Source organism: Paenibacillus rigui (assembly GCF_002234615.1).
GTDB lineage: Bacteria > Bacillota > Bacilli > Paenibacillales > NBRC-103111 > Paenibacillus_S > Paenibacillus_S rigui.
Genome location: NZ_NMQW01000052.1, coordinates 57,672 through 115,342 on the forward strand (window position 1 = coordinate 57,672; position 57,671 = coordinate 115,342).

Sequence of the window (57,671 nt, forward strand, 5' to 3'; positions counted from 1 at the left end):
GAATTTTGGTATTGAGTTTTTTACTAATTTTTGCTCCGATCGGTGAAGCAATTGTACTGGCCACAACCATCACGATGGACGGGATTAAGAGCATATGGCCACCCATAAATTTCCCCGCCGTGGAACCGATAGAAGAAATAAAGGTTATAGCAAGCGAAGAGGCAATGGCCACCCGTGTCGGTATTTTCAAAATGACTAACATAACCGGAACCGTAATAAACGCTCCCGCCGCTCCGACGATTCCTGAAAGAATCCCGATAACGGCGGCCAATATGGCTGCAAGCGGCTTATTGAACTGCAGCTTTTTGTAATCAGCATCCTCATTGGCTTTCTTGGGCAGAAACATCATAATACCCGCAACAAGCGCAAGGATAGCATAAACAAGATTGATTACATGGTCAGGCAGAAATTTAGAACCGTACCCACCGACGAAACTTCCGACAACAATCGAAATGCCCATGGATAAAACTAACGATTTATTAATGTAACCGTCTTTGCGGTAAGCGAACATACCTGCTAATGTTGCGAAAAATACTTGAACTGCGCTGATTGCAGAAACCTCTTGAGCTGTGAAGGCTAGAAAGCCTATGGCCGGTGGGATATAGAGCAGCATCGGATACTTGATAATCGACCCGCCGATACCGACCATGCCTGAAATTAAAGAACCGACAAAACCAATGACGAACAGCGTGATAATCCAACCGATATCCATAACGACTCCTTTCTTGGTTCCACATATATTTTGTTCATTTTCCGGAACTCCAATATACCCTATGGGGTATAATTATGATTAAAAAAATTTTGGCTATCTTTTAAGGATAGTTTTTACCAAATTGTGAAGCTGGTCCTTCGATTTAAATCCTGTAAATGTACCCACCTCTTTTCCATGCTTAAAAAACTTAAGAGTTGGAATACTCATAACCTGATAGCTTCTGGCTGTCTTCGTATTTAAGTCAACGTTTACCTTCGCTATCGTGATCTCATCACCAAATTCTTCATCAAGTTCGTTTAATACAGGAGATAGCATTCGGCAAGGTCCACACCAGTCAGCATAAAAATCAACAATTACCAGCTTGTTGGGATCGAGAACAACTTGGTTGAAGTCTTGATCACGAACATTCAATATAGCCATAAATAACAGCATTCCTTTCAAATTTATCTTTTAAATACATATACCCGTAGTGGTATATTGATACTATAACTTATTTCGATTTCTGCGTCAACACTAACCGTCGGAGGCTTTCGGTTCTTCTAATCGAGAACGGCATTCATAAAAATAAGCAAGGGTACGCCTCTGTCCAGCTAAAACCGGAGGGTACCCTCATCATTTAAAATTTATATTCAGCTTTCCTTGGCGTCTTCTGATCCCAACTGCGATTCCAAATCGAAGGTTCTTTTACGGATATTTACGATGCGTTTGCGGTCAAAATAAGGTTGTCTTTAAAATGGCTTAACCACCATAAGCACCAATATGGCAATCATGAGCAGTTGTGCTATCGTCTCGATGGGTACGATTTTTTTGATCAGCTGTCCGAACTCGGCGGGTATTTCATTACCCTGGTTTTGACTTTCAGATATGATCTTTATGATCCTTTTCATACGCGGCTCGATCCATCCGTCAATCATGACGACCATGAGCAGGGATAAAAGGATGGATACATTGAGCCACATTTGGGATAACCCCATCTTGGTTAGGATCATAAGCCAAACTCCGGTTAAAATAAGTACGACTCCGCCAATTTTAGGCACTATGGCAAACCTGGTCGTTATATCAAAAGCAAAATGCAGCTGACCGGCGGTTCTAGCGAATCTTCGAATGATGGGCATCACGAAAGCGGGACCAATTATGGCGATCGAAGCCAATATATGCAAAACGAGCAGGAATCCAAACAAACCCATTTTCCCCCTTCTCCCTAGCGTTCCGTAATATGGCTTTGATAGGCTAGACCGACCCTTTTTCTTTTCAACGCTCCTCCGAGCTCAATATGGTCCAACATACATCTTGCGACATCGTCATAAGCAACATTCAGCTCTTGAAATCGGCTGAACAAGTGACCGGCTATATCTGCCTCGGAATATTCCTTGATTGTCTCTGGAATCGGAACGGGCAGGGTTTCCGTTGTTACATGTAGATGGACCGGATCTGGATGCTCTCTCGAATCAATCATAGTTCCCGGACACATAATGGACCAATCGAGCTGAGTCTGCTGCAGCCTTTCAAAATTCCGGTTGTGATTTCTATACTCAGGTGGGAAGCCAGGTAAATTGTTGCCGATAAGATCAGTATGTGGAATATCCAGCAGGCCGGCTCCTCCCATTATCCATACCCGCCCAGAGAAACTAGGCTGGACTTCACATTGGCTTATGATGTTATCAACGATCCGAACAAACTCTTCTCCCTGGCCCGCATGGCCAGCTGCAATAATAGCGGCGTCTTGATGCGCGAGCGCCTTACCGACGCTCACCGGGTCCATAATATTGTCTACGATCATCTTCACATGCCTTGCGGAATGCTCACCTAGTTGATCAAAAAGCTTCTCGGAATTTCGCACAAATGCGGTCATTTCATGCCCCATTTTTATCCCTTGTAGCAACACTCTTTTGCCTGTATTCCCTGTCGCTCCAAAAACAATAATTTTCATTGTTCTTTCCTCCTTTTTATGGACCCCTAATTTGGTTGACTCAAGCTTACCATCGCTTCAAAATTATGTTAAGAACCCACTTTAAAGTAGGGTACTTACTTAAAAGTAAGCATGGCAGAAAAGGCTCCATCGTTATAGGCGGAGGTCGGGAGGACAGGAATCATAGCAGGAGTGTGACATTAAGCTAAACAAAAGCTGCCCGGAATCCCGAGGCAGCTTTTGTTTGGAGTTGATTGAATTACAAGATTATTGAATCTGCTTTATGACGCTGGCTCTTCATATTTCCGCTTATTATGATTTTCTCCCCATACACACATGACTTCTGCTACAGGAATCAATGTTCTGCCGTATTCACTAAGGGAATATTCTACTTTTGGAGGGATAGCAGGGTAAACCGTTCTATCAACGATGCCTTCTCGTTCCAAATCTCGGAGATGTTGTGAAAGCATTTTTTGTGAAACATCAGGTATAAGCTTTTCCAGATCGTTGAATCTTTTTTTGGATTCAATCAAATGCCATAAAATCATCGGCTTCCATTTGCCGCCTAAAACATGAATGAGTGTCTCAACTGGACACTCACGCTGATGAATCATTGAAAAATCATCCCCTTACTTTTTAGTAAGTGCATTACCTGAATTTAACATAACAAAATTTTACAATAGCTCTACAATCAAGTCAATCATTGAAACCATCAGCTTCGAAATAAGCGTTCGCTGTCATTATAGGGAAACAATGCCGGTCAGCCGGCGCGGCGGGAGCGGGAGCGGGCCAGAGTTAACCCAGCGAGGACCATGCCTGTCAGCCCCATCACAATAGCAATGATAGCCCCAGCTCGCCCGGCGCCGGTACCGAAATCCCCAGTGAATATGGTCAGATGCACCCCAGCATAGGCTAAGACGATCAGCCCCAACCCCATGGATACGATGGCCCCGTTTCGCCCACCATTGCCGATCCGACGGACGGAGCGGCCCAGAGACAGCCCGCCGATGACCGTGCTGATCAGCCCCGCAACCGCGTCCATCGTAGCCCAGAGTCGTCCGGGGGTTAATCCGTATCCGACATTACCGCTGGTCACTTCAGCCGAAGCTACAGTTGGAACAAGTAGCAAAGCACAAAGTATTACGAATGAAACTAGCTTCATTTTCATTTGATTACTCCTCTTTGTTGTTTTTTTCCTCCGGCTCGGCTTGAGAGCCCCGCCTTGACCATTTTTGCATTCACGCATTGCTGGATAAATCCCCCACCATTAGCTCCGAGTTTCAACAGCTCTTTCTCAATCGATATCGCATACAATCTGCAGTTTATTCCTTTGTTTTCAAAAATACGGTTCCCCGAACCCGATCCTCCGGATTAATTGTTCTTCTTATTCATCACGGCTACCTCTCTCCTTTCACATCCACTTTACACAACAAATGTCAAGAACTTATGCAGATCTTCCGCTCTTTGTGTGAATTTATTTAAGAACCTACCTGATCACGGTATAATTTTCGGTAGGTGGTATGTACTCGCTTTGGAGGCAAACTAAAAAAAACCGCACTATTTATGCGGCTTTTAATGGGATAATGTAGGGTCATTGTGCGGTCAATATAATCGGGCCATCCGCAGTAATGGCGATCGTATGCTCGTACTGTGCGGAAAGCGAGCCGTCAGCAGTTCTGGCGGTCCATCCGTCGGCATCAATCGTCATTAACGCTTTTCCGGCATTTAGCATCGGCTCGATCGTAAAAACCATTCCTTCATTCAAGCGGAACCCCTTGCCCGGCTTCCCGACGTGAGGATAATTAGGTTCCTCGTGCATCTCCCTTCCTACGCCATGACCGAGCAGATCGAGCACCACCGAGAATCCGTTTCGCTCGGCATGGGTTTGAACCGCATGCATGACATCGCCGATCCGGTTTCCGACGACAGCTTTTTCGATTCCAAGATATAAGCATTCCTTCGTTACCCGCATCAGATTACGGGCTTCTTCCGACACCTCGCCGACCGCATAACACCAAGCTGAATCGCCGATCCAGCCATCGGCCTCCGCAACGATGTCGATTGTGACGATGTCGCCTTCCTTGAGCGGCTTCCGATTCGGAAACCCATGAGCAATGACGTCGTTGACAGACGCACATGTCGCAAACGGATAACCGTTGTAGCCGATCGTATAAGCCTTAGCGCCATTCTCCTTCAGGTACTTCACCGCGAACAACTCGATATCGAGCGTCGTGATACCCGGCCGGATCATCCCTGCAATTGCTTGATGAAAAGCAGCGACAATTCGGCCGGCTTTTCTCATTTCTTCTATTTCTGCTCTCGATTTCAGAATGACCATTCCATTCATCTCCCCTTTGACTGTATGCCTGAAAAAATCATTTCGACGATCCCTTCCACATCCATCTCGTTTTGCATATTGTGGTGGATGTTCAATGCGGTGCAGCCAACAAGCGAGCCAAATATCAGATTAGCTGTTTTCTCCGGTGATTTGGAATCGATTCCTTCACGAATCATTTCCACAAACGGCAAATAGATCCGTTCCTGAAAATCAGCAAACAGCTTGATGAACCGGTTTCCCGGGAATTGATGAAAATTATCCGCTACTGTTTTAAGCAAAATAAATACGGAAGGATCCTGGATGCACTTCTGCAGAAGCAGTCTGGAGAACGATTCAGCTTTAAGCGAACTGCCGCCGTCTCCCGTCATAGCGGGCAGTACTGCCGACTCCGTTCGATTCAGGGCGTCCCACAATAAATCTTCCAAAAGCATGTGCTTATTTTTATAGTAATGATACACGGTTCCATAGCCGAGCTCTGCCTTGACCGCAACATCACGAATTTCCAATTGAATACCCTTCTCCAAATATACTTCCGCAGCCGCTTGCATAATTTGGTTCATGCGCATCTCCCGGATCGCGTCATTCTGTTCTTTGGTACGTGGTGACATGGCTCCTCCTTTTTTAGACCTGCGGTAATGTCAATGTAAATTAATATACACCAATTGGAAGTAAGGATCAAGTACTACGATTCACCCTTTTTTTCGGGTAAAGCTTTATCCGGAAAAGGAAAAGAGTCACAAAAAAACGCGAGACAATTTATGTCTCACGTTTCCCTTTTTCTTCTTTTAAAAAAAGCAACTTTATTTATTGGAAAGCTCGCTTTCAGTAACCCATTTATGGTTTTTAACTGGCGGATTTTTTCATAAAAACCCCCGGTTAATCTTGACTGGCAATTGCTTCACGTAATTCCGTAATTGAAATCCGCTTGACAAATTTGGAGAACTTCTCTTTATTTTTCCCATTTATTTGAAAATACGTGATGACCCTCTGAACAATATTCATCATTTGTTCCGTATTTACCCCAGTTACGAACAATTCTGCAAAGATAGGCTTTAATGATTTAGGTTCTCCGCCGATGTAAATATCGAATTCATCTCGCATTTTCACAACTCCGATATCTTTCAACAAGGGTTCGCTCGTACCGAGTGCACAACCAGCATAACCGACTTTCAGTGGCGACGGTGTTGTTATCCCCGCGATGGCTTGGTTTAACTTTTGAGCAATATCAAGTCCGGCATCTTCAGCGCCGCGGCAAAAATTACAGGTGATAAGGCTTTTCGTTACATATCCTACTGGATAGATTTCTAACCCTGTTTTCGTGAGCTCCCCCTTTACTTCCTCCAAGCGCTCCTCTTCGATTTCCACATATAATTGCTTGAAATTTGTAAGTTCAATTTTAGCATTGTCCCCAATAATCGACCCGAGTAACGCCAGTTGCTCAGGTTTAAAGAGGGTCCCTCCAACTTCAAAACCTGGTGTAACCGCAAACTTCATCATCCCCATACGATCCTCTCCCAATAAAAAATTTCAGTTTGACTCTCTGCAAACGAAGAGCCAAGGTAACATCCGCAGCCTCCGTAGCATTGTTCACAAACAATTTACCCCACGGGGGTATATTTTAATCGAAAAAAATATGTGTTTGCACCCATGGAATTATCCTCTTGAAAACATAATACTATACCCCCCTTGGATATTCAAGTGATAAATGACCTCAATTAAAAAAGAGGCCCATAGCGGCCCCATTTTTATATTGGATATAAGCTGAGAATCAGCTTCGTATTGTTTCATAATTCGAACTTTATTGGACAATATTGGGTAGTCAAAGCTAACTTTCCGCCCTGTAGTACTCGTACGTTTTCCAACGCGAATGAGAAGATACCGGCTTTTGATCCGGCCACGGCAGAGCCGTTACCCAGGTATCGGAGCCGGATAATACTCGGCGCCATATTTCTTCGATGGTTCCGTACGTTAGCGGAGGAATGGGCTCGGGGTCTCCGGCCTTGTTTAATGAACAAACCGCGGCACAAAGACGGTCTAAACAAGCATTCATAATGCTTTCTCCCAGCTTAGGCGTTGCTTCATCCGCATCGTCACCTAGTGCCATCTTCCCTCCGCACCCCGGTACATTCTCCCATACCCTGGCCTCCATATCCACGAGATCTGGACGAAGGTACATTTGCTGAGATAGCTCGTATTTTCCCGCATGATCTCCTGTATACAATCCGTCCACGAGCTCTGGGTCGCTTCGGACCCATACGGTAACCGGAACGTACTCCATAAAGACAGCAGCCGCTTGGCGCAAATCCGCTTGATTGCCTCCGCTATGTCCTGAAACGACGACAATGGTCCGAAATCCCGCGTTAACGAAGGACCTAAGCTGGTACAGAAAAAAATGAATCATCACCCCTGGGGGGATGCCGGTTAGGAGAGGATCATTTTCCCCTACTTCCTCCTCCAGCCATCTGGCATGGTAACCTGTTTCATGAATGTGATAGCCCATGGAGGGAGCAACAATCCCTCCTGTACGACGAGCCGCTTCGATACACAGCCATTCCGCTTTAAACGTATCGAGTCCAAAGGCACTGACCTGCCCATGCGGCTCGCAAATCCCAAGCGGCAGATAAACCGTCGGGCACGCTGCCAGCCTAGCTCTGAATTCATGCGGCAGCAGCTCGGACCATAATATTTTAGGCCCAATATTTGGTTTCATAAAAGTTCCTCACCCATCGATAGTGACGGCGAATGTCTTCAAATACATCTTCCGGCAAAGGCGGTTTGCCGGCGGCTGCAATGTTCTCATCGGCATACTTCATCACATGCATCGAGCTGATTGCCGTCGTCACTCCCGGATGCTGGAGAACAAACCGGATAGCCAGCTCCGCTAAACTATCGGCATATCGGGGGATGAATGCCTCCTTCAAGCGGTTCACTCGCTCTATATAGATAGAACGGGGCAAATAATCAAAGTAGGATTTGCGGAAATCCCCTTCTTCAAATGGAGTGTCTTCTTGCAAAAAGCCCGTCAATCCCCCTTCGTCCAGAATACAGCGAGCGATGACGGCAACCTGGTTCTCCGCGCAAAATGGAACCAGGCAATCCAGAGGAAGAGGGTCGAATAGATGAAATACCGTCTGTACCGAATCAATCTTTCCGCTCTGTACGAGAGATAATCCAAGGTCATGACGCTGATCCGGAAGCGAAATCCCGATGCCTCGGATTTTCCCCTCCTGCTTTAGCTGGAGCAGCTCCTCCATCCAATAATCCACGCGATCCCATTGGGGCCAATATTGGTGAAGCTGCATTACATCTATCGTCTCCACACCGAGCAGCTTAAGCGAGATTTCCGTGCTTTCTCTAAGCCAGCCCTTGGGGTAGGCTGTCTCAATAGGAATCGGCTGACCCCATCCTAGATTGCCGGGACCTCGGGACTGGATTTTCGAAGCAATGAACGGCTTCTCACCTGTCCACTCTCTCAGAGCCAGCCCGAGAATTCTTTCCGATTCCCCGTAATTACGGGCCGTATCAATAAAGTTGACGCCTTGCTCCAGGCAGTTCAAGACAGACCGGATCAGCTCTTTTTCTCCATATTGCCCAAAAACGCCTCCCAGGCCCATCGCTCCAAAGCCTAAACGCGAAACGGGTGTTTCCAGCTTCCCGAAGGGATTCTTTTGTATCATATGGCTCCTCCTGACCATTAAATGGTTGGTGATTCTTGATAATTTAATCCCTAAAAGGGTTGAAATCCGGGGGACAAAGGCGAACGCTTCACCAGATTGCTCTCGCTTGCTCCATCTGCTTTTTCACAGAGCTTTTAAAGCTGAATGAATACTTTGTCATTCTCGATCTTGACCGGATACGTCTTAAGGTCAATACACACCGGCGCTCGTTTGGCTGCGCCGGTTATTATATCGAAACGACCGTTGTGCTTCGGGCATTCAATAATACTTCCCATAACGAGCCCGTTGGAAAGATGAATTTTCTCATGGGTGCAGTACCCGTCGGTTGCAAAATATTCGCCTTTGTCGGTCCGATATACGGCAAAAGTGCGGTCGTCATGGTCAAATCTCATGACATCTTCCATTTCAATATCCTCAACATGGCAGACTTCCAACCATTCAGTTACCGTCATGCTGGCTTCACTCCTTTGTTTATGATGCTCATTAACGTTAAAAATGTGGTGAAAAAGTCCGCTGCGGCGTCCATTTGATCCTCCAGTCGCTGTTGAAATCGGATTCTTTGGATTGTTTTCTCGTTTACTATGGAGAGAATCCGTTCTCAAAGGCGAACGCTTACACTTTTACAGATTCAAATGGCCCCTCCGCTCTTTATTCACCACGCTTTTAAGCTCTCGATAATTGCAATTCGAGATCCAATTCATTGGGAATCCCATACATGTAGGGTCTTGCAGTGCTTGGCAGCGGCTTGACAACCACATAGGCCGGATTCTGCTTTTGCTTGCGCAGCGCTGTTATGACCTCTACCAAAGCCGCCCAAAGACTGGTTCGCGCGGCAGGGCAGTCCGCCTTCATCTCCTCGTGCAGCTTCGGAAGCGCATGATAGGGAACCATCGGGAACATATGGTGTTCCGTATGGTAGTTCATGTTCCAGTACAAGAACCTAAATACCGGATTCATGTAAATCGTACGGGTATTCAGACGATGGTCCAGGACGTCTTCGTATAAGCCGAGATGCTGGGTAATGCCGAAGGTAATGACGATGACACCGCCGTAGAACGAGGGCAGGAATACAAACATGGCCGGTAGCAGGCTTCCCGTATTGAGACAAGCGCCCATAACCCCCAGAATGATCAACATGTATACACGAGCTTCCCAGAACGTCTTGTTATACTGGGATTCAGGAATATATTCCTTCTCTTGCGCCTCCAGTTTGCCGAGAGTATGCAGTAGAAACCGCTTGATTTCTATGGGACCGCCATATAAATGAAATACCTGCAGCAGCAGCTGCTTCCAAATCGGCGGTCTCTCTGTAATGATTTCCGGGTCGCGTCCTACGATAATGGTATCCGTATGATGCCGGGCATGGCTCCAGCGCCATGGAGTAGCCGAGCGAAGCACCATAAACGAAGCGATTTGATATAGCAACTCATTCATCCATGGCGTTTTGAATGCCGTGCCGTGCCCGCATTCATGCCATCTGGAATCGCCTGGTGTAGCATATAAAATTCCATACGCCAGAAAGGCAGGCACCGCCCACCAGGTCCCCCAGGAAAGAAAAGCCAGGTAGCCCAGTACTACAAGTCCGCCGAACCATATGATCGTATCCCGTATGGCAGGACCGTCCTTTCGCTTCATCAATTCCTTCATTTTTTGACGGGGAATCGGGCTGGTGTACCATTCGGCAGCAACCAGTCCCCGTTCCTGCGCACGTTTGCCCTCCGGTCCTATGATGCTGTAATCCCTTCTCTTGGTCTGTACTTCCATCTCAAATCTCCTTCCAATCGGTTAACTGGATAACGGATAAGCACGCTTCTCTGCACGCTTATCCACCAATCAAACGTTCAAGGGTTGGTTTAGACGCCCAGTCGCTTCAGCTTGCCGTCCAGAAACTGCTTAGCCCGGGGAATGTCGGACTCATCAAGATGCTCAATGATAATCGGAATATTCGGGTGCAGCTTCGCCAAGCGGGCTAAGTACAGATCGTAGTTCAGTATGCCCAGTCCTGGCGCTGGAAGCTCAACGGCTCCCGCTCCACGGAACGTATGGGATTCGGCCGCGTCGATATTGGCGTGCTTCTCACCTGTATCCTCTGCCGGCTTACAGTCCTTGGCGTGGGCAATCTTGATTCTGTCGCCCAATGCATTGAAGATACGGTGAATCTCATCGTCCACATGATGAATATTCGTGTCTGTAAAATAGTTGGTCGGGTCCATCAGCAAGCCGAGCCCCGGATGATTCACATCGGAGAACAGCCGGGTCAGCTGATCAACCGAACCAACGATATTATTGACATAGTTCTCAACCAGGAACACCGAACCATGCTCATATGCGAATTTTGCCAAATCTTCAATCTGCCTGCATATCTCTTCATAAGCTTCCTCTGTTCCGTTCTTCGGGTCCCAGACCCAGTCGCTCTCCTGGTTATATGTCCCGGTTTCGCTGATGACATACGGGGTACCCAGATCACGGGCATAGCGCAAAAGATTTTTTAACCCTGCAATGTTCTGTTCCCGAATATCCGGGTTAGGATGAACAATATTGGTGTATCCCGAGATAGCCACGATCGGCAGGTTAGCTTCGCGGAACGCATGCTGAATAAATTGGGCCTTGCTCTTATCCAAGGTATGAGCGGATACATCCAAATCTTTGAAGGAGAGATCCAGTTGAACACAGGAAAAGCCGTCCTTTTGAATGCGTGAAATCGTTTCCGCCAATGTATACGGATAGTATCCATTAAAAATACCTACTGAAATCATGAACCATCGCCTCCTAAAAAGTTAATTGAATCGACTTGCCACTTCCTCAAACAAAATGGTGCGCCCTTCGGCAATCGATTGGTAGCATGCATCCACGGCGGACATCGTCAGCAGGTTGTCCCTGCCGCTAATCTCGGGTTCGCTGTCCGTCTCAACCGCACGAAGCAGTTGAGCCATTGTTCCTTGAAATGCATCCGGGAACCATACCTCATCCCAGGTTGGACGTTGCCACCCAATCGGCGATTTTTTGGTCGTATATTCGATCGTACTGGGTGTCCGCTCCGGGTAGGAGGGCCATCCAATCGTCCCTTGTGCCAGACCCTCCAGTCCAACGACTCTCCATTTGATGTACATGTCTTTCTCGGTGCCTTCGCCAGGCCATGCCCAGACATCGTCAAGACTTGTCGCCAGCAGCTCGTTCGCGTACTGGAACGAATATTGGGAAATACCGTCAATATGCGGGAAGGCCGTTCGCGGGTCCCGCCTTGCGACAGCCGTGATTTTCAACGGGTTGCCGAACAAGTATCGGAATGTATCGATATGGTGGATGCCCATGTTCAAAATTTCGACGTTCTCGTATTGATGCAAAAAATCCTGCCAGTGGGGAATCGCACGCATTTCGATCGTGGCCAAGACGGGTAGTCCCAGGTCTCCCCGGTCCAGAAGCGCCTTGAGGGCACGGATCGATTGATCGTAACGCATATTCGAATTAACACCTAATTTGATGCCCGCCTCTTCACAAAGTTTGACGATTTCGAAGGCTTCGCTTGAATTCATGGCCAACGGCTTTTGACACAAAATACCTTTGATGTGCTTCTGCTTTACGGCTTTTTTTACCACCTCCAGCTGCTTATCCGGCGGAATGGCAATGTCCAAAATCTCGATCTCTGGATCACTTATGAGCTCTTCCCACGTTGCATACACCTTCCCGATTCCCCGCTGCTCCGCCACCGCTTTGGCATTTGCAAATGTCCTTGAGGCTATGGCTACTGGAGTAAATCCCGCATCCCGGTAGGCGACTAGGTGACAGTCCCTCATAATAAACCCGGAACCGATACAGCCGATTCTGAAATCTTTCCGCTTCGGCAGCTGCGGTCGAATCGATAAACCCAAATCCATTGAATTCAAGTTGATTCCTCCTTATAGTGAAAAGTGCATAACGAAACCGTCAGCCCAGCGCTTCAGTCCACATGGAAGTCTCAAAATGGAACACTTCTCCCGGCATGAGGCCTCTGGCTCCTGTCCGTTCATGTTCATAAGGCAAATTAAATGCGTCGGTAACATACGTATAAGGCTCCAAAGAATAAGCCGAAGACCAGTCCGGACGGAACAGCACCAGATAAGGGAACTCCGGACCGAGACGAAAGCGGATGGAATACGCGCTATCCGGTATGTCGATTCGGCAGACGGCCCCTCCTTCCTTAAGGGTAATCAGCGAGCAGCCCAGCTCGGAATACTCGGAAATCGAAACGCCCTCGTTAAGACTCCGGCTGAACTCGGTCTGTGAAGGCAGGCCCCTGACCATTGCCTGGGAAGTGACGGGCCATTCCTCCAAGGCGGGAGCATGGAGAATGATTTCTTTTCCACGCTGGAACGGTAGGGAAAAATATGGATGAAGCCCGAATGCAAAAGGCGACTCTTCCTCTCCGTCGTTTACTATGGTGCCTTCCAAATAAAGCCGTCCCTCCAATAACCGGAAAGTTGCCGTAAAGGTTAAGGAATGAGGGAAATAAGCCATGAGGTCCGGATGGGAGGCATAGCTAAAACGGCTTGTTACATAAGCTCCGCCCTCGCTCGATACCCCCTCTTCCACGACCTCCCAGGCCCGTTTACACAGCTCCCCATGCAGATGAAAATCCGGAGGCTCGTTAATAGGCAAGCGGTATTCCCTTCCCCGGTAGCCGAACCTTCCCTTATGTACACGATTGGGGGGAAACAAGATAGGCATGCCGTACTGGAAGGGTGCATACGCTTCCTTTTGTAACATCTGCAAAAGGGCCGGCGGCTCGATAACCGGATGACCGCCGCTTTCAAAGCGGATTAGATTGTTCCCGATGCCGGGAATGATCTCAGCTATGGAGCCGGTTGCGGGTTCCCTGAGAACAACGATATCCATTCCCTCTCTGGCCATCCATTCCACCGATGCCGAATCACTTGTCAATGCACATCCCTCCTTTGGTAACGCTTTCTAGAAATCATTATAGGAAAAGTCCTCTCCCTTGTATTTAGCAAAAAGCAACATTTAAGTTGCCGAAATCACTTTTTTGAAAATTTGGATAACGCCTCGTTAAAACATACAGGTTAACCAGGTCAGCCCTACAGGATTAGAGCCGAAAGTAAGCTGTTGACTTCTTATCTTTCCGGGTTGCTAGAATCATTATTTTTTGATTACAATGAATCTATTGAATTGGTGAGGAGTGATCGGTGTGGAACGTGCTCCGCATGAAGATCAGGAATACTTCGCTTTGAGTCCTGAGGAGACGATACTCAGGCTGTTTAACTATTACTTTCCTCCCTATATTACGTTAGCCAGCCGCTTCGATTTTTTGCATGGGGAGGAAGAGTTGTACAGAAACCGGCGCTTGAAGCAATATTTATTGGAATATGTAGAGGATGGAAGCGCAGATTTCATGCTCGGAGAAAAGCCTATGCCGGTAAAACAAGGAGATCTCTTTCTGATTCGGCCCGATCATCCCCACACGATCCATGGGAAAGCCGGAAGTCCTTACAAGTGCATTAGCATCTTGTTTCATTTCGGACAAAGCAAGAACTTTCCGCTATCCGATTTGCTTCCGAAAGAGACGTATCTCGGCACGATTCGCGGCCTGCCGCTTGAAGACCAGCTGCATCAGCTAGTCCACAATTATCAGGACCCCCATTGGGTCAATCAGTTGAGGTGCCAGCATATCTTGATCGGCATTCTGCTGCAGCTGCTGACATCTGCGGCGCCGTTCGCCTTGAATCAAACCCGTTCAGGAGCAAGGGTCGAATTGGCTAGGCGTTACTTGGAGCAGCATTATGCGGAGAATATTACTTTGGAGCAGCTGGAGTCTGTCTCTGAATTAAGCCGCAATTATTTGCTGAGCAAATTCAAACAGTTCTACAATCTGTCACCCATGAAATATTTGAGATGGATTCGCATCCAACGGGCCAAAGAGCTCGCGGCCAACACCAGTCTCTCGGTCAATGAAATCGCCATTCGGGTAGGCTATGCCGATGTGCACACATTCGGCAGGATGTTCAAGGCCGAGACTGGTATGAGCCTGACGCAGTTCAGCTCCAGTATTAAATAAATAAAATCGGAAGGAACTCCCTACGATTGCAGCAGCATGACATAGAAATAGCCTTCACTGCTGTAACCCGGCCCCCGCGGCGTGGCCACCGGACTGAACAGCTGCACTTGGTACAGTCCGCTGCCTTTGCTTAAAGAAAGCGCCATACGGAACGTGCCGTCATTAACACCCACAAGATCCTGCGAAGTAAAGGGAACGAAGCCATGACCATCTTCAAACTTGGCGACAGTAAACGCAAAGCTCGAAGTCGTGTTCCCGGTGAGCGTCAGATTTGACGCATTGGTCTTAATATACCCCTCTTCGCTTTGATCTAGCTTGAAGCCAGGGATGTTGACACTTAGCGGAACCGCTTTGTAGTTGGTCTGTACGGGGTACGAAGCTGAATACAGGATGCGGTTGCCCTGAACCAGCTCTGCATGGATACCGTTATTTCCCAAATGCAGTCGAATTGGCGCTTCCATCCAGGAGACTCTCTCTCCCTTGTCCCCTGTCTTCTGCATTGCCGAGATGAGATTGCCGAAGATGCCGTCATTATCCAGCTTTAGAGCCATTCCTCCGTTCAATGAAAAGTCCCAAGGAGGCTCCGTCGCAGCCGCCCTAACGGTTAGCTTGTCGCTGTCCTCCTGAGTGGGGAAGCCATAATCCTTGACATCGTAACTCGTATACCGAATCCATAGATTCCGGGTATTCTGGTTCCATTTTCCGATGTAACCAAACATACGTTCCAGATCGATGCTATACAAATAAATTTCTCCATCCTTCATCTTCGGCGGGAAGATCAGCTCGTAAGTTTCCATAGCCTGCCCGCCCCAATACGTGTCCGCCTGTTTGCTCCCCGGCTGAATGGAGAAGGAATAGAGCCCGTCACTAAGCCGAATGCTCTTGCCGCCTGTATCCTGGAATTTTGTAAATCCAAATTTGTCTGCGAAAAAATCGAGCTTCATATAAGGCAGACCGTCCTCCCCGAACCCCACCTTTTCCTCTTCATAAAACTGTCCCTCTTCCCTGAAATCAAAGGTAAGGTTCACATCCTTTACCGTGCGGAGAACAAGGTCCGCTCCCGCTTCCCGCCAAGCTTCCCGCGTTCCCTCCCCAGCATGGGGCTTCGATTGAAACCGGATCGTCCGTTCCGCTTCGCTCCACGTTACCGTGCCGAAGACATCAAGATCGTTCAGGACGATTGCCGTCCGTCCGTCGATGTTGAAGGAACGAAGTGGTGTATCTCCATAATAGGCCTGAATGTCGGTGTACAGCACATCCTTCAGGTACGTTCCGATCGGTAGACCATCAGGATCTTTTCGAGACGCCGATTCTGCCGTAGCCTGCTCCCCCGCAGCCTTAGGCTCAATCCGCAGCGTCCTCGCACGTGGCGACCACGCCACATCAAAGCCGATTTCCCGCAAATCCTCGGCCGCTATAGCCGTTTCTCCCGCGATATTCATGGAAGGCACTAGCTTTCCGTTCACATAGGCGGCGATATCGGTGGAGACCACCTCGCCTGCCCGATCCCCAATAGAGCTGGCCTCCGCCGTACACCGGTCTTCCAACATGAAGAAGCAGCAAGCTAAAAGCATCCCGCCAACCCATCGATTTCTCATGATCTTTGCCTCCATCTCGTCATTCATTCTAAGACTTTAGACTATGACGAATAGGATAAAGTTGCATTATTTCCCATAAGTAATGGGAAATAGTGTTCAATTCTCATCAGCTTTCTCATAACAAATTACCACAGACTGGAATTGCCCTACCCCGTTTGCTCATCAAATAATAAATAGGAGCGGTTAAATTCCCGCTCCTAGGTACTACAAATGCCTACTTGGCAATATTCACATTTTGAAATTTATTTTTGAAAGAAAAAATCATTTCAATCAATACTACCAAAATTAAGGAAATGCCAAATAGCGGCATAATACAACCTAAGATCACCATGAAAATAATAAATCCAATCGATAGCTTACTCGATAGGTTCGGCGGAGCCGACACGGAATTTTTCTTTTTCCGGGTTAGCCACGTTTTAAAGCCCCAGAACATGACAAGCAGGAATGAAAGACAAACAATCAGATTGATTACTTTATTGAGCCAGCCAAATAAGTGACCTTCATGCAGTGGGATTCCCCACGTAAACCATTTTGCTAGAATGCCATAATCTTGATAGCCTACTTTTGAAATCAATTTGCCACTATACTGATCAAAATAGGTTGTTACTTCATCATACGGGCTAACGTCTAAGCCGGTTACTCCCGTATTACTTCCTTTAGAAACGGTATAAACGCCTTTTTCACCTTTTGGGTAAATAATGGAGTATGGCTTGGAAATATTTGCTTTCTCCGCCTCGTTCATCAACTGTTGGACCGTGATCATTCCGCTTGGTTTGGACATATTGTCCATTTGAGCCATACCGTTATGTTCGGCATGAGAACCTTCGCTGGATGCCGGCGGCTCATTTTTACGAGTAGCCCAAGGTATTTCGCTCATATCTGAAGTGGGCGGATTTTGTTTTAATGCTGGAATTCCGATAGACGGATGCTTTTGAGCTGCTGAATATATAAAATCGCCCATAAAGGCAGACCAAGGTAACCCGGTAAAAATAATGATAACCATTGGAAAGGTAATGATTGTACCTAATAGCGCATGCCATTTCAGATTTTTTTGCCGTTTGGTTGGATTCGGCTCCTTCTTTAATGCCCTTCCCTTGAATGTCATGTAAATACCGGAAAGCAGCAGGAAGATTGCCCAACATGCGGCCAATTCAACTAAGTAGTTGACAAGAGTTCCTCCCACGAAGAGTGAACTATGGACCTCTCTCATTACATTGGAAAACGTATATTTCGGATTTTGGCTGCCGACAATTTGATAGTTGGAATCTAAAAATACATATTTTTGATCGCCATCTTTATTTGTCATCGTTAAACGTGTATTGTACGGATCCTCTAACGCAATAATTTTTGAAACCGAATAATCCTTGAATGTTTGCTGTGCCTTTTCAATACCTTGATCAATCGTCAATTGTTCTATTTGGGTGCTTTTGTTAAAAAATTCATTCTTGTACATATTATTTTCTACATTTGTGTAAAACAAATACCCAATACCGCTTAATGTTAGTGTAATAAGAAGTGGCGTCATAAATAATGCTGCATAAAAATGCCACCGCCAAAAACGATTATAATTATTTTTCTCCATCATCCATTTCCCTTCAATTTTCTTGCCAGCCTTTTTCTATTATAGCGGTACGGTTTCACGTTACAATGACTCAAACGGGCTATATTCTGCTCCCTTGGTCTCTGTAGTTTCAAGCTGCTGATCGTGCCCTACAGGTTGTTTATCTTCCGCTGCCAAGGCTTGATGCAGGCTGCCAACAGCCACTAGCATCATGACATCCATAAACAAGATCATTAGCAAGGGATGCTCCTGCATGATCATGACACCCAGCATCGCCCCCATCATACCGCTCATCACACCGGATAAGATGCCGTCTAATGCGGCTATCCAGCTATGAGATTGACCTGCAAGTATTCCGGCTGCAACGCCGATCGTAACTCCTATTACCGTAGCGTAGAATATGGACTGCAGCCAGATTCCGAGGAGCGTTCCGCCAATCAGTCCTATCATCATCGCTACAGTCATGGACGCCATCATCGCGGTCATCTTGCTAAGCCTTGACGCACTTGCCCGAAGCCGTATGATTAAGGCTCCCGCTGCAACAATTACAGCTAGCGCCGATATCGTGCCTACACTGATCATTCCCGGAGCCCCTCCAGTGCTCACAACATTCTCGGTTTCATGATTGTGATCGTGCTCAGCTGCCAAAGCCAAAGGTGCTGTCACCATAATACTAATCAACACAATCAACATGCATAATGCAGACTTAACTCCATTCATTATCATTTCCTCAAACACCTCCATAAAATTTGGCTCATTTTATTAATGCTTTTCTCTCTATCATAGTCGCTTGCATACAAAATAGTCTGACCCGATCGGGTCATTTTACTTTTTGTTGGATAAGAAAACTCTCCTCAAGATGTAAGTTCCGGATTTGCACTTCCTTCTTATCAAGCGCATCACTCTATAACTCTAAAGAGCTATATACAACCTTTCATTCAAAATGCTAGTATAGTTTCGACATTTAAGGAGGGATAATGTATGTATAAATGGATCATGTCCATCTTGCTTGGAGCTGCCTGTGTAGTCGGATTAGGTGTATTATTCATGCAGACGGCTGAACGTCAGGGTCAAACCAAGCAAGAAGCTTCCGCACCTGCGCTCCCCGATACGCCACTGAACATCCAAGCAGCGGAAGCAAGTTATAAACAGTCGTGTATTTCATGCCATGGCAATGATTTGGCTGGCAAAATCGGGCCGAACCTGCAAAAAGCAGGCAGTAAGCTATCGGATCAACAGTTGTATACAATAATACAAAATGGACGCGGAGGCATGCCTGCCTTTAAAAATACGTTAAAAGATGATGAGATTATTAATCTGGCCAAATGGCTTGCGGAGAAAAAATGAAGCGTCATTGGTTTAAGCTCGCTATCGGTTTGTTGTTCTTAGTTATGCTTATAAGTGTTTACCGCTGGATGTCACAGGATAATCCGGTCCTCCCAACGGTAAAGCTGGCTCCTGATTTTACACTGAAGGATGTCGATAATAAACCGTTTCATTTCAGTCAATCGAATGGAACGATTCGTCTAGTCGAATTTTTATTTACCAGCTGTCCTGATATTTGTCCGACCACGACCTATAACATGGTAAAAATACAGAACCAGCTCAAGCAGCAGCATTTATGGGGGAACCAGGTTCAGTTCCTATCCATCACCTTTGATCCTGAGACGGATACTCCGGAAGTATTCATAGCCTACGGGGACTGGATGGGGATGGATTATAGCGGATGGACCTTGTTAACCGGCACAGAGAAAGAAACTGCAGAAGTAGCCAATAGCTTCGGGGTGATGGTGCAAAAGCTGCCCGATGGTACCTTCGTACATAATGTAACTTCTCTAATGCTTGTTGATCGCGCCGGTAATATTCGCAAAGTTTTCAAAATGGGCGAAGACATGAATAATGATGAAATAATAAAAATGATCCGGCAAATTGCCGAATCTTAAGAGCTAAGTTTCATTTCGAAGCAGCTTTTTCGCGTTCACTTAAAGCGATCTGGGGCATCGGATATAGGTTGGACCCATCAGTCAAATCATCGGCAATCGCTGCTTAACTCTTTATTTCGTTTGATTAGTAATTCGAATCCAGCCTTTCTCATAGGCGTATCGCGTTAATTGGACTCGATTATCCAGGTGCAGCTTCTGAAGAATATTTTTCAAATGATTTTTCACTGTATGTTCGGATATGCATAGTTCTAAAGATATTACTTTATTGGACTTTCCGCGTGCTACACACTTCAATATTTCAGTTTCCCGGGAGGTCAATGGAGATTTCTCTTGAACCGGGGTCGTTACCGAAGAGAATTCCTTCAGCAAACGCACGGCAAGTTCCCGCGACATTGGAGCTTCATCAAATGCAACCGCTCGCAGGTACTCGTGCCATGAAGCGGGGTGCAAATTTTTGAGCAAATAGCCTTGGGCGCCTCGCTTGATCGCTTCGAACAAATGCGTAATATCGTCAGACACGGTGACCATGATGATTTTCACATAAGGAAACCGTTCTTTAATTTGTTTGGTAGCTTCTAAACCGTCCATCTCCGGCATGGTGATATCCATCAATATAATATCCGGCATGGATTGCTCGGCTAAATGTACAGCTTCCCGACCATTTACTGCTTCACCTGTAATCTCAAAGCTATCGTCTGCTTGAATAATATCACGCATGGCAGCACGGGCATACGAATGGTCATCGGCTAATAAAATTCGTATCGGATTCATGACAACGATCCCCTTTCCAAATCTCATTCTCCTTTGTTGGAGCATCGGTTATATACAAACAACCGTACCTGGGGTACGGCGTTTCTATAGACATCTTATGACGAGGCATCCGGCTGTACACTGTTCAATAAGGCTTTAATTTGTTCCGTACTTGTTAATTCACCGGGAACGACCTGTTTCACCTGTCCTTCAGCGTCCACAACAAAGGTTGCAGGGAGTCCGTTCACCCTGTAGGCTTCTGCTGCCTCACCGGCAGGGTCCGTCAGGATCGGAAAAGTGAGCTTGTGCTTTTGTGCGAATTCCAGGATCGTGCCCTTGGATTCCCCCACATTGACCGCTAGGACCTCAACACCCGCTATCCCTGATTCATAGGCTTCTTTGAGCTTAGGCATTTCGTTCACACACGGTCCGCACCATGATCCCCAAAAATTAAGAAGAACTCCCTTTCCCCTATAATCCGAAAGCTTGATAGATGTCCCCTCCAGCGTCGTTACTTGAATATCAGGAGCCAAGGAACCGTTACGGATCATGTGGTTTGGCTTGGTCAAGCTCGTCGTTAGGAGAGTGTAGGTTAGCGCTGCTGCCAAGAGTCCGCCAAAAAGCCAGATGAGTTTGCTTCTCCTTGGTATGATAGGACTCATCGAGTCTCTCCTCCATTCGATTGAATACTTCCAGGTAATCCGAACAGACGATGAAAAGCGCTTTGCAGACCATGGCTTCCGTAGGACTGACGGAAATCGTTTACTGTGCCTTCTTCCATCACACGGCCTTCCTTCAGGAAAATGACATGATCCGCCACAGCCTCTGCAATCTCAAGCTGGTGGGTTGAAAATATAATCGTATGGCCCTCCATCTTAGCAGCACGGACAAGAGTGATGAAGGATTCCAGCCAATACGGGTCTAACCCGTTCGTAGGCTCGTCCATAATAAGCAGCGGAGGCTTGGTTAACAAGGCCTGTGCAAACAGCAATCGCTGACGCATTCCCTTGGAGAAGGAGGAGACGGATTTGTTTCTCACCTCGTACAGTCCGACCATATTTAGAATGTCCTGTACTCTGTCCTTAGACACCTTGCGCAGCGAGGCCCAGAAAGTTAACGTTTCTTCAGCAGACAAGCCTTGACCAAACCTGTAATCATCCGGCATATAACCAATTTGTTCTGCATAGCCTTGTCGGTCGTGCTTCCAGCTGACTCCATTCACCTCAATGCTGCCGCTTGATGGCTGCAGGATCCCGGCTATCATACGAAGGATCGTGCTTTTGCCTGCACCGTTGCCGCCGCAAAGCGCAAGCGCTTGACCTTGATTCAAGCTGAAATCGACCGAATGGATAATTTGCTGCTTCTGTATTCGTTTGGCGACTTTGTTGAGCGTTAATACATGCTTATCCATGGGAACGTCCCCTTTCCCAGACCCAATGTGCGCAGAACATCGCTGCACCTACCCAAATCAGACAAACGGCTGCAAAGCCCCATGTCCCTGTCGGCTCTTGGATCCAGCGAATCCATTCGTAGTATTCCGGACCGAGAGCTGCGCCACCGCCTAGCTTCACGACGACAAAGCATCTTACCAGCTCTGCGGGATTCAACACTGTCAATATAGCCAGCAGCGGCTTGATCCATAAATAGGGCATTAGATTAAGGACGGCAATCAGAAGGGTTGGCCACCCGATAATGGCAAAAAACCATAGGGCAACTCCAAACGTAAGTGCCTGCCAGCGATTGTGGGCCCAAGTGCCGATACATAGAGCAATGGCAAGGAACAAAATGATAAGTCCGCCCGAGAACACAATGAACAAACCGAAGGTTTGGAAATCCAAGCCTTTGCCGGTAAGGGCTCCTAAAATCCCTGTAATTCCGTAGCCAAATGCGACGATAGTCAGCAATACTAACGCTAACCCGGTATATTTTCCTATCAGAAACGAAAGCGTCCGTAGCGGATAGGTGGACAGCAGCTGCCAGCTTCCCTCCTCTTTCTCTGCTGTGAGAGAGAAAGAACCGATTAACAAAGTCATTAACGGGAGTAAATATAAAATAAAATTTAACATAGTTGAGGTGGCGCTTGAGTAGCCTTCAACCACATTTTGCGAGTTGATCAATAGTAATGATAAGCTGAAGACGGTAAACAGGCTCATGAATGAATATGCCCATGGGTTTCGGAAACCAAGCTTAACTTCCCTAAGCGCAATATGAACCCAGTTCATTGTCCGTGCATCCCTTTGTTGTTGCCGCCCATTTGCATGCTGCCATCAGATTCGGAATGTGCCTGTTTATCATGATTATTTCCGCCCATATCCATTGTTCCTTTAGCTCGCTCCCAGGTATGGCTTTTCAAATCTTCCGATGCGAGCAGCTTCCCTTTCTTTTGCTCATCGATAAATTTCTGAGCGGATGTTTTATCCTTAAAGGAATAAATGCCGTAAGCCATAGGCGTTTTAAAAGTCGCGTCATATACGTAGGAAGCGGTATTGTAGGGAATCCAGTCCTTCGTGTTATAATCTCTTACAAATTCAGCGCCTACCGTCTCAATCCCATTTTTGTTAACCCATTCATTCATGCAGCCGATATCATCAAACTTATAGTTCTTGCCATCCTTGGTTGTCAGCTGAACGGCAAACGCATCATCCTTCACCTGCATGTTGCATATGGCACATTTGTCAGTTGCTTCATTAACCGGAACGGCCGTATATTTCTCCTTGCCGCAGCCCGATAATACAGCGAAAAGCAATATTAAGGAACTCAATAACCAAATGGATTTTTTCATCTTCGTTTTACCCCCAAATAAGTGATGATCGTAATGGAACATAAGAATAGCAATAGCCCGAATATCCAAACTTGTGGATCACCGGTTTTTTTGATTTGTTTCATCTCTCCGCTTACAGGCTTCATTAACGGAGTCTTGTCGGTTGTCCATTCGTTCTTTCCCGCGGAGTACATGCTTTCCAGAAACTGCATCCCGGGAGATTGAAAAAACAGCTGAAAGGCAGGCGTAGCCGACGTTAAACGCTGAAAGAAAGGATTCATGGCGTACGTAATATTGCTCAGGCCGTCACCATCCGCATCCATCCCATGGAATTCATCCCAATAATTCCGTTCAAAACGATTATCGGTGCTCTCATTTGCTTCAGCAGGTATGACGTTGCCTATAAAATTATTATTCAAAAAATGATTTAGGTTTGATTCCAAAAACTGGATTCCGACAAAATTTTGAAGGACGTCATTGTGCTCGAATACATTCTTATGGGACTGCTCGACATATAGCCCGACCCGGTTTCCTTCAACTTTATTGTTCATAATGCGGGAAGTTTGAACGTCGAATAGCAGTAAGCCCTGTGAATTGACATTCTCACTTTGCTTGGCAAATGTATTACCTGTAACCTCGGCATCACGGACACCCATGACCATCGCACCGGTCACATTGAATTCACCGCCATTCCCCCGAACGATCGTTTCATTCGTGTACATGCAATGTATGCCATATCTTGAATGATCAACTTTATTGTTTTCAATAAGGTTGCGATTGCTGCTTTCCAGATAAATCCCATCGTTCATCTGAGAAATAAAATTATGATGTATTCGATTATCATGTGAATTGAAAAGGTCAATTCCGTTGCGTTTATCCGATAGCTTGGCCCTCTGATTCATCTCGGAGCCCGGTATCCACTGAATTGTCGTATTGGATATTTCATGCTCTCCTCCATCCCTTAACACGATGCCATAGGAATGCGTGTCGATGGTCAATCCATCCAATACGGCTTTATGCCCGTTTACCTGGACAGCGGAATGATCGCCAGGCAAGGGTTGCGTTATTTTCAAATGGCGAACACTTACTTGATCCGACGTGATCTGAATGACAGGCTGTTGATCTCCACTGCCTACAATTTCAACCGAACCCTCTCCCTCAATCAAGATCGGTTTATTTATGATAACGGGACCGCGGTAAGTCCCTTCCGGTATCATCAGCTTGTCCCCTTCGTGCGTTCGGTCAATCAAGGATTGAAGCTCAACGCTCGTATTTGCTTGAGCAGCTATCGCGCTGTGCGAGTTCCATCCGCCAAGGAATAAAACATAAATCAAGCTGATCATGAACAACAGGCTATACCGCAGCTTCGGCTTGCCGCTCATGACACTTGCAGCTCTTTCTTTTTCGTAATATGCAGATCACCTTGATACACATGAATATAGATCGAATAAGCACCTGGTTTGTCGAAAACTTTGTCTACGGAATATTGTCCGTTCCCACTCGGACTCGCCTCCTTAGTATCCGGAAGCATGGTATTATCCGATTTGCGAATGTCGAACTGTACGCCCGCTTCTTCTCCCTTGGCTAACCCTGAGATCGTCGCTATCAGCTTTACCTTTTGTCCCGCCTGTACAGCAGCCGGCTCAGATGCCAGCTCAACCTTCATCTTGGCTGGATCCTGACCTTCAGGCTTAGGAGAACATCCGGTCAAATGGGTAAGCACAAGCCCGCAAAGTACGATGATCATGATTGTCTTTCTCATGCTGCAGCTCCTTTCTATACAATTTTCAATATTTATTTTACGCAAAATACCAACGATTCCTATCACCCGTTCGGGCTATTACCGTTCATATCTTGTGAAGATATTGGGAACACTGAATAACCGAGTTCACTACTCAGACGGATCACGAGCTTTCATCGGCTTCGCCGGGGTGCCATAGGCCGTACAATGGTCAGGTAATGATTTAACAACGACAGCTCCCGCACCTACAATGGTATTTCGGCCGATGGAAACATTTTGTATCACTACCGTGCCAGTTCCGAGACTCACGCACTCACTTACGTGTGTACTACCGGACAAGTGACACCCAGGAAGAATCGATACGTAATCTTCAATTACAGTGTCATGTCCGATGGTTGATCCATAATTGATAAGTACATGATTCCCAATATGCACATCTGTCGTAATGACGGTATGCGCACATAGAACGGTTCCCTCGCCAATAATTTGGTCGTCAGCAACCACCGCGGTGGGATGAATCAGAGTGGCATACCGAATTTGCGGGTATTTTGTGTTAAGCTCCTCTACCACTCTTCTTCTTATCTCCGGCTGCCCAATGGCACATATGAAGCAGCAGCTCTCCATCTCAACATATTCTTGTACACTATTCATTCCACCCAATACGCGGACTCCCCGTAGGACCCGTCCCTGCTGTTCCAATCGCTCATCGATATATCCCAATATGTCCCATTTATGATGATCCCGGTTAATATCTTTAATCAGCTGCGCTGTTTCGCGCCCTTGTCCACCGCTTCCAACAATCACAATAGGCATCATTTTGCAATCCATCCCATGCTTTCTACCACGCGGTCCAGCCTCCATCTACAACTAAATTGTGACCGTTGACATAAGAAGAGGCATCCGAGACAAGGAATAACAATGCGGAGCTCATCTCGTCAGCTTGCGCCATTCTCCCTAGTGGAACTCTGAAGCTATACTTCTCATGAAACAAATCATTTTGCCCGGAAAATACTCCACCAGGCGTCAGTGTATTCACCCGTACCCCCTTAGGACCCCAATAAGTAGCTAAATAACGTGTTAACGAAATGACAGCACCCTTTGTAACGGAATACACGAGCGGAGTATTAATACTACACTGGAGCTCATCGTGCCAGGAGCCTTCATAAATTCGCTGATCGGGGCCGACTAACCCATAAATCGAACTAATATTGACTATAGCTCCTTTTCCTTTGGCAACCATGGAAGGGCCCAGCTCCCGTATGACGAGGAACATGGCTGTGACATTGACACTCATAACCTGATTCCAGTCATCCAGCGGAAATGATTCCAGAGGTGCAAAGAAATGAGGGGATTTACAAGCCGCATTGTTGACTATAATATCCACCCCATTATATTGCTCCTTGATCTGCTTGGCCCAAGAACAGATGGACGTTTCATCCGACAAGTCAACGGCCATACCTATTGCCAAGGAGGAGTTCAGCTGCTGATTAATCTCTGAAGCCAATGCTTGACATTGCTCGGGACACAGATCTGCAACAATCACTCGTGCTCCAGCTTGCGCTAAGGTACGGCAGTATAGCTTCCCGAGCAGCCCTGTCCCCCCAGTTACGACAGCGATTTTATTGCTGAGATTGTGACCGCTTCCCATGGAGCAATCGCCCTTTCTTGATTTACTTGACCAGCTCTAGAATACCCCAGTTCAGATGTAAGCCGGCGGAAAACTGCAGACGATCACCATTTTCCAAACGAACGGTATACGTGCCGAGCCCTTTATACACATCGGGCAAATCGATTTGTATTTGAAACGGATGCAGCTTGATCGTTTCCACTTTGCCGTCCAGCCAACGATGGATAGTTTTCATACTAAATGTATTATAGGGAGTATAGTGGCCGTCTTGGGCCGATACGCGAGTCCAATCCACCATCTTTGCATAAATATCTACTTCATTGACTGGATCGAATAACGAGCTGATATAAATTCTCCCGCCTTTTCTCGTTATGCGGATCAACTCATCCAACGCTTTCTGCGGGTTTTCCAAACACAACAGGGTTTGCCAGCAGCATGTCAGATCATAGTCATTATCTTGAAGCAGAGAAAGGTCGTAAACGTTCTGAACGTGAAAATGAAATCGGTCGCCTGTGTTGACCTTTCTTGCTTCCTCAATCAAATCATCGTTTAAATCAACCAAAGTATAAGATGAATTCGGATATTTCAGACTCAGCCAATACGAAAGAGCGCCACTCCCGCAGGCGATATCAGCAGCATGTTCAAAATGGACTTGCCCTTCGTCCAAAATCTGTTCCAGAAACTTTTGCTGCTCCGATTTATTGCCTATAAACGAATTGAATTTTTCGATGACGAATTCACCGTCTTTTTTCAGAGCAGCAATATATTGATCCTGTTCTTGATTCTTCAATTGCGCACCTCATTCTGAAGTTTTTCTTTGTGCTTAAGTATGGCCTCAACACAAATAAAGTCGATAAAATCATCAATCTCTAGCGATTTCCATTTAGGGGTAACGAAAGGCATAGTTCGTTGATGATAAAATGTTTGATATTGATAAAAAGCGGTGACGCTCGAAATATAAAGCGAGCCGTCCAGGAAATAAAGAGGCTCGATCTCCTGACGCCGACTCGGTTTTTTTGAAGCATTATCATAGGCTCTAAGTAACCCCACTTCTGTAATTCGCATTGTATAATCCGGATGAAATGCCTCCATCCTGCTCACACTAACGATGGCATCCGCCAACGCGCTGTGCGATTCCAACATTTCAAGCGCACTTTCAAGATCCCGTGCCTCTGTCAATGGTGAGGTAGGCTCAAGAAGGACGATGATATCGAAAGCTTCCCCTCTCGCTTCCAGAAAACGAAGGGCATGCAGCACAACATCGTTACTGGATGCTTCGTCGGTAGCCAATACCGTTGGGCGTAAAAAAGGAATTTCGGCACCGTGCTCGGCTGCACATGCAGCGATTTCTTTATCGTCGGTAGACACAATGACTTTATCTACAAGCTTGCAGGATGTGGCAGCTGCAATTGGCCAAGCCACGAGCGGCTTTCCGCAAAGAGGCAGCATATTTTTACCGGGCAAACCCTTAGAACCACCGCGTGCCGGAACAATAACAATCACTTTTTTACCGTTAATCAATGCCTGCCCCCACCTATCATGGAGTATTAAATAAAGTTTTGTAATCGTTGTTCGCTTTCTTATAGTCGAGGTGTTTTCCGATATCTAACCAATATTCGTGAAGCGGATAGCTCGATACGGGTACCTTTTGCTCCAATAGCCTCCCGATCAAATGGGTCATATCGAAGTACTGATTCTCAGGTATAAATGAAATAAGCTGCGGCTCCACACAGTATATTCCTGCATTAATCAGTGTCTGGATTCGCGGTTTCTCCGTAAGGCCCGTAACCCTATGCTGATTCACCTCGATCACCCCATAAGGGATTGAGATATCGTACGGAACCGATGCGATAGTAAGCGCGGCTTGCACCTTGCGATGGAATTTTAAGAATTGTGAAAAATTTGCTTTCGTTAAAATATCCCCATTAATCACTAAGAATGGCTTCGTTAATTGTTCTATGGCTAAACGAATGGCGCCCGCAGTCCCTAAACGTTCCGGTTCTTCGATGTAATGAAGGTTCACCCCATAAGCTTCACCATGTTCAAAAAATGTCTTTATCGTCTCTTTCCGATAATTAACAGCTACATAAATATCTCGAAAGCCTTCCTGTTTAAGATGCTCAATAAGAATTTCCATGATAGGCTTACCTCCGATGCTCATCATCGGTTTGGGCGTTTGTGCCGTAAGTGGACGTAAACGCGTTCCTAGACCTCCAGCCATAATCAGAACGGGGGTGGTGTGCACTTTCTGTGCCTGCTGCATCACCTGCTTCAGAAGAATGAGATCGATCACCTCACCCATTGGATTCAGGACAGGCATTTGACGTATATTCTCCTGGATCATGCGATGGATGACAGACTCACGTGGGTCCTGCTCCGACGCAAAGTGAAAGTTGACGTTTAAGATCTCCTTCACGGAATCATCCATCTTGATTCCACGGAGGATCCCTCTGCGTACGTCACTGTCGGTCACAACACCGTTCAGCTTGCTCCCGCTGCACACCAGTACAATCTCTGCGCCTGTTTTATCAATCGCTTCTACTGCATCCTTCACAGTAGCCAGCAAAGTGATCGTAAACCTCTGAAGCTCCTCTGGATGATGGTTCAGGTTTGTCATCCGCCCATTCTCCATTTCATGTCAGTCTTTGAAACCCGTCATGTGCAGGCTCCGCTTTAAGCAGCTGTGAAGCATTTCCTGTTTCGATAGCAGCTTTCAGGTATGCAAATACTTCATCGATACGGTCCCGATACAACTGTAGAATGTCGTCAGTATAAGCATAGGACGCGTAAACCGAGTTACTGGCTAAGAAGCCTTTCTCAAGCATCTCCTGTGTATACAGTGTTTTTATAATACGGGAAGGGTCTGTCTGGAACGAAATATGCAGCAGTGGGGCGATTCCGGATATATGAATCGGGACTTGATGGTTGCGTGAAGCTGTACGCCAAATGTCGGCAACCTGCTCACCGATACGTACCAAATGTGCAGGCACATCATGTTTCTCCATCTTGTTCAAAACAGCGAGCGCAGCGGCATACCCAATCCGTTCCGTCCAGAATGTGGAACTGATAAAGCTATCTTGCGCGGACTCCATGACTTCTTTTCTCCCGATGACCGCGGAAATTGCAAAACCGTTCCCTAGCGCTTTCCCGTAAATGGCAATGTCAGGATTAACGCCCATCGTTAAATGGATACCGCCGAGGTTCATCCGAAATCCGGAGGTGATCTCGTCAAAAATCAGAACCGCACCTATTTTATCCGCGATGGCTCGAACTCCTTGCAGAAAACCAGGCTCCGGATCTGTTTCCCTACGAGGCTCCATAATAATGACGCCGAGATCATCCCCATGCTCTTCCACCAGCTTTTCCAGTTGCGCCAACTGGTTGTAATAAAATGGGAACGCTGTATTTTTCATTTCCCTCGGAACACCCAGAGGCTTTAATCCGGGAAGCAGCATATCGTCAAGATGATTTGAATCACCGAGATTAGCCGACAAGTACCAATCATGCCAGCCGTGGTATCCGCAAAAGGCGACCTTGCTCTTGCCGGTTACAGCACGGCCAAGCCTTACTGCGATGGCGCATGCTTCTCCTCCCGAACGGGCGAATCGAACTTGGTCGGACCAAGGATGCAGCGCAATCAGCTTTTCCGCAAGCTCAACTTCTTCATAGCAGTTCAATGTACACATAGAACCTTTGTTTATCGCTTGAATTACAGCATGATTGACTTCCTCATCCGCATATCCAAGGACACAAGCACCTACACCCATTTGTGCAAAATCATAAAAGTGCCTGCCCTCGATATCCCATACCTCACAGCCTTTCGCCTTCTCATAGTAGGCTGGCCAGAGCTCAGGCAAAAATCGTTCGCTTCTTTTGGAAAGAAGCTGATTTCCCCCAGGAATCAGTCGTTTTGCTTTTTTCCATAGCTGTGTACCCATGGTAGTCCGTCACTCCGCATCGGCTTCATTGTTGAATCGTATCATCCGTTTCATAATCGATCCTTGCCCTTTGATTCATCAGATCATAATAATACATAGGTGAAATTCCCGTACCCGGACGTTTGACGGTCATATTGTGCTCTGTAAATTTTTCGCCCTTGGGAATGGACGTTGCAGCAACGATGCTTTTACGAACGGCATCCATATTGGTTCGTTCTGACGGGGCAGGCATTTTTACATAAGAGCCAAGGGATGCCTCTACTTGTCGAATCATACGAACCATTTCTTTTAACTCGATGGGCTCCAAAGAAGATTTGTGATCCGGGCCTGGCAGGGAACGATCCAGAGTGAAGTGTTTTTCAATCATACTAGCTCCTCTGGCTGCAGCAGCAATGGAAATAGCGATGCCTTCGGAATGGTCGGAGTAGCCGACGGGAAGCTGAAACGCCGAGGATAAAGTATCCATCATTCGCAGGTTGATATCCTTAAAAGGCGCAGGATACTCGGTTGTACAATGCAAAAGTGTCACACGTTCTTTCAAGAGCCGCTGACCTTCCCCGGAGATATAAGCTTGCTGGAAAGCTTCAAGGGAAGGGGAAGTATTTGTAAGTTCTGAATTGAGGTATCCATAAGCTACTACCCCTAAAGCAGCCTCAATCTCACCCAATAAGCACATGCCGGTCGACAGGATGATGGGCTTTTGGGTTCTTGCTGCTTCTAACAATAGCGGCGCATTAGTAATTTCGCCGGATGCAATTTTGATACGCTTGACCTTGTATTTAGCTGTAAGCAGCTTGACACTGTCCGTATCAAATGGTGTGGATATAAAATCAATGCTCTTTACCCGGCAATATTCTACGATGCGGTCGTGTGCTTCTTCATTTAATTGCAAAGCCTTCAGCATAGTAAGCTGTGATTCGTTCAATCCGGTATTGGACTTCTGATAACGTGCTTTCGCTGTCGTTGCTGTTACAATCTTATCTGCTTTGAATGTTTGGAATTTAACTGCGTCAGCCCCGGCTTCCATGGCAGCATCGATCAGTGCGATTGCTAAATCTAGGGAACCGTTATGATTCACCCCTGCTTCAGCGATAATATAGGTTTTGCTCATAGGTTCAGCTCCACATCATAAAACGATTTGATAAGGAGAGATTTTGCATCCGTCTGCTTTAAAATTTCTTTTATCAGAAAGGACGAATTTGCACTTCGATAAGGAGGTATCACCTTGGAGATAGATTCGCAAAACGTATCCGAGAGTGCGGTCTGAATGGCAGCAACGATATCCGGTGTTCTCGCCTGGACATCCAACACGGAATGGGCCCGCAGCCTCCCTTTTTGGCGATCTCCGATATTGATGGTCGGCTTCTTTAGAGCAGGCGCTTCAATAATTCCGCTGGATGAATTACCGATGACCGCAGCAGAGTACAACATCGTGTTTATATAAAGATGGCCTAAGGATTCAATGGCTCGTACGCGCTCTGCATGCTGTAAAGCGTACTGTTCCAAAAGTCTGCGGATCGTTTCGCTCCCCGTATCGGCGTTAGGCATTGTGATGATAATGGATGCTTCGGGGAAATGATCCAATGCAGCCAGGAGCTCTATGGTCATTCGCTCATTTTCTTCGGGGTGCATCGTTTCCGGATGTAAGGTAACCAGAAAGTTAATTTCCTTGAACGGAAAGCCCAAATGCTCTTCCAGCTCTTGCAGGCTAATCAGCTTAACCTTATCGATGAAATCCAATCCGGGTGAACCGACATCAAATACCGTTCGGGGATCCTCGCCCATTTGGATCACTCTTTTCCGATAGGGCTCCGCTGCAACGAAATGTAAGTGAGCCATCTTTGTTATCGCGTGCCGTATACTGTTATCGATCGCCCCTTCGGTAATTTCTCCGCCATGGATATGGGCAATCGGAACGTTGAGGAGCAGCGCCGCTTGGGCCGCCGCCAATATTTCATAACGGTCACCCAGCACAACAACAAGATCAGGTGATAATTGGGACAAGGATTCAGCAAACCCGCTCACTCCCTGTCCTACTGCTTTCGCCATCCCGACTGGCGTGTTATCTGATAAATCCAATGGAATTTTTGCATGGATTTCGAAGCCATCCTTTTCGATGCAGGTGTATGTTTCTCCATATTCAGGGGATAAGTGGGCACCGGTTACTGCCGTTACTAATGACAAGTCCGGATCCTTGGCAATTTCGCGCATCAAACCATGGAGCAGACCGTATTCGGCTCTGGAACCGGTAATGATGCAAATTTTACGACGAATGCAGATCCCTCCATTCGTTGATTTAGTTAGTCATGCTCCTTTACATACAGGTTCGCACTGCTTGGCAGGTTCATGATGCGATCCTCCAGTTTCTCGGCCATGGATAAATCCATGGCAGGGCAATCGTGATATATTGGCAGTCTATGCAAAAGTGTCCAGCAGGGTCTGGTCATGAACCCAATGTCATTCGTAATTTTCAATAACAGATCCCTTACAGCCCGATCCGGCTTATCGAGAACCAGGGCGTTGAGCCAGTAATTGCTTTGGGCATAGCCGGGCTCCGAAAGAAATGTGACCCCGTTTATTTGTGAAAAGGATTGCTTATAACGGTCTGCAAGTGCCCTTTTTGCTTGTAAAAATCCCGGGAGCTGCTCCAGCTGCGCGCAGCCAACAGCTGCATTAAGATTGGGCATCCGATAATTGTAACCAACGTAATCATGATTGTACTCCCAAGGATGCGGCAGTTTGGCCGTCGTCGTCAAATGTTTGGCCATTTGCGCCAACGGTGCTTCATTGGTTAAGATGACTCCGCCACCGCCCGTGGTCATAATTTTATTGCCGTTAAAGCTGATGGCAGACATGCGCCCAAAGTTCCCAACATGACGGGATTTATAGAAGGAGCCTAATGCTTCGGCAGCATCCTCTACGAGTTCCAGCTTGTACCTCTTGCACAGTTCTAGAAGCGGGTCCAGATCTACAGGATGGCCAAACGTATGCATGGCAATCAGTGCCTTGATACGTCGTCCAGTATACTTATTGATACAGTCATCGGCTTCTAGCCTGGCAACACGACCCAGATAATCCTCAAGCTTTGCCGTGTCCAAGCCTAGCGTTTGTTCCTCGCTGTCAATGAAATGGGGAACGGCTCCACAGTACCTTACGGCATTGGCGGTTGCAACGAATGTTAGAGTCGGGAGAAGAACCTCGTCATTAGCCGCTACACCGGATACGATTAACGATATATGCAATGCCGCTGTTCCATTGACAACGGCAACCGCATACTTGGCCCCTGTGAAGGCAGTCATTTGATTTTCAAACCATTCCACGTACCGGCCCTTGGACGAGACCCATCCCGTATCGAGACAGTCCTTGACATAAGCCCACTCGTTACCTCCAAATACAGGCTCGTGTAGTGGAATTAACAATTCGTTTTTAGGCAAAACCGATTGCATCGCCGCTATGATTTTGGAGCTATCAAGCTGTTGACTCATACTTGGTACAAGCCTTGCTTATATCTTTGCAAGTTGTCTGGATTACTGAACCAAGCAATGGTTTCCGCTAATCCTCTTTGCAAACCGTCCATTTCCCCATAGGCAGGCGTCCAGCCGCATAATTGTTTTGCTTTTGCGTTATCAGCCCATAGACGTTGAACCTCACTGGCAGCTGGTCGGGTTCTTGCGGGATCCTGTACTATTGTCACATCGGCATTCATCAGTTCGGCAATCAGCCGGGCTGTATCCCCAATGGACACTTCATAATTGCTGCCTATATTGATTACTTCACCGATCGTTTTCTCGGACCGGCTTACTGTCATGAATCCGCTAACGGTATCGCTGACATAAGAAAAATCACGGGTAGGAAGCAAATCGCCTAGCTGAATCTCCCCTTTTCCCGATGCGATTTGCGTGATAATGGCAGGGATAACGGCACGTGCAGACTGCCTCGGACCATAAGTATTGAAAGGCCTTACGATAGATACGGGTACTTGAAAGGTATGGTAATAAGATAATGCCATAAGATCTGCTCCTGCTTTGGAGGCCGCATAGGGGGATTGCGGATGTAAAGGATGTCCCTCATGAATCGGAACGAATTGGGCTGTTCCGTATACCTCGCTTGTCGAAGTATGGATCAATCGTTTGATTTGATGTTCACGAGCCGCTTGTAATATGTTAAAGGTACCTTTGACATTCGTGTCGATATACGATTCCGGTGAACGATAAGAATATGGTATGGAAATTAGCGCGGCAAGATGAAACACCGCATCGCAGCCTTTCATACCGTCCTTAACGAACTGATCATCCCGAATATCCCCCGCAATGACCTCAACTTCATCCCGTATGTCATACGGTGCATCATCCAGCCATCCCCAGGAGTGAAAGGAATTGTACTGAACGAATGCTTTGACCTTATGACCGCTTCGTATTAATGCTTCCGTTAGATGGGAGCCAATAAATCCGTCTGCACCGGTTACCAATATGTTTTCCGAGCTTATGTTCATAGTCATTCCGCCCTCTCCACCGTTGGTGTCATTTCATATTATGAATAATTGATCTGCGAAGTGTCTCTGTGAAGCAATACATGACATTATTTGTGGAGGTGTTGGTGTCTTGGATAATGGGCATTACTACTTCTCCGGGCAAGATCTGATTATATCGAAAAGTATATTTCCATCCATGTGTAACAATTTTACTTATGAATTTTGGGTCAAAGCGGAAGAACAACATGAAATAGATTCCGAAGGGATTACGGGGACCTCAGGCGTTCGGGGCAAGCGATTTGCAGTTGGACCTGGGGTTGGCGGTTCTCCTTACCAAGCAGGCACGGGGATTTCAGTCGGAACGAACGGGATCTCGGTGTACGAACATTCGACGGGTTATTTTCCTGCCACTTTAGTTTACCCCGGACGGATCGTTGGCTGGACACATGTAGCCATTGTCTATTCACAGAGACAACCGTTTCTATATATCAATGGAGAGTTCAAAAAAGCAGGCTTGACTAGTCCTAAAGCGGCCGTATTTGCTTCCGGCACATTTGGCGGTCTTGATCCTTATGGATATTTTGTCGGATGCCTGGATGAAATTAAATTATGGAATTACCCTAGAACCGCAGATCAAATCAGATTATCTATGAACCAGCCCATGAGTGGAAACGAGTCGGGATTGGCAGGGTATTGGAAATTTGAGGATGGAAATGGAGTTGAAATGGACTGTACAGCCAACAGGACGCCGGCTTTTGTTTATGGAGCAAGCTGGAGAACAGATCGCATATTTTCAAATGGTAAGATCGGAATCATTATTGAGGTTAGTCAATATGACGCTACCAGGCATTTCGGTTTCGATCTTGCTAAAGTATTTATGCAGCTTAACTATCAGGTCGAAATCATTGATCTCATTCATCCTAGAGGAGCAGACCAACTGGAGCAATTGCTGCTGCAGCCTGATCTTAAACTTCTTATTGGCATGAACGGGCATGGAATAGATCAATTAAGCGAGCGCATATACATGAATCGTTTACCTGCTCCGTTCCTTAGTTATTTTGTAGACCATCCGATGTTTCACCTGCATCGCTTTCAATTTCATAGAAATATCCCTCAGCTGATTGTCTCCTGCGTGGACCGGGAGCACCTGAATTTTCTTGATAAATATGTTAGCGGTTCTTTCAAAAAATTGTTTGCCCCACAGGCTGCAATGAACCCGGTCCCGGTCCGTGAAATAAAAAAAATAAAAGAACGCAGGATCGATATATTATTCGCAGGAAGCAACCTGAATCCCGATGAACATAGAATGTGTTGGCTGTACGATAAGCAGTACGCAGTACTAATGGAGGAAATTGCTGAGAAAGCCCTGTATCAGTATGAGCTCTCGTTACCCGATATTGCAGAACAGGTTTTGTTGCGCGAGGGGATTCCTATTTCATATGCGAACGACTTTAGATTAATGGAGCTCCTCAAGCATGTTGATTTATATATCCGAGGAAGAAGAAGAAATGAAATTCTGACCTCTTTATCTTCCCTTCCGATCCGGGTCATCACAAACCAGACCTACAACCTGCCGACCACAGGGAAAATTCAATATTATCCTCCAGTCGATTTGAAAGCTTTGCAAACGATGATGTATGATTCAAAAATCGTACTCAATGTTCTAGCCAATCTGATATACGGCGCTCATGAACGAATTTTTACAGCCATGCAAGCGGGTGCGGTTAGTCTCACCGATAGGAACAAGTTTCTAACCGAACACTTCAAGCACAATGATACTATTCTGTTCATGGAGTATAAGCAGGATAATGTGTCTCAAACCATCGGGCAATTGCTGTCGCAGCCTGACCAATTACAATGGATTGCAGATCATGCGCTGAAAAAAGTTCCCGAGCATACATGGCACGCGAGAGCTCGAAGTATCCTGAATGCCATAAATCGGTATTAATCACTTGATTGTATTTATGATAAATTCCGCAACCCGTTGAGCAGTGCCATCGAGCTGACTGAACATTTGTACGGACCATTGCTGCTGTTCGAACAAAATTTGATTCACATAGCTTGGGTCCATTTGCAGCCTTTGAATCGTGTTTCTCAGTTCTTGGATAGAGGCAGCGCGGGTGAACAAAATATGTGCCGGGTCCTGATGCTGAAGATGGATCTGAATAACAGGCTTCCCCATTGTCGCGGCCTCAAATACTGCGGTGGAATTGTCGCCTACGATGATATCGGACCCTTGGATAAGCTCGTAAACGTTACGATCAGATAGCTGATGAGGAGCAATGCTTCCATTTTGAAAATACTCATTGTAGTCCTCTTTTGCCTCTACAGGGTGAATTTTATAGACAATGTCTAACCCATCCAGGATGTGCGTTGATTCGATAAACAACTCCAAGTTTTCTTGGCTTTTTGTGCTCAATCGAGGCGAATCCGAGGAAATATACAAGATTTTGTTCATTTGGGTGGCAGTAGAGCTGTTATGCTGCTGCCCTGAAGCTATTTCTTTTACCCTTTCCAATTTTGGATTTCCAAGCACGACAGTGTTTTTTTTATCTGATTTGTTGTCAAGGATTGTTCTATGGTATTCCCCCCACAGAATGACAATATCAGCTCCTTTAAAATCGTGTACGTCCACTGCATCACCGAATAAAAAGCCATGCTGCATAAGGATTTTCACAACTTTATTGTGCTCATTTATAACCTGAATGGCGTCCAGACATCCAGGATTGGAAATGAAATGAAGTCCGTAAACGCATTTCGGTTTCACCAGATGCAGCAACGCTAGCATCATCATTTTTTCATTGGAGTAACGCAAGTAATACTCTAATAACGAATGCTGCAGTTCGGCTGGCATATTCTCATCATGAAACCATTGAATTAAAGCTTGCTTCAAATGATCTTCAAAATATTGTTGGGCTACCGGAAAAACAGGGAAATTCGATACAACCTCTTCAAGGGTAACAAATTTTACTTGTGGAGGTAATGAGCCTTCATATTCATCTAATAATCCTTCCTGAGGAATTAATATGGTAACGGAATATCCACGGCGAACCAATTCTTCAGCGACAGGGTAAAAGAATAAATGGTAATCCTTACGATATACATTGAAGAGCATTAATACATCGTCTATGTAGCCTTTGTTTCTCGTATTGGTGATTAGCTTTTTCATGAAATGACGGTTCGTATCATTCGTGCAGTACCTTTGAAGATAGTCCAGATGATCCGTAATAAAACGTGGATACTTTTCTGTCCATGTATTGCCAGCGGCGGGGAAAAAAAACTGGAGCTCCGCCCCATTTATCTGTCCATGATGCTGGTTATCCGTCCGGTCCAGGGCAACGGAGGGAGTGTGCTCATCGAACGTCCAGCATCCGATTAATCCGGATTCTTTACCCGTTAAATCTACATACATGGTCGATAATATTTGCTCCCTTGTTCGTACTGTGCTCCAAATTCGAATATCATCAACACTTCCTATAAAGGAGCCGTAAGGCTTCAACGAACCGAAAACCCCGCTGGCATAAACCATTGATTTAGGGCTCTTGAGCCCGACTTTTCTCAATACGCCATTTAGGTAAAGGTACGGGGTATTATTTGAATAGACAATCGCAACATGAGTCCAATCGTAAATATGTGCAGGAAAAACGAGTGTGGCAGGCAAGTAATGATCCGTATGTTCGTGTATGGATATCCCGTTTGTTCCAATGGAAACTCCTAACCCTGCTTGATTTTCCGTTTCTCCAAATCCGGGTGCAATAACAAATCTTAGCTCTTCGCTTCTAGATATTCCTGTAGTGCTTTCTACTGGAAGGCTCTGTGTTGTTCCGGGTTTTACCCAAAACTCATATGTAAAATGATTTATAACATGAAGAAATAGAGGTTTTACGACAACATTGTCCTGACCGGAAAAGTAAAGGTACCCCCCACCTAACATAAGTCACCCCATCATCATATTGAATTGCTCCATCTTTTTATATGGATATTCCTCCTCCCCCGTTTTATTCGCAAGTAAAATCCACCACGAAACAGAACAAACTGTAGCAGTTGCCCCCCCCTAAAGAAGAAAAGGCGCCAGGCACGCTTTTGTCTTCAGGGAGGCCGGAGTTCACTATTCTTCGTTTTCTACCACATCGAAAACAACGGTGTTGGAATCAACTTGGTAAGTTGTATCCGATTGTTCGGGCTCGAAGGTGACGTAAGCCTGATTTTCACCTTTCTCATTCGGAGGAACGACAAGCTGCCGCGCATGGAACGTTACTTTTATCGTCTCCCCCGGATCAAGCGTTCCGAGATGGACTCCGGTTTCCAGGTTTGCACGTCTCCGTATATTCCCATTCACCACTACGCTGTTCGCAACCAGACGCATGCCTTCGGGAAGGTTATCGAATAGAACCAGTTTGTGCAGCACGGTCGCACCGTAACGGGAAGTAAGGGACATTCCGGTCGTATTGGTTATGATAAGAGTAAAGGTCAACGTAGCGCCGGGCTCGCTGATATGAGGAAACACGGATTTTATGATGTCTACAGGCGGCTTGCCGGTGACCGATACAACGGCCTGCGCTTGCTTCGGCCCGGTCTCAGCCGATGTTGCGATGGCTGTGTTGGTGATGATCGTTCCGAACTTGGCATCATCGGCAGCAACGTATGCGGCGTCAATCACTATCGATTGACCCGGAGCCAGGGAAGGAAAAGTGCGGTCAACACCGAGCAGCGGGTCAGTGATATGCAAGGAGGTTAATGTTGCGTTGCCTGTATTGGTGACGGTAATCGTATACTGAACCGTTTCACCGGCGGTGATCTCCGTCTTGTCGGCGGATTTCCGAATCGCTAACTCATATACCGGAAGCACGGTGACCTGCGCATGATCTTGGACCGGGTCCGTCTGCTGCGACGTCACAGTGGCTGTGTTGTTTATTATCCCTGCCAGCGTTTCCGGCGGGACGACGAAGGCTTGTGTGATCACGACGCTTTGCCCTACAGGCAAGCTTGGTATCGTTCGGTCCAGTCCAAGCAGCGGATCCGTCAGCCGGACATTCGTTAAATCTACTTCTCCGGTATTTGTAATTTGAAACCGGTATACGACCTCCTGGCCCGGTACGGCAGCAGTCGGCGATACAGTTTTCTCCAATCGGACGTCCGCCAGAAGCAACGGTGTCACCACCTCGTTGGATGGGATATCGCCTGTGAAGATCGGTCCGTCCGTAATGCTCTGGTACTCGAAGGTAACCAATGCTTGATTCACAATCACGCCATCGGGCGGCAGGGATACGACCCTTACCTGATAGGTTACCGTCACCGCACCGTCAGGCGGTATCGTACCGAGAGGAATACCTTCAACCGGATCGGCGTTCGGATCACTTATCTCGTTGATCGTGACGGTGCCGGGAATAAACTGCGTATCGTTCGGTAGATTATCGAACATCAGCGTCGTATCCGCAGGAACCGTGCCTGTATTCTCAATGACAACGGTATAGGTCAGCACCTGCCCCAAAACAGCCTGTGCCGCATCAACGCTTTTATCCACCGTGATCCGCGGAGAATTAATATCGATGTAAATGCCGACGGCAAGGACGCTGTACCCGTCCCCTGATGTACGAATTTCGAAGACAGCCGATGTCTGGTTATTGGTCAGTGTCCCGGAAATATCGACATTTGTAATATCCCACCCTTGCCGGCCTCCGATGGTTTGAGTGCCGGGGTCCCCATTTATCGCATTGCGGTCACCGAATGTCCCGGACGTATCCAGGTTTCCGCTATCATCATTGATTTGTGATGCAAAAAAGTTGTCGGCGAAATTGTTCGGTCCCTGCAGTACGGTAAGCGTGTCTTCCGTTGGGCCGAACAAAACTTGATCGCCCGTCTTGTTCACATCCCCATCCTGTGCGCAGAGCGCCATTCTTCCGCTGATTGCACCCGAGGTAGGGGTAGCGAAGCCGGTGATGGTTGTCGTGACTTGCGGGGCGCCCCCTGCAGCAATCTCGACAATACCTACGTCTAGACTCAGATTGCGGAAGGGCAGGCTTGGATTTTCATAAACGACGCACAGCGTCCACCCGCAGCTATTGCCAGTACTTGTACCGTAATCGATATTGCCAACGACACCGCCAACCGTGTATTCGCCGGCTCCGCCAGCCTGAATGATTGAAGTCACATTGGCTGAACGAAGATAATTATACGTGGCATTGCGGTAAGACACCTGCGCGGTCGCCGGGTCCGGCGCTATGCTGAACGTTATCCCTGCCGGCGTCGTCAGAAAGACCGATTTGTCGATAAAAGCAAGGTAGTTGTTTTCTCCGCCGGTAACGGCATACGTTCCTGCCCATACGAGCTCCGCATATTTGACTTTACTCCCTCTCGGCAGCCGAAGGAACGCACTGGCACTATCCAAATTGAAGTCAGGTGTCGTTCCCGGTGGATAATAGCCGTATTGCAACGAGGTATTGGTAGTCACGAAGGCCCCGATGATGTCTCGTGTGCCGGGCTGTCCCGGTGTACTTGACCGGCTGAGCCCGAGAGTATTGCCTGTAAATGTAATAGCTCCAGTATCATTGTCACTATAACGAAGCACAAACGGCATAGGTTCTCTCCTTTTCTCGCTGTATTCTTTTACTTTTGTATACGCGTTGTGTTCATGAGACAAACTACCTGCCCGTACATACCGTAAATTTGTACCCATGCATCATATGCAATTGACTATAAAAAACGTGAACACATTATTTCATTACCTATTTATTTGTGGTACAAAAAAGAGCCTCCACCTAAGTTGAGGCCACTGAAAAAGCTAACGCTGCATGGACGGATCATTCTTCCGATCGCTGCAAAGGCGAACGCTTACGCTTCTACAGAGCGATTCCGTCCACTCCGCCAGTTTCAGTGGCCTCCTTAAGCTGAGGTTCTTTTTGGGAAAGGAATTTTTTATATGAGCGTTGGAGATGCTTCTATCCTTTAGTCGCTCTCATAATTCCAAATTCTAAATACTCTTTATTATCAATAATCATATTGGAGGATCGAATTGCACACTCCATTATCTCATTGTCTAACAATACTCCTTCATCAATAAATTGATAATCATCAGGGTATTCAAATTGTTGCCCAAGCTTCTCATCATTCAAATCACTAATCTCAAGGAATTCAATTTGAACAAAGCCGCTGGCCGTAAGTAGGCTGCTCCATTCATCTTTTCTCATCATCGAAGGCATTTGGAAAAAAGATTGAAAATCAGATAAGGTTTCTGAGGGGACAGAATAACGAACAAACATTTCGCGGTCGTAAAGGATTCCGCCAGGTTTTAGAACACGATAATATTCGGTTAGGGATTGCTTTGCTTGTGTAAAATTAGTCACTGATTCAACCAGTATGATCTCAAAGGTTTCATCAGGAAAAGGTAAGGCATGAGCATCAGCCAATAGAAAATCAACATGAAGCCCCATTTCCTTAGCTCTTTTTTTGGCTTTGTCCAGATTATCAGGATTTATGTCAATAGCGATCACCTGATATCCTTTGTTGGCTAAATAACACGCTGTCCTGCCAGTGCCGCAGCCTATTTCTAAAATGGCCTCGTTAGTAATTGGCTGATACCTATTAAGTTGGTCGATCGTCGCCGTAAATCCGCCTGGATGTGCACTCCCTAAACCAAGTCGAGATACCATTTCTAGATAATTCATATTCACGCGTCCCTTGTTTGAATTAAAAAAGGACAATTACCGCAGCAATTGTCCTTTCTGTTTTAATAACACATTAAATACACAAGCCAGCCGAAAGCACGATAACTAATAAAATGTAAAGAACCAATATGACCGTAGTTGAAGTAAACCCGCCACCAAGAACACCACTCATCTGATATCCCTCCTTTTGGATTTCTAAGGTAAGATATTCGTTATTTATCCATATGGTATGGACTCGTACCCATTATTTTAAATTCAAGGATGTAAAAAAACAGCTATCTCCAGAAAGAGATAACTGTTACTTATGATTGTATGGAAGAAACTAGTAGGTGCCGCCTTGTTTATTACCCTTGTTATCAGCTTTTTTATCAAACACATCTCCGGCCAACGAAAGGTTGGAAAAGGTGGCTGTATTGTAATTGTGAATACGGCTCGAATTTTGAGCTGCATCTACAGCAAAACCGATAAACACGGTTTCGATCATCCCGATCGTTTTTTGTCCTACTTCAGTCCAATCCGTCCCGTCTTTCGAAGCATACCCCGTTATGGTGTCGCCTTTCCTGACGATTTTGAGCCAGTAAGGCAGTGTCGTGCCTTTCAAGGTTGGTACTCCATGCTCTTCCGGTCGATCATTCTCGCCAAGCGCCAGGATCGACTCCCCTTTGGACGCTCGTGTTGAAAAGTGAACGGAATACGGCGTTTCTTGCTTATCGGCTTTTACTACTGACGTACTGATAATGGCAGTAGCAGCATCCGGTGCAAGGCTTTCTCGAATCATTAAGCCTGAGATTGCGTTGTTATCGACCTTCGTCAACGAGTCAATTCTTGCAGACAGCTCGGTATCGCCCTTTACCTCCTGATAGGCAAACTGGAAGGAATCTGCCATTTGGTCGATCCGTCCGGAGCCCTTGACCGTAAGCACGCCATCGGTTAAAGAGGCGTTTCCTTGAATAGGTACTTCTCCAATATCCTTGGATGTCCAATCGCCGGTTTGTTTCTCCGTGTTGACATGAATCGGCATCGATGTCGTCTGTGTTGCATTCCCATTGTGATCGGTCGCTTTTGCAGAAATGAACCAAGTGCCGACAGGAGCATGTTTCCATGTGAAATCGAACGATCCCTTGGTAGACTCGCCAATTTTCACATCATTAGAATAATACTCGACCTTGGCAATGCTCTCTTTGTTTTTTAGCTTTGCGTTCATTTTAATGGACGTTCCAGCTTTATGAATACTGTTTAACTTAGGAAATTCGAGTGTGATGTCCGGATTTTGGGCTTTATGATTCATACGGACTAAGCTGTTTAAATACAATTCCAGGTTGGAATACCCTGTTTCAGTGATCCGTTTTCCATCGGCAGCATCGCGTGGGTTCAGACCAAACTCGGTTTCCCACGCATCCGGGATGCCATCGTGGTCCGAATCTTTTGGGGCCGCAGCTGATACCAGTTCGGGATAGCCGCCTGCCTCCCATTCATTATTGATCAGTCTGCCGGTCCCGTTCCTCACATCGTTTACGATTCTGGCATCGACAGCGTCCCTTCGCGGATAGGTCGCTCCTGCTTGACTCAGCACCTGTTCATAGGCCTGCTCCGCCGACTTCATGCTCAAAGTATCATGACCAAGCACTTGGTATGGCGTATCTGAAAACGTCGTTCCGCTTTTGATTTCTTCCGTTCCGATCGTGTTATCGGCTGTAACGGCTTTATCACCGTACATAAAATTACCTGAGATGTGGAACCAGCTTAGCTTCCCTTCCTGACCGGGGCTGACAATCCGCCTCATCACTTTTTCATATGTAGAGGGGCCAGGCTTATAATAATTGTTGATGATGTTATTTTCTTGGTCATTTCCGCCATAGGTGGAATTAAAGCCCCAGTTGTACATGACATTATTCACCAAATCCGAACTGGAGACAGGATGTACCTTGTTGCCTGTATTCCCGAGTGCAGGTACACGGCTTACGTGGCTCGCGAGCAGATTATTGGCAAAGGTGGCGTTCTCGCCGCCCCATATTCCGCCATAGCCATGTCTGCCTTTTACATGACCGGATAACAACAAGCTCTCGCTAATGATGCTCCATTGCAAGGTCGTATTTTCATTCCGGTAAAAAGACAACGTCTCGTCCACCGACCAGCTCGTGGAGATATGATCGACGATGGCGTTTTTTATGTCTCGCCCGCCAAAGGCATCCGGCTCGGTGTCAATGTGGGCGCTGCCCGGTCTAAAGCGCAAATATCGTATGATGATATTTTCCGAGCCCGAAATATCTGTGCCATAACCAGCTATCGTGATGCCGTCACCCGGCGCTGTTTGACCGGCTATCGTAAGATTCTTTTGCTTGATCTTTAATGGCTGCTTCAGATGGATGGTTCCGGATACCCGGAAGATTAGATTTCGGTTTCCCTGGCTTACCCCATCCCGTAATGAGCCTAGAATTGGCGTTTCGTCTACCCCATAATCCTCCAAAGTCGTGACCTCGTATACTTCGTACCCGCGTCCGCCGCTTGTATACATGCCGCCGCCTTCGGCTCCCGGAAATGCGGGTACATTCACTGTCTGATTCGCCGGATCGCCTGTCGAGGCACTCACGTGTACGGAACCTATGAATAGAGCTGCTGTTAGTACTGAAATAAACGCTTTTTTGTTCACTGCATCGTCCTCCTTAAATGAGTTGACTCCTTGTCTCGGTTGCAGGCTCATCTCAAGTTGTCAACTCATTATGTGTCGGTGGACTTATGTATTGCTATAGCTCTGAAGCAACTTATTTGCTCGTAAACCTGCTATCGGCCGTGTAATGAGAGTTTAGTTTGATTCGGCATAAACCAAATCACCATTATCCATTTATTTCCTTAATCGCAGGTTAATCACAGACTACCTGTTTCAATGATCCGGCAAAATCCATAGATCGCCATTCCAGCTGTGAATCCGGTACCAGCGCGTTCCATCGGGAGCATCCCACTGTTGGAACGCCTTCACCTTTTGTGCGGTGAGAGCGCCAAAGATGGGGTGGGATGCCGTCGGAACCAGATGGACCAGCGTATTTTTGCTTAACGCAATCGTTTCGTCAATCTCCTGGGCTCCAACCGGCTGGGCGTATGCAGGATTAATCCAGAAGGTGTTCCCATCTTCGGTACGGACATGATACTCTCCGTTGACGGTTTTTTCCAGGGCAAATACGGTTTGCGGCGGGATGAAATGAGCTTCCGATGGGCTCTGTATGCGGTGTACCGTATCCCAGTCCTCCATCCGAAGTGTTTCCGTGGGAAGCGTCATTTCATGGTTCAATATTTCCATGTCGAGAAGGATGTAGTTAGGGCTAACCAACCACTGATCTCCGAGCCAGGACGTTTCGATCCGGTAGGCACTGCCCCCGCCAGGGGTAATAAAAATCGCATTGCAATGTACCGTCTGCGGGGAGAGAACAACATCCGTTAATGCAGCTTTCAGCGGCTCGGAGTACAGAGCGGCTGACCAAATCAACGCGATGTTGGTATCGGCCGGTTTCAACGTACCTATTCGTTCGTAGTCCAGGTGTATCCACATCTCTCCGAGCCACGTCGTTTTGATCTTAATCCATCTCTTGCCAAGATCACCGTTCTGAGGTGTTATATACCAGTCCTGTTCCGCCTCTACCGTTTCCACATCTTGCGGGGTAAGCGTAGCCGAAGCGCCGGCGGAGTCGTCCGGCTCCGGATACAACGGCGTATTCCCGAATAAGGTGATGACGGGCGGGAGCGTCGGCGGCTCGAACTTGTGATAAAAGGCAGATGATGGAGCGGCGGCAGCGGTAGTCAGACAGGCGGTGAAGCTGATCAGCAGACAGACAAAAACTCCAGCGGTTACGTACAAACTGCGATAACCGATTTTCATGGGGAGCAGCCTCCTTTGGGCAAAAATGGTTCATTCATATAACATAAGGCGTAACGACTGCCGGGCAATCCAGAATTATCGTCCCTCTTTACTTAAAACTGCCTTGATAAATTGAGAGCGGTTTCTCACCTGCAGCTTTGCATAGACGGAGCCTAGATGCTTTTTTACCGTAATTAAACTAATATACAACCGCTTCGCAATTTCGGAGTTGGTACAGCCTTCAATAACGCACAAAGCAACCTCCTTCTCTCGCTCCGTTAACCTGAATTGGAGAAGGACATCCTCCTGCTCGTTCTTCTCCGATGTGCCTTCTGTTGGCTCCAATTGTATTCCTATTCGGCGCAGCATGGCTGCTAGAAAAGCGTCCAGCTTTTCCCCCCTTGTATCCAATACAAAAGTGGGTGTCGGAGTCTTTCCATCATAACAGCAATGAAACACGTCTGGAAGCGCTTCGAACCCGAGACCTAGATGGGAGTCGTAGAACATGGGAAGCGGAGGTGGGGAAGCAAAGAACAGCTTGCCTGCGCACATATAATGATACATTTGCGAGGCGCCCTCCATTAGCGCAGCGGAGTCGGTCCATTCGAGAATATCGATGCTTTTAATAAACCAGCCGGCCTGTTCTGACTCCGGAACGCCAAGCTTCTTCCGCTCTGCCGGCAGCAAGCTGCGTATGTAAGGTCCGGAGAACGGATTTTGCTCCAAATAATCCAGTGTCCCCCGGTTAATCGGAATAATGGCCGATAGCCCCTGTACCGATCCGTCCGGCGATTTCATCAGCATAACCGACTGCTGGCCCAGGTCAAGCAGCTCCTCAAGGTCCAATCCTTCTATGGAATACAGCATCTCCTCTTTCGAAAGTGTTAACTCCAGCAGGCTGCCTGTTACAGGATCGACACCCTGTCGGGTAATGGATCTGGCCTCATTGCGGCGCTGCTGCAAATATTGAAGCCCTTCACCAAGATTGATGACCGTTAACGGCTCCCACATATACTCTTTCTTCCAGGGTGTATTCAAATGAGCCCGGATCAAAGCATCCCCAATAAAGCAAAACAATTCTTCAACGGCCCAGGCCACGCTCCGCCTGTCGTCTGAGGCTCTGATAATGGAGGCGAAATAACTCGCGCAGCGCTCCCTAAGCTTACCGAATTGTCTGGGCACACGTTCTCTCATTTGACTTTGCGTGGACTCCCTCATCAGGTCGTGCAGTCTCCAACCCCTATCTATTTTCCGTACAAATGAAAGCGCCGTGAGCTGTCCGAACGCATTTGCGCTTATTTCCCGCTCCACGACATGTGCAAGCATCTCCTGATTGAAATGCCTAAGCAGCGAGGCCGCTTCAACGAGCTGTCTTAGCTCTTCGTCAGGTACTTCCTTCAGCCACAACGATGCGAGCTCAGAGGACCATCCCGCGTCATGCAAGGGGCCGCTCCCTTCGAGAAGCTCCGTCGATACTGCCAATGACATTGAAAGTCCGTGCCCTCTCGTGCGCTCCCAAAGCCTCTCTCCGAATGCCTCTTCAGTCAGACCGCATTTGCGGGCATAATTCAAGACATCTTCCCGGGTCAAATGATGGACAGCGAGCCAAAGAACACGCTCTCTCCAGGCAGGGGATAGCAGCCATGTTCCCTTAAGCGGGTGACGTCCCGCCAAGAGAACCAGGATATTCGGATCCAGGTCTCTCAAAAATTGCTCTCTCAGCCAGACCTCCAAACCTGTCATTTCTTCGAAGGTATCCAACGCAATAATGACCCGTTGTTTTTGCACCAACCGATTCAGTCTATGATGTACGGCATTGAGCGGCTTATTATGCCCGCTGCCCTTTTCTGGGCCAGGTGACAGCTGTAGAAGCAGCTCTCTGCACAATTCGTCCCCCGTCCTGCCGCATTCCCGGCTGTCGAGGAGGAGGAAAACAGCATTGTGCTTCTTTGCTTGCCTACGGAACGCATCAAGCATTGTGCTTTTGCCTACGCCCCCTGTGCCATATAGATTCCAAATATGCTTGCTCGTCGGCTCCCCGTTCAAAAAACGCTCGAACATCGCCTTCTCCTTCTCTCGGCCTACGAGCAATTCTTCCTCGCGTGCGTCTATGCTCGTGGCAGCCTGCCCCCTTGTTACCCACTTATCCCCCTCGATTTGAATAACGTCTCCTTTCATGCAAAATCCCCCCATTGTTGGCCGACATTGTTCTTCACGCAGTTTCGTCCCTTTCGCTCGGCTGCATGGTCTTCGATCTCTCCGTCGAATCCGCATCGCCGTATGGCAGCCACGCTCTCACGATGGTGCCGCCTTCGGCCAGCCGTTCGATGCCGCAAAAACCACCAAGCTCGGCGGCTCTCTCGCGCATCGACGCCTTACCGAGGCCGCCTCCGCCTATCCGCGTTTGGGACTGCGGCTCCATTGGCATTGGCTTCGCAGTGCCGACGCCATCGTCACGAATCGTGAGCTCCAGCTTCCCGTCCGCCACCCGCAGCGCCACCATACACCGGGTGGCAAAGGCGTGCTTCGTGACGTTGACGAGCGCCTCCGTGGCGATTCTGTAAGCCGCCACCTCGACGGCGGCCGGCAGCGGCGGGAGCACCTCCGGCGCATCGAGCTCGATGTGCAGCGGGGAGGCTCCCGCCTGCGGCGCGAGCCCGCGTGCCGCGACCTTCAGATCTGCGATACGTTCTCCGATCGCGCCGACAAGCCCGAGCTCGTCAAGCGCCGGCGGACGCAAATCGTAGACTAACGTGCGAATGTCCGTAATCGTGCGGCGAATGTGTCCGCGCAGCTCAGCAATCATCGACTTTGCGATCGTGGGCTCGGTATCGACGCGATGTTCGGCCGCGGATGACGTGTACAGCAGCGCGGCCAATCGCGGCGCCAGATCGTCATGCAGGTTGTGGCGCAACCTGCGGCGTTCTTCCTCCCGCGCCAGGACCAGCCGCTCGCGCGACTCCTGCAGGTCGGCTGCAAGCCGCTGCACCGCGTACGTCGCTTGCACGCCGTGCACAATCGCGCTGGCCTGACGGCTTAGCAGATCTAGGAATCGCCGGTCCGACGCCGTCCAGCCGTCATGTCCCCTGTCTATTTCACCGGAAGTCCCTGGAAGCGACGGTACGTGAAGCGTGCCGACGCGCTCCCCGCGATGTACGAGGGGGACGTACCGAATTTCCAAGGGTACCGGTCCATCCTCAGCGATTGGCATGTCGAGGTCACCGGGCCCAACCCGGACGGAAATGCCGACATACGAAAGACGCAGTGCTTCGCGTACCGACCGGGCAACCGCAAGCAGCACCTCCTCCGGTGACATAGGCTCGGCAAGCCTCTCCCCGAGATCGGTCAGTGTGGCTACCGGGTCTCCCCGTTCCCCATACATCCAACGGTCGATGACCCGCTGCAGACGGAGCCGAAGCGGATGAAACAGTACGGCCACAAGCCCGGTTGCCACAAGTGATACGACCCAAGAGCCCGAAGTCTGAAACATCAGACCTAAGTATCCAACCGTTCCTCCGTACAAGACGACGATGCATGTGGTCAGTACGCCGTAGACCAGCGTCCGATTTACAATTGGATCAATGTTCCAAAGGCGAAACCTCATCAGTGCGACGAGCAGCGTCACGGGGATGGCACACATTGAGCCATGAACCCCCACCTCCAGTACATAAAGCAAATATGGATTCGCATCCCATGCCGGTTTGTTTACCAAGTAAGCGGCCGTCCATCCCGCCAGTCCGCCGAGAGCAACGACAAGACCGTAAATCGCCCACTTTGTCTGCAGCCGTTCCATTGGACTTAATACGACTCGGTAACGATAGACGACAAGCACAAGCAGCGATCCGATCCAGACAATAAACCAGGTAAGAAAAAAAGCAAAGCTGCTCTGAATGTCGATCCAGGTACCGGGGGCAAGCATGCCCGGGATGCGCAGAACGATGATCGTACCCAGAAGCCATCCGGTCCATCGCGGCGTAAACCTCCCGTTCGGAAACATCCCGTAGAACATAATAAATCCGGCCATGCCCAGCGCCGCGATGGACTGAGCGCCTAGCTTCAGGAACGGCCCATGCTGCTTGAGCACATCCATTACCGGTATAAACGTAGAGCCGAGATTGATCAGTGTAAAAGCACCGAGCAGCCCGATTGCATCGTTGCGCTTCTTGGCGAAGAGTGCTGCTCCAGCGGTGAAATACAGCAGTGAAAAAACGACGTAAAGCAATGTATAGGCCAGCGCCCACACGGTCGGTGTGATTCCGTGCGCAACGAGCCACTCCTGCCCCGGAGGCGTGCTGTAAAAAGCCATGCATTCGCTGTAAACGCAGTGGTCCCGGAGCTCCCGAAAAAAGTGTGGAACCGCGACCGCATACATCGCAGCACACCCCACGGAAATCCCCGCAACGCCCCAACGGGCGATCTGAATCGTACTCAAAACGGTAGCCCCCACATGACAAAATGATTTTGCTTCAATTATAGCAATGGCTGCCATTTCTAGTAAACAGATTCCTTCCTTTTCAGCGCGGCTTCTCAGCTTGAAAGCAGAACGTCTTGCGGAGGAAAAACAAGGAAAAGACCCCCTGTTGGCGTGATATGCCCTAGGGGGTCGCAGGTTAAACCTAATTCACGGCTGCGCTGCTGCCGCACCCGTGGTTGACTTCAACAATTCAATATAAGGCGGGACCGGCAAGCCGAATTGTACGAAGGTATAGAGCTCCTGATACAGATGGGTATCCGGTTCAAGGTCCTTGTCGGTCCAGCCGGGCTTATCCTTGAAGCTGTCCGGCCCTATTTTATACACCTCGCCTTTGATGTGATGATGCGGACCTAACAGATTGCGGCAGCTGTTCACCAGCTCCAGCTCGATCATATTCTCGCCATTGCGTAGTAATGACCCGACTTCGGCCTCATAAGGCTCCCACAGGAAAGCCTTCATCTCCTGACCGTTAACGCGCAGCCGGCAGACAATCGTATCCGGCGGTGCCGGGAATACCCATTTCGCAGCTGTCCAATCGTCCCGGTTCAAATGAAACCGCTGCTGCATGATCAGCTTGCCCGCAAAGAACGGGAAGCCTTGGCGCACGAGGTCCCCGCTGTACACAACCGCAGGCGGCTCTGTCAGAACGAATGGTCCGTCGGTAGTCACCGCACGACGCTCTGCATCAGCGTAGGAAGACAATGCCTTCACACCGAAATCACCGAGAATATAAATGCTTTCAATTTCGGTATCGAACGTCAGCTTATTCCCTTCGGTTTCGAACTTGGCCGCGCGTTCCAGCGCCTCATATGTCTCTGGTGAGTTCGCAAAGTAAGACTTGAGACGAAGGGTGTTATTGCCCTTTACAGCTCTACCGCTGATGTTCACTTTGTGGAAGGAAGTATCTCTCCACCAACCGCAGCTAGACGGTTCCACCGGATGTCCGTTGAGCTCTATCGTGCTGTGCTCCGGGTTCTCCATCACGAGATATAGCTCGCGGGCAACTTGTGTATCAAACTCTACATGGAATTGAAACTCCAATTCGATCGGTACCGACTGGCCGATGGCTAGTAATTGGTCTTGCACAAAAATAACCGGTTGCACATCCGACCATTCCCCTTCATCCACACGCAGCCGGCATGTATCCAGCGTCAAGCTGTTCGGCTCTGCATGGGAAATCGTCCAAGGCCCATCCAGTGCCACTCGTTGAACGAGTGCGCCATACGTGCTGTCAGCAGCGGCTTGTTCCTGGTGCCCCTCCAGCCCTACGGGCACAGGAACGAGCTTCAGCATGCGGGATTGAGCCGGGTGGAGAGTTAGTGTTACACTTACCCCCGACTCCGTTTCTTTGAACTGTTGAGGTATCACAGCTCCCGATTCCAAATCAACTAGGCTTACGGTTCCTTTGCGCGCTAGCTCCGCTCGTACTTCCGGGTAAACCTCCTCGCCGGAGTTCACCAGATAATAAAGGTAAGCTCCGTCCAGCTCCAGCGTTTGTACGTTGATTGCATCCGAAGCTAACGGCCGTCCCTCCCGATCCGTCAATCGCACGAAGGGCTTTACCACGGTGGACACGGCACGCAGCACCGCTTCCAAATTCCATTCCGGCTGCAGCGCCTTACCGATCAGTTGACCGATCTCTGCATTCACTTCTCCATTGATCAACGTTGGAAAAGGAGAGAAAGCAATCAGACTTCCTCCCTGCCGGACGAATTGCTTCAATAAATGTACAGTCATCCGGTTGAGCGTGACACTTGGCGGAATAATAACTGCTTTATAGGCAGCCTTCCCTACAAAGAATTTGTCGCCTATGACTTTACCGTGCCGTTCAATGATCCCTTCACTGCCGTAATCATGCTCAATTAGTGTCTGGCACATCCAGCGCGAAAGCTGCGCAAAGGACTCGTGGTAAGGCACGATTGACGAAGAATCCTTATCCTGCTGCTCTACCCACGCCGAACGGATCGGGTGCAGGAGCAGTACCTCTGCTTGACGGCTTCCTTCCGCCAACAGCATGGATAACCGGGCGAAGTAATCGTTGAACATGCGATAATCTTCCCACCATGGCTGCTGATAAAATAAGGAAGGCGGATAATCCCGTTTGCGCAAGCCCTTCAATGTGTAGCCCTGCAAATGCTGGCACAACAAATTAATACCGTGAACGAACTGCCACTCGCCGATTCTTTTTAAATCTTGAAAGCTGACATTCCAGCCCGAACAACCGAAGGATTCTGTGATCGCCTGTTTTTTTCCCAGCTGATGCGTCACGGAACTGACTTGCTTCGGAACCAGCGGTTCAGCATCCACGAAACGGCCAAGCCAATCGCAGCCCGGTATTTGCAAATATTCATAGAAGGCCATCGGATCACCAACAGAAGTAACCTGATTCATTAAGGTTTGCTCATCCACCACGTGCCCAGTAGCTGACCAGCCTTTACTGTGACACCAATCTCCGATTTGTTTGGCATAGGCCTCGGTGAACATCGTCGTCACACATGCCCAATAATCGTAGCGGGCTTTGCTGCACCCCTCAGCTGCAATGAATAAAGCCGGAAGCACATCTTTCAGATCATAGCCGTACCTGGAGGCAAAAACGGCTTCCAAATCAAAGGACCACGGCATCTGCCCGCGTGCAAATTGCGGTTCATCCGTGAACATCCCTTTCAGCTGAGCCCCGAACGCCTCCCCGAAGCGTTCCCAGTACACTTCATACGTGGATTCGATAAATGCCTGAACCGCTTTTGTGCTAAGCGTATCGATATAGTAAGGATTGACGTCATAATAAAGCCTTAAATCGGCGTCTTCCGCGTCCGACTCTGTTAACAAGCGGTATCCCTGCTCTGATTTCGCATAGAAAGCAATCGTTCTTTCCATGGGCTGCTGAAAAGGAGCTTCTTCGAAGCACAGTCTCTTCTGCTGGTAAGCGAGCCCCAGCGCGGGCACCTTGCCGTCTGCGAATCCGCTCGGCCACCCGTTCTCATCATACAACCAGGGCTCCATCCCTAGCTCCTTGCCCTTTTCAATACAGGTGCGGACAGCTTCCATCCATTCCTCACCCATATAAGGTGTTTTCAATCCGCCACGTGCATGCATGAAAAAGCCGCCGATACCCGCTTTATGCATCTCTTCTATTTGCCGTACCAACTCGTCGTTCTCCAGCTTATCATTCCACGACCAGAACGGAACGGTTCGGTACCGGGCCGGAGGATGCTGAAGCTTAACCCAGATGGACAATGTCATTCACCTCATTCGAATCCTCTTATTCATATTTGATGCTAATTCTCCGGACCATAGACTTCAAATTCATAAATCGAATATCCATATTGCGTAGCACGCTGCGTACCGTACATCCGTACATAACGGGCCTCGGTTTCAGGGAAACGGATTTCCTCCAATCCGCCCTTGCCATCCGTTGTACGATATACATCCGTCCAATGCTCCGCATCCCCGGATATTTGAATCTGATAGCTCTTGCCATAAGCAGCCTCCCAGAACAGCTTCACCGTATCAATGGGTTTCATGCTTCCGAGATCCACGTATATCCAACCCGGATCCACACCGCGCGCCGATCCGAATCGTGTGGTCAGATCTCCGTCAAAAGCCAGCGGCGCCGTTCCTGCCGAACCCTCGACACCTACACTCGGTTGATTCAGTGCCAGGTTCGTCCTTGGCTTGGGCTCCTCCGTTTGCTCAGGCTTGATCTTCAATTTATCGTAATATTGTTTATTCAAAATATTCATTTCGGTTAAGTTCGTCGCCGGTTTGTCTTGGCCGGGCATCACTATATTATCGAAGGTAACATGGTTGAAGCTTGCGCCTTCCAATCCCGTGAGTTTGGCAAAAGTCATGCCTTTGTCCCGCACGTTCACATCCTTGACGGTCACGTTAGTAACCGGAGCCACGCCAAGCGGGCTATGCTGAATGACAAAGGCCAGCCACGTACGATTCCCCGCATTCGTGTAGCTTAATTTTTCAATATCGATATTTTCGAAAGTAAAATTTTTTGCCTCAGCCGATCCGTGTCGATGGTCAATTCCAATGCCGACAGAGGCATCATAGACCACGCCGTCTCGAAAGGTGACGTTCTTTTGATCTTGAATCATGCCCTGCCCGATTTTAAAGCCATAGCAAATCGTCCAAGAAATCAAGTCCTCAAACAAGACGTTTTTCACCGGCTCCGGTTTACCCGGCCAAGGGGTTTTTCCTGCAACAATATCGGTATCGGCTGCCCATGTTTTCGTTGTAAAAGGATCGTCCAGACTAATGCCGATGGCATGCCGGACGACGACATTTTGCGATTCACAAATATCGATGCCATCGTTCTCCCCCATACTAAGGCTGTTGAACATCTTCAGGTTGGTGAACGTCAAATCGTTGGAGCGGGCCGGTGTAATCGCCCAGGCAGAAGAGTTTCGGGTAGTGATGCCGTCCAGCGTAAAGTGACTCGTTGCAACAGGTACGATCAGATTGTTGATCATCTTATCCTTGCTCAGCGCTTCCCCGTTGCCGTCGATCGTCCCGCGTCCGTAGATTTTAATGCGATCCGAACCGAATTCTGTGGAAATCCACCAGGTAACCGGCTTATTGACGGAATTTTTAAACCAGTTTTCCGTATAGTCCGCTTTCTTGCCCGTACTTACTAAGCCCGCGCCGGGGGCCAAATAAAGCGAGGTATTGCTTCGCAATATCAAGTTTCCGATAAAGTACGTGCCAGGAGGAACATAGACGATACCTGGCTTTTCTTTGGTACCGTAAGCGGCCGCATCATTAATGGCCTTCTGAATCGCCGCTGTATTTTGTTTATCGAAGCCGTCGCTGTTCTTCCCGCTTCTCGCTCCATACCCGGCATCCGTCACATTAAAAATGCCTTCGCCGGAAGCCTTCGGAGCATCGGTTTCCTCCGGGTCGGCCGCGATAACGACGCGCTTCTTATTGTTTATTTTCAAAATCAGATACTCGTTGTTAGGTACGGTGAAGGTGAGCTTGTTTCCTTCGATAGTCCCCGTGATACCCAGCTTTTGTGGACTGATGCCGTACGAACTAATACTGCTGTCCCCGAGTGCCGTTACCTCGAAGGTAACATAGCCCCGCGACATCGAGAACGTGGCATAATCATAATCGTTTGTATTGGTTACAACCGGAACAGCTACGCCATTCGCTTTGACGGAGTAATCCTTGGAAATACTATAGATAAAAGGCTGCTGATAAGCGTAGATGGTTGCTTCTGTGCCCGATTCGGCTGCCGTAACACTTCCAGCGGGAATAACTAGAATGGATGCAAGGAGTGTTGCCGCCAATACTACGCAAAGCCAAGCTCTCATAGTGGACATGATTAATCCCCTCCCAAGGGTATGCAAAATATGTTCCACCTGCCGACCGATATCATTGCTTACCAGGTATACAACCTTCTAGCCCTCCAAACAAAGCTTAATCAAATCATCCACATGAGCCGTGGCCAGACATTCCACCGTATCTGCAGATCCGTAATAAATTTTGACTTCGCCATCCTCCTCCAAAACCATGCCTCCCGGGAAAATCACGTTGTTGCGGAATCCGCCGTCGGTTTCATAGCTCACTTCAGGGGCCAGTAAAGGCTGCTTGTGCATCCCGATGATCTTCTTTGGATTGTGCAGATCAAGCAGCATGATCCCTGCGGTGTATCTTTTCTTCCAGGTCGGTTCCCAACCGTTCTTGCCTCTTGCCGGATCGATATCCACGGCGTGGAACAAGGTTAACCAGCCTTTGTCGGTTTTGACCGGAGGTGCGGCCGGGCCGATTTTATCATTGGCAAAAGGTACTTGCTCTACGGCAAGCAAAAGGTCGGAATTCCCCCAAAACTTCAAATCCGGAGATTCTGAAATCCAGGTGTCGAAACGATCCAAGCCGCCGCGGCTGTAGACAGTGAAGGGTCTCTCCAGACGGACGTAATGACCGTTAATTTTCTCCGGGAACAGAACCATATTGCGCAGATCCGGTGTGGACAGGCTCAATACCTCAAAATGCACAAAATCATCGGTTACCGCAACGCCCCCTCGAATTCCATGCAGGGTGTCAACCGCAAAGCACATATAGCAGCGCCCGTCGATGACTGTCAAGCGAGGGTCATACGCACGAACGATTTCTTCATCGTGCATTTTGAAGCAGGGCTTGGGGCCTGCCTCCCAATGAATACCGTCTTCGCTAAACGCAATGCCCAAATCCGTCGTATGGTGAGGCTCGATCGTATGGTCCTCCAGCGAACCGTAATCATTACGGAATACCATCACATATTTGCCGTTGAACTTGGTCACCCCGGCATTGAATACAAGCGCCGTAGGGTACGGCACTCGGGCCGCGTCCAGAATCGGGTTCGCCGGGTGACGGTGGATCACCTTGCTGGAAGTTAATGCGCCAATGTTCGGTAACGTCATCATAAATAAGTCCTCCTATGTCAATAACTTGGAATGCGTTATCATCCATTTAGTAAGTACAAGCTCCAACCATTAACCTTTCAAAGACCCCGCCGTCATTTGCATGAACGACTTATTCGCAAAGATATACACAATAAGAATCGGAAGGATCGATAAGCAAGCGCCTGCCATCATATAATGCGTCTGCGATGCCGCAGC

The 57,671-nt window shown here is 47.9% G+C and carries 52 protein-coding genes (2 of these 52 cut by a window edge); 4 read left to right on the forward strand and 48 right to left on the reverse strand.

Translation table 11 applies throughout. The features are described 5' to 3' along the window. The 16 genes from CF651_RS27795 to CF651_RS27870 all read right to left on the reverse strand — a co-directional run. Window positions 1–712: the 5' portion of a sulfite exporter TauE/SafE family protein gene (locus tag CF651_RS27795; RefSeq protein ID WP_094018118.1), read on the reverse strand. The gene continues 68 nt to the left of window position 1, outside the view; only the first 712 of its 780 coding nucleotides appear in the window; its start codon is at window positions 710–712; its stop codon lies beyond the left edge, outside the window. A gap of 93 nt (window positions 713–805) precedes the next feature. Continuing rightward, window positions 806–1,132 carry a thioredoxin gene (trxA, locus tag CF651_RS27800; RefSeq protein ID WP_094018119.1) on the reverse strand — a complete coding sequence of 109 codons (327 nt, stop codon included), beginning with the start codon at window positions 1,130–1,132 and terminating at the stop codon, window positions 806–808. A gap of 308 nt (window positions 1,133–1,440) precedes the next feature. Further along, window positions 1,441–1,899, reverse strand: coding sequence for a DUF2269 family protein (locus CF651_RS27805; protein WP_094018120.1), 459 nt, complete (start codon window positions 1,897–1,899; stop codon window positions 1,441–1,443). 14 nt (window positions 1,900–1,913) lie between these two features. Further along, on the reverse strand, window positions 1,914–2,642 hold the full coding sequence (locus CF651_RS27810; RefSeq protein ID WP_094018121.1) for an NAD(P)-dependent oxidoreductase: 729 nt from the start codon (window positions 2,640–2,642) through the stop codon (window positions 1,914–1,916). 260 nt (window positions 2,643–2,902) lie between these two features. Then, window positions 2,903–3,235: a winged helix-turn-helix transcriptional regulator gene (locus tag CF651_RS27815; RefSeq protein ID WP_094018122.1), complete on the reverse strand. Its 333-nt coding sequence runs from the start codon at window positions 3,233–3,235 to the stop codon at window positions 2,903–2,905. 146 nt (window positions 3,236–3,381) lie between these two features. After that, window positions 3,382–3,789 carry a DUF6223 family protein gene (locus tag CF651_RS27820; protein WP_094018123.1) on the reverse strand — a complete coding sequence of 136 codons (408 nt, stop codon included), beginning with the start codon at window positions 3,787–3,789 and terminating at the stop codon, window positions 3,382–3,384. A 423-nt stretch (window positions 3,790–4,212) separates the two neighbouring features. Then, a complete protein-coding gene (map, locus tag CF651_RS27825) occupies window positions 4,213–4,959 on the reverse strand; it encodes a type I methionyl aminopeptidase (RefSeq protein WP_094018124.1) in 747 nt (248 codons plus the stop codon). A 5-nt stretch (window positions 4,960–4,964) separates the two neighbouring features. Continuing rightward, complete coding sequence (locus CF651_RS27830; protein ID WP_094018125.1) at window positions 4,965–5,567, reverse strand: TetR/AcrR family transcriptional regulator; 603 nt, start codon at window positions 5,565–5,567, stop codon at window positions 4,965–4,967. 268 nt (window positions 5,568–5,835) lie between these two features. Then, window positions 5,836–6,462, reverse strand: coding sequence for a nitrite reductase (locus tag CF651_RS27835; protein WP_094018126.1), 627 nt, complete (start codon window positions 6,460–6,462; stop codon window positions 5,836–5,838). Window positions 6,463–6,784: 322 nt separating this feature from the next. Beyond that, a complete protein-coding gene (locus CF651_RS27840) occupies window positions 6,785–7,669 on the reverse strand; it encodes a creatininase family protein (RefSeq protein WP_094018127.1) in 885 nt (294 codons plus the stop codon). Continuing rightward, window positions 7,647–8,636, reverse strand: coding sequence for an aldo/keto reductase (locus CF651_RS27845; RefSeq protein ID WP_245856183.1), 990 nt, complete (start codon window positions 8,634–8,636; stop codon window positions 7,647–7,649). Before CF651_RS27845 ends, CF651_RS27840 begins: the two co-directional genes overlap by 23 nt. 134 nt (window positions 8,637–8,770) lie before the next feature. Beyond that, window positions 8,771–9,088 carry a MocE family 2Fe-2S type ferredoxin gene (locus tag CF651_RS27850; protein ID WP_094018128.1) on the reverse strand — a complete coding sequence of 106 codons (318 nt, stop codon included), beginning with the start codon at window positions 9,086–9,088 and terminating at the stop codon, window positions 8,771–8,773. 211 nt (window positions 9,089–9,299) lie between these two features. Continuing rightward, window positions 9,300–10,400 (reverse strand): fatty acid desaturase family protein, encoded by a 1,101-nt coding sequence (locus CF651_RS27855; RefSeq protein ID WP_094018129.1) that lies wholly within the window; start codon window positions 10,398–10,400, stop codon window positions 9,300–9,302. A gap of 89 nt (window positions 10,401–10,489) precedes the next feature. Next, the gene (locus CF651_RS27860; protein ID WP_094018130.1) at window positions 10,490–11,392 is read right to left on the reverse strand and encodes a sugar phosphate isomerase/epimerase family protein; all 903 of its coding nucleotides are present in this window, start codon (window positions 11,390–11,392) and stop codon (window positions 10,490–10,492) included. Between the two features lie 21 nt (window positions 11,393–11,413). Then, the gene (locus CF651_RS27865; protein WP_179233029.1) at window positions 11,414–12,511 is read right to left on the reverse strand and encodes a Gfo/Idh/MocA family protein; all 1,098 of its coding nucleotides are present in this window, start codon (window positions 12,509–12,511) and stop codon (window positions 11,414–11,416) included. A 49-nt stretch (window positions 12,512–12,560) separates the two neighbouring features. Next, on the reverse strand, window positions 12,561–13,553 hold the full coding sequence (locus CF651_RS27870) for an aldose 1-epimerase (protein WP_245856184.1): 993 nt from the start codon (window positions 13,551–13,553) through the stop codon (window positions 12,561–12,563). Between the two features lie 265 nt (window positions 13,554–13,818). Here CF651_RS27870 and CF651_RS27875 point away from each other — a divergent pair, with 265 nt between their 5' ends. Then, complete coding sequence (locus CF651_RS27875; RefSeq protein ID WP_179233022.1) at window positions 13,819–14,685, forward strand: helix-turn-helix domain-containing protein; 867 nt, start codon at window positions 13,819–13,821, stop codon at window positions 14,683–14,685. Between the two features lie 20 nt (window positions 14,686–14,705). Here CF651_RS27875 and CF651_RS27880 read toward each other — a convergent pair whose 3' ends face one another. The 3 genes from CF651_RS27880 to CF651_RS27890 form a co-directional block, all read right to left on the reverse strand. Then, complete coding sequence (locus tag CF651_RS27880) at window positions 14,706–16,283, reverse strand: stalk domain-containing protein (RefSeq protein WP_094018133.1); 1,578 nt, start codon at window positions 16,281–16,283, stop codon at window positions 14,706–14,708. Between the two features lie 214 nt (window positions 16,284–16,497). Beyond that, window positions 16,498–17,868, reverse strand: a complete 1,371-nt coding sequence (locus CF651_RS27885) for a PepSY-associated TM helix domain-containing protein (RefSeq protein ID WP_425436344.1) — start codon at window positions 17,866–17,868, stop codon at window positions 16,498–16,500. A gap of 57 nt (window positions 17,869–17,925) precedes the next feature. After that, the gene (locus CF651_RS27890) at window positions 17,926–18,570 is read right to left on the reverse strand and encodes a hypothetical protein (RefSeq protein ID WP_094018134.1); all 645 of its coding nucleotides are present in this window, start codon (window positions 18,568–18,570) and stop codon (window positions 17,926–17,928) included. Window positions 18,571–18,825: 255 nt separating this feature from the next. Here CF651_RS27890 and CF651_RS27895 point away from each other — a divergent pair, with 255 nt between their 5' ends. Together CF651_RS27895 and CF651_RS27900 are read left to right on the forward strand one after the other, a co-directional pair. Beyond that, entirely contained in the window at window positions 18,826–19,191 is a 366-nt protein-coding gene (locus CF651_RS27895; protein WP_094018135.1) for a c-type cytochrome, read from the forward strand. Continuing rightward, entirely contained in the window at window positions 19,188–19,787 is a 600-nt protein-coding gene (locus CF651_RS27900) for an SCO family protein (RefSeq protein ID WP_094018136.1), read from the forward strand. The genes CF651_RS27895 and CF651_RS27900 overlap by 4 nt, the downstream gene beginning before the upstream one ends. A 111-nt stretch (window positions 19,788–19,898) precedes the next feature. Here CF651_RS27900 and CF651_RS27905 read toward each other — a convergent pair whose 3' ends face one another. From CF651_RS27905 to CF651_RS27985, 17 genes are all read right to left on the reverse strand, one after another. Then, window positions 19,899–20,558 (reverse strand): response regulator, encoded by a 660-nt coding sequence (locus CF651_RS27905; protein ID WP_094018137.1) that lies wholly within the window; start codon window positions 20,556–20,558, stop codon window positions 19,899–19,901. Window positions 20,559–20,653: 95 nt separating this feature from the next. Next, complete coding sequence (locus tag CF651_RS27910) at window positions 20,654–21,199, reverse strand: redoxin domain-containing protein (RefSeq protein ID WP_094018138.1); 546 nt, start codon at window positions 21,197–21,199, stop codon at window positions 20,654–20,656. After that, the gene (locus CF651_RS27915) at window positions 21,196–21,948 is read right to left on the reverse strand and encodes an ABC transporter ATP-binding protein (RefSeq protein WP_094018139.1); all 753 of its coding nucleotides are present in this window, start codon (window positions 21,946–21,948) and stop codon (window positions 21,196–21,198) included. Before CF651_RS27915 ends, CF651_RS27910 begins: the two co-directional genes overlap by 4 nt. Further along, complete coding sequence (locus CF651_RS27920) at window positions 21,941–22,759, reverse strand: ABC transporter permease (RefSeq protein ID WP_094018140.1); 819 nt, start codon at window positions 22,757–22,759, stop codon at window positions 21,941–21,943. Before CF651_RS27920 ends, CF651_RS27915 begins: the two co-directional genes overlap by 8 nt. Continuing rightward, window positions 22,756–23,319, reverse strand: a complete 564-nt coding sequence (locus tag CF651_RS27925) for a nitrous oxide reductase accessory protein NosL (protein ID WP_094018141.1) — start codon at window positions 23,317–23,319, stop codon at window positions 22,756–22,758. Before CF651_RS27925 ends, CF651_RS27920 begins: the two co-directional genes overlap by 4 nt. Continuing rightward, window positions 23,316–24,680 (reverse strand): right-handed parallel beta-helix repeat-containing protein, encoded by a 1,365-nt coding sequence (locus tag CF651_RS27930; protein WP_094018142.1) that lies wholly within the window; start codon window positions 24,678–24,680, stop codon window positions 23,316–23,318. Before CF651_RS27930 ends, CF651_RS27925 begins: the two co-directional genes overlap by 4 nt. Further along, window positions 24,677–25,060, reverse strand: coding sequence for an Ig-like domain repeat protein (locus tag CF651_RS27935; protein WP_094018143.1), 384 nt, complete (start codon window positions 25,058–25,060; stop codon window positions 24,677–24,679). The genes CF651_RS27930 and CF651_RS27935 overlap by 4 nt, the downstream gene beginning before the upstream one ends. Window positions 25,061–25,189: 129 nt before the next feature. Then, window positions 25,190–25,855 carry an acetyltransferase gene (locus tag CF651_RS27940; RefSeq protein WP_179233023.1) on the reverse strand — a complete coding sequence of 222 codons (666 nt, stop codon included), beginning with the start codon at window positions 25,853–25,855 and terminating at the stop codon, window positions 25,190–25,192. Window positions 25,856–25,877: 22 nt separating this feature from the next. Next, window positions 25,878–26,687 (reverse strand): SDR family oxidoreductase, encoded by an 810-nt coding sequence (locus CF651_RS27945; protein ID WP_094018145.1) that lies wholly within the window; start codon window positions 26,685–26,687, stop codon window positions 25,878–25,880. A gap of 22 nt (window positions 26,688–26,709) precedes the next feature. Beyond that, on the reverse strand, window positions 26,710–27,456 hold the full coding sequence (locus CF651_RS27950) for a class I SAM-dependent methyltransferase (protein WP_094018146.1): 747 nt from the start codon (window positions 27,454–27,456) through the stop codon (window positions 26,710–26,712). Further along, a complete protein-coding gene (locus CF651_RS27955) occupies window positions 27,453–28,187 on the reverse strand; it encodes an acylneuraminate cytidylyltransferase family protein (RefSeq protein WP_094018147.1) in 735 nt (244 codons plus the stop codon). Before CF651_RS27955 ends, CF651_RS27950 begins: the two co-directional genes overlap by 4 nt. 16 nt (window positions 28,188–28,203) lie before the next feature. Then, window positions 28,204–29,283, reverse strand: a complete 1,080-nt coding sequence (locus tag CF651_RS27960; protein ID WP_179233024.1) for a nucleotidyltransferase family protein — start codon at window positions 29,281–29,283, stop codon at window positions 28,204–28,206. Window positions 29,284–29,299: 16 nt separating this feature from the next. Then, window positions 29,300–30,604, reverse strand: a complete 1,305-nt coding sequence (locus CF651_RS27965; RefSeq protein ID WP_094018149.1) for an aminotransferase class III-fold pyridoxal phosphate-dependent enzyme — start codon at window positions 30,602–30,604, stop codon at window positions 29,300–29,302. 25 nt (window positions 30,605–30,629) lie between these two features. Next, window positions 30,630–31,715: an N-acetylneuraminate synthase gene (gene neuB / locus CF651_RS27970; RefSeq protein ID WP_094018150.1), complete on the reverse strand. Its 1,086-nt coding sequence runs from the start codon at window positions 31,713–31,715 to the stop codon at window positions 30,630–30,632. Next, a complete protein-coding gene (gene neuC / locus CF651_RS27975; RefSeq protein WP_342746623.1) occupies window positions 31,712–32,884 on the reverse strand; it encodes a UDP-N-acetylglucosamine 2-epimerase in 1,173 nt (390 codons plus the stop codon). Before neuC ends, neuB begins: the two co-directional genes overlap by 4 nt. Before the next feature lie 20 nt (window positions 32,885–32,904). After that, window positions 32,905–34,089 carry a LegC family aminotransferase gene (locus tag CF651_RS27980; RefSeq protein ID WP_094018152.1) on the reverse strand — a complete coding sequence of 395 codons (1,185 nt, stop codon included), beginning with the start codon at window positions 34,087–34,089 and terminating at the stop codon, window positions 32,905–32,907. Beyond that, complete coding sequence (locus CF651_RS27985) at window positions 34,086–35,096, reverse strand: NAD-dependent 4,6-dehydratase LegB (protein ID WP_094018182.1); 1,011 nt, start codon at window positions 35,094–35,096, stop codon at window positions 34,086–34,088. The genes CF651_RS27980 and CF651_RS27985 overlap by 4 nt, the downstream gene beginning before the upstream one ends. A 109-nt stretch (window positions 35,097–35,205) precedes the next feature. On the opposite strand from CF651_RS27985, the gene CF651_RS27990 reads away from it, so the two are divergent. After that, on the forward strand, window positions 35,206–37,023 hold the full coding sequence (locus CF651_RS27990) for a glycosyltransferase family protein (protein WP_094018153.1): 1,818 nt from the start codon (window positions 35,206–35,208) through the stop codon (window positions 37,021–37,023). Here CF651_RS27990 and CF651_RS27995 read toward each other — a convergent pair whose 3' ends face one another. The 12 genes from CF651_RS27995 to CF651_RS28045 form a co-directional block, all read right to left on the reverse strand. Next, window positions 37,024–39,009, reverse strand: coding sequence for a LamG-like jellyroll fold domain-containing protein (locus CF651_RS27995; RefSeq protein WP_094018154.1), 1,986 nt, complete (start codon window positions 39,007–39,009; stop codon window positions 37,024–37,026). It lies immediately after the preceding gene. A 174-nt stretch (window positions 39,010–39,183) separates the two neighbouring features. Continuing rightward, the gene (locus tag CF651_RS28000) at window positions 39,184–41,652 is read right to left on the reverse strand and encodes a DUF7507 domain-containing protein (protein ID WP_094018155.1); all 2,469 of its coding nucleotides are present in this window, start codon (window positions 41,650–41,652) and stop codon (window positions 39,184–39,186) included. Window positions 41,653–42,013: 361 nt separating this feature from the next. Further along, complete coding sequence (locus tag CF651_RS28005; RefSeq protein ID WP_094018156.1) at window positions 42,014–42,739, reverse strand: class I SAM-dependent methyltransferase; 726 nt, start codon at window positions 42,737–42,739, stop codon at window positions 42,014–42,016. Between the two features lie 73 nt (window positions 42,740–42,812). Then, entirely contained in the window at window positions 42,813–42,911 is a 99-nt protein-coding gene (locus CF651_RS33020) for a YjcZ family sporulation protein (protein WP_245856185.1), read from the reverse strand. 150 nt (window positions 42,912–43,061) lie between these two features. After that, window positions 43,062–45,389, reverse strand: coding sequence for an Ig-like domain-containing protein (locus CF651_RS28010; protein ID WP_245856186.1), 2,328 nt, complete (start codon window positions 45,387–45,389; stop codon window positions 43,062–43,064). 231 nt (window positions 45,390–45,620) lie between these two features. Beyond that, window positions 45,621–46,610, reverse strand: coding sequence for a hypothetical protein (locus tag CF651_RS28015; RefSeq protein WP_094018157.1), 990 nt, complete (start codon window positions 46,608–46,610; stop codon window positions 45,621–45,623). A gap of 75 nt (window positions 46,611–46,685) precedes the next feature. After that, window positions 46,686–48,767: a helix-turn-helix transcriptional regulator gene (locus CF651_RS28020; RefSeq protein ID WP_179233026.1), complete on the reverse strand. Its 2,082-nt coding sequence runs from the start codon at window positions 48,765–48,767 to the stop codon at window positions 46,686–46,688. A gap of 34 nt (window positions 48,768–48,801) precedes the next feature. Then, window positions 48,802–51,021, reverse strand: coding sequence for a sensor histidine kinase (locus CF651_RS28025; RefSeq protein WP_179233027.1), 2,220 nt, complete (start codon window positions 51,019–51,021; stop codon window positions 48,802–48,804). A gap of 189 nt (window positions 51,022–51,210) precedes the next feature. Next, window positions 51,211–54,297 (reverse strand): glycosyl hydrolase, encoded by a 3,087-nt coding sequence (locus CF651_RS28030; protein ID WP_179233028.1) that lies wholly within the window; start codon window positions 54,295–54,297, stop codon window positions 51,211–51,213. A gap of 41 nt (window positions 54,298–54,338) precedes the next feature. Further along, the gene (locus CF651_RS28035) at window positions 54,339–56,393 is read right to left on the reverse strand and encodes a discoidin domain-containing protein (RefSeq protein WP_094018161.1); all 2,055 of its coding nucleotides are present in this window, start codon (window positions 56,391–56,393) and stop codon (window positions 54,339–54,341) included. A gap of 78 nt (window positions 56,394–56,471) precedes the next feature. Beyond that, window positions 56,472–57,473 (reverse strand): glycoside hydrolase family 130 protein, encoded by a 1,002-nt coding sequence (locus CF651_RS28040; RefSeq protein ID WP_094018183.1) that lies wholly within the window; start codon window positions 57,471–57,473, stop codon window positions 56,472–56,474. A gap of 72 nt (window positions 57,474–57,545) precedes the next feature. Continuing rightward, a protein-coding gene (locus CF651_RS28045) for a carbohydrate ABC transporter permease (RefSeq protein WP_094018162.1) crosses the window boundary here: on the reverse strand, window positions 57,546–57,671 show its final stretch. It continues 702 nt past the right edge of the window; 126 of the gene's 828 nt are visible here — the last part of the coding sequence; its start codon lies off the right edge, out of view — the gene reads right to left on this strand; its stop codon occupies window positions 57,546–57,548.

What these genes read in the sequence shown, in the direction of transcription:
- trxA (WP_094018119.1), bottom strand. Translation starts at nt 1,132, where the DNA reads ATGGCTATATTGAATGTTCGTGATCAAGACTTCAACCAAGTTGTTCTC.
- CF651_RS27805 (WP_094018120.1), bottom strand. Translation starts at nt 1,899, where the DNA reads ATGGGTTTGTTTGGATTCCTGCTCGTTTTGCATATATTGGCTTCGATC.
- CF651_RS27810 (WP_094018121.1), bottom strand. Translation starts at nt 2,642, where the DNA reads ATGAAAATTATTGTTTTTGGAGCGACAGGGAATACAGGCAAAAGAGTG.
- CF651_RS27815 (WP_094018122.1), bottom strand. Translation starts at nt 3,235, where the DNA reads ATGATTCATCAGCGTGAGTGTCCAGTTGAGACACTCATTCATGTTTTA.
- CF651_RS27820 (WP_094018123.1), bottom strand. Translation starts at nt 3,789, where the DNA reads ATGAAAATGAAGCTAGTTTCATTCGTAATACTTTGTGCTTTGCTACTT.
- map (WP_094018124.1), bottom strand. Translation starts at nt 4,959, where the DNA reads ATGGTCATTCTGAAATCGAGAGCAGAAATAGAAGAAATGAGAAAAGCC.
- CF651_RS27830 (WP_094018125.1), bottom strand. Translation starts at nt 5,567, where the DNA reads ATGTCACCACGTACCAAAGAACAGAATGACGCGATCCGGGAGATGCGC.
- CF651_RS27835 (WP_094018126.1), bottom strand. Translation starts at nt 6,462, where the DNA reads ATGGGGATGATGAAGTTTGCGGTTACACCAGGTTTTGAAGTTGGAGGG.
- CF651_RS27840 (WP_094018127.1), bottom strand. Translation starts at nt 7,669, where the DNA reads ATGAAACCAAATATTGGGCCTAAAATATTATGGTCCGAGCTGCTGCCG.
- CF651_RS27845 (WP_245856183.1), bottom strand. Translation starts at nt 8,636, where the DNA reads ATGATACAAAAGAATCCCTTCGGGAAGCTGGAAACACCCGTTTCGCGT.
- CF651_RS27850 (WP_094018128.1), bottom strand. Translation starts at nt 9,088, where the DNA reads ATGACGGTAACTGAATGGTTGGAAGTCTGCCATGTTGAGGATATTGAA.
- CF651_RS27855 (WP_094018129.1), bottom strand. Translation starts at nt 10,400, where the DNA reads ATGGAAGTACAGACCAAGAGAAGGGATTACAGCATCATAGGACCGGAG.
- CF651_RS27860 (WP_094018130.1), bottom strand. Translation starts at nt 11,392, where the DNA reads ATGATTTCAGTAGGTATTTTTAATGGATACTATCCGTATACATTGGCG.
- CF651_RS27865 (WP_179233029.1), bottom strand. Translation starts at nt 12,511, where the DNA reads ATGGATTTGGGTTTATCGATTCGACCGCAGCTGCCGAAGCGGAAAGAT.
- CF651_RS27880 (WP_094018133.1), bottom strand. Translation starts at nt 16,283, where the DNA reads ATGAGAAATCGATGGGTTGGCGGGATGCTTTTAGCTTGCTGCTTCTTC.
- CF651_RS27885 (WP_425436344.1), bottom strand. Translation starts at nt 17,868, where the DNA reads ATGATGGAGAAAAATAATTATAATCGTTTTTGGCGGTGGCATTTTTAT.
- CF651_RS27890 (WP_094018134.1), bottom strand. Translation starts at nt 18,570, where the DNA reads ATGATAATGAATGGAGTTAAGTCTGCATTATGCATGTTGATTGTGTTG.
- CF651_RS27895 (WP_094018135.1), top strand. Translation starts at nt 18,826, where the DNA reads ATGTATAAATGGATCATGTCCATCTTGCTTGGAGCTGCCTGTGTAGTC.
- CF651_RS27900 (WP_094018136.1), top strand. Translation starts at nt 19,188, where the DNA reads ATGAAGCGTCATTGGTTTAAGCTCGCTATCGGTTTGTTGTTCTTAGTT.
- CF651_RS27905 (WP_094018137.1), bottom strand. Translation starts at nt 20,558, where the DNA reads ATGAATCCGATACGAATTTTATTAGCCGATGACCATTCGTATGCCCGT.
- CF651_RS27910 (WP_094018138.1), bottom strand. Translation starts at nt 21,199, where the DNA reads ATGAGTCCTATCATACCAAGGAGAAGCAAACTCATCTGGCTTTTTGGC.
- CF651_RS27915 (WP_094018139.1), bottom strand. Translation starts at nt 21,948, where the DNA reads ATGGATAAGCATGTATTAACGCTCAACAAAGTCGCCAAACGAATACAG.
- CF651_RS27920 (WP_094018140.1), bottom strand. Translation starts at nt 22,759, where the DNA reads ATGAACTGGGTTCATATTGCGCTTAGGGAAGTTAAGCTTGGTTTCCGA.
- CF651_RS27925 (WP_094018141.1), bottom strand. Translation starts at nt 23,319, where the DNA reads ATGAAAAAATCCATTTGGTTATTGAGTTCCTTAATATTGCTTTTCGCT.
- CF651_RS27930 (WP_094018142.1), bottom strand. Translation starts at nt 24,680, where the DNA reads ATGAGCGGCAAGCCGAAGCTGCGGTATAGCCTGTTGTTCATGATCAGC.
- CF651_RS27935 (WP_094018143.1), bottom strand. Translation starts at nt 25,060, where the DNA reads ATGAGAAAGACAATCATGATCATCGTACTTTGCGGGCTTGTGCTTACC.
- CF651_RS27940 (WP_179233023.1), bottom strand. Translation starts at nt 25,855, where the DNA reads ATGATGCCTATTGTGATTGTTGGAAGCGGTGGACAAGGGCGCGAAACA.
- CF651_RS27945 (WP_094018145.1), bottom strand. Translation starts at nt 26,687, where the DNA reads ATGGGAAGCGGTCACAATCTCAGCAATAAAATCGCTGTCGTAACTGGG.
- CF651_RS27960 (WP_179233024.1), bottom strand. Translation starts at nt 29,283, where the DNA reads ATGACAAACCTGAACCATCATCCAGAGGAGCTTCAGAGGTTTACGATC.
- CF651_RS27965 (WP_094018149.1), bottom strand. Translation starts at nt 30,604, where the DNA reads ATGGGTACACAGCTATGGAAAAAAGCAAAACGACTGATTCCTGGGGGA.
- neuB (WP_094018150.1), bottom strand. Translation starts at nt 31,715, where the DNA reads ATGAGCAAAACCTATATTATCGCTGAAGCAGGGGTGAATCATAACGGT.
- CF651_RS27980 (WP_094018152.1), bottom strand. Translation starts at nt 34,089, where the DNA reads ATGAGTCAACAGCTTGATAGCTCCAAAATCATAGCGGCGATGCAATCG.
- CF651_RS27985 (WP_094018182.1), bottom strand. Translation starts at nt 35,096, where the DNA reads ATGAACATAAGCTCGGAAAACATATTGGTAACCGGTGCAGACGGATTT.
- CF651_RS27995 (WP_094018154.1), bottom strand. Translation starts at nt 39,009, where the DNA reads ATGTTAGGTGGGGGGTACCTTTACTTTTCCGGTCAGGACAATGTTGTC.
- CF651_RS28000 (WP_094018155.1), bottom strand. Translation starts at nt 41,652, where the DNA reads ATGCCGTTTGTGCTTCGTTATAGTGACAATGATACTGGAGCTATTACA.
- CF651_RS28005 (WP_094018156.1), bottom strand. Translation starts at nt 42,739, where the DNA reads ATGAATTATCTAGAAATGGTATCTCGACTTGGTTTAGGGAGTGCACAT.
- CF651_RS33020 (WP_245856185.1), bottom strand. Translation starts at nt 42,911, where the DNA reads ATGAGTGGTGTTCTTGGTGGCGGGTTTACTTCAACTACGGTCATATTG.
- CF651_RS28015 (WP_094018157.1), bottom strand. Translation starts at nt 46,610, where the DNA reads ATGAAAATCGGTTATCGCAGTTTGTACGTAACCGCTGGAGTTTTTGTC.
- CF651_RS28020 (WP_179233026.1), bottom strand. Translation starts at nt 48,767, where the DNA reads ATGAAAGGAGACGTTATTCAAATCGAGGGGGATAAGTGGGTAACAAGG.
- CF651_RS28035 (WP_094018161.1), bottom strand. Translation starts at nt 56,393, where the DNA reads ATGTCCACTATGAGAGCTTGGCTTTGCGTAGTATTGGCGGCAACACTC.
- CF651_RS28040 (WP_094018183.1), bottom strand. Translation starts at nt 57,473, where the DNA reads ATGACGTTACCGAACATTGGCGCATTAACTTCCAGCAAGGTGATCCAC.